We start from the raw sequence: 57,104 nt of genomic DNA on the forward strand, positions 1-57,104 counted from the left end.
CGGCAGGCCGACGATCACGCCGATCCCGGCCGCCAGCAACCCGCCCGCCAACAGGTTGAGCAAGAGCGGCGTGCCGATGTCGCGTTCGAGCCAGGCCACCGTATAGGCGCCGATCGCCATGAAGGCCGCATGCCCCAGGCTGACAAGCCCGGTGAAGCCGGTCAGAACGTTCAGCCCGGTCGCCGCGATTACATTTATCAGCACCAGACAGGCCAGATAGGTCCAGTAGGCGTTGAAGGTGAAGGGCAGCACCGCCAGCCCGGCCAGCAAGACTGCCATCCACACCTGTTGCGGGCGCGTCGTCAGCAGGGCCTCATCGGCGCGATAGGTTTCTTTCGCAGTTCCAATGATCATTACAGTCGCTCGATCTCATGGGTTCCGAACAGGCCGTAGGGCCGGATGACAAGGGTCACGATCAGCAGGCCGAAGGTGACGACGGACTGGTATTCCCCGCCCAGGTAAGACCCGGTCCAGGCCTGGATCAGCCCCAGCCCGAGCCCGCCGATCAGCGCGCCGAGGATCGAGTCGAGCCCGCCCACGATCACCACCACCAGTGCCGACAGGCCGAAGATCCCCATCGAGGGCGAAATCCCTCCGATCGCGCCCAGCAGAACGCCGGTTCCCGCCGCGGTGGCGCAGCCGATGATCCAGGCGATGGAGAACACGCCGGGCACGTTGATACCGCAGGAATAGGCCGCAGCCTGATCCGAGGCGGTGGCCCGCAGCGCAACGCCCCCGCGCCAGAACCGGAACAGTGCCAGAAACACGCCGATCACCAGCGCCGCCGCGATGAACGCGACCACGATCTTGCGCGAGACATAGGCCTCGCCGATGAACACCGGGGTATTGGCGATGAAGCCGGGCAGGGTGCGCGGATCGGTGCCCCACAGCATCTCGACCAGGCCGACAAGGACCGAGCCGAGCCCGACCGTGACCATGAAGACCGAAATCGGGCTTTTGCCCAGCATCGGCCGGATCAGCCCGCGTTCGACGATGGCGCCCAGAACGCCGCCGCCCGCGATGGCCAGCGGCAGCGCAGCCCAGACCGGCAGGCCCATTCCGGCCGCGAAAGCCAGGAACAGATAGCCGCCCAGCATCAGCGTTTCGCCCACGGCCAAGTTGATGACCCGCGTCGCCTTGTAGATCAGCACGAAGGACAATGCGGTCAGCGCCAGCAACGCGCCAGAGCCCAGGCCCGCCAGCGTGACCTCGGTAAAGAACAGCAGATCGTCGCTCATGCGGCACTCTCCTCGGCGTGCAGGCGGCGCATCAGCGCGGCCGGATCGCCGCTGCCCAGGTAGGCTTCGGCGACATGGGGGTCGTTTTGCACCTCTTCGGGGCGGCCCTCGGCGATCTTGGCGCCGAAATTCAGCACCGCGACATGATCGGAAATATCCATCACCAGCCCCATGTCGTGTTCGACCATCAGGATGGTGACGCCCCATTCGTCCTTCACGTCCAGAATGAAACGGGCCATGTCTTCGGTCTCTTCGCGGTTCATCCCGGCCACCGGCTCGTCCAGGAGCAGGATGCGCGGCTGCATCGCCAGCGCGCGGGCCAGTTCGACGCGTTTTTGCAACCCGTAGGACAGCATCGCGACCGGCTTGTTGCGGATGTGGTCGATTTCCAGGAAGTCGATGATCTTGCGCTCGATCTCGGCGCGCAGCGCCTCTTCTTCACGCGCGGCCGGGCCCAGATGCAGCAGCCCCTGCAACAGGTTGGTGCGCAGATGCGCATGCCGCCCGAGCTTGATATTGTCGAGCACGGTCATGCCCCGGAACAGGGCGATGTTCTGAAAGCTGCGCGCCATGCCAAGTGCGGCCCTCGACGAGGCCTTGACGCGGCTGATATCCTGCCCGTCCAGACGCACGGTGCCCGCAGAGGGGCGGTAAAACCCGGAGATGCAGTTGAACATGGATGTCTTGCCCGCACCGTTCGGTCCGATCAGTGCGGTGACCGACCCGGCCTGTGCCGCAAAGGACACGCCGCGCAGCACTTTCAGCCCGCCGAAGGCCAGCGTGACATTGTCGACTTCCAGGGTGGCGCCCCTTGCCTCAGGCATGATTGAACCCACCCCCCATTTCGCATTTCTGCGCCATGACGGCCTTCCTCCCTTGTTGGGTCTTCCAGGTTCAACCGAACCGATTCGTGGTTGGCGTTAAATCAGCAACCACATGATATAAAATGGAAAACCCTGCTCCCTTATGCACAGACCCGCGGCGCCATTCGTTTCCTCCCCCTGGCGGTCTCGGGTTTCTGTTGCTCTAAACTTACTCACGAGTATAGAAACGTTTCAACAGAAATTTTTGCGAAATGAAGGCGCACACGGAAAATGGCAAAGACACCGATCAAGGCCGTGCGCCCCGACCAGGCAGAGCCTGTTCCGGGGGATCGCCGGCGCAACCGCGAGGTCAAGCGCGAGGCCGTTCTGGCGGCGGCGGTGAGCGCCTTCAACGAGAAGGGCTTTCGTGCGGCCTCGCTGGACGATGTGGCCGCCCGGCTGGGGGTGACCAAGCCCACGATCTATCATTACGCCCGGAACAAGGACGAGATCCTGTTCGATTGCGTCAAACGGGGGCTGGAGATCATTCTGGAAGCGATCGCGGCCCTGCCGCAGGACAAGCGCTTGGGGCGGGATCGGCTGGAGGCGGCGATGACCGGCTATGCCTTTGCGATGACGCAGGATTTCTGCCGATGCGTGACGCGCACCGCCGATACCGATTTGGCCGAACCGAGCCGCAAGGAGTTCCGCAAGCTCAAGCGCCATATCGACGATGTGATGCGCGGGCTGGTGCAGGCGGGCATGGATGACGGGTCATTGCGCGCGGGCGACGCGCGGATCGTCACCTTCACCCTGACCGGCGCGCTGAACTGGATCGGGCGCTGGTACGAGCCTACGGGCCAATTGAGCCGCGACGCCGTCACCTCGGGGGTGGTGGCAACCTTGATGGCGGGGCTGTCGAGCGGCGTGTGACCCGCACCCTGACGGCCCACGCCACGCAGCCCTGCAGTGTTCGCAGGGCGGTGACAGCCGCTGCCTGCGGCGATGCCCGCCGCTTGTTTGCCGAATGCGCCAACCAGATGTTGACAAGGCGGCACATTCGCCTGCTATATCGTGTTGTCTTGGTGCCCGCGACTCGTCGTGGGTGAAAAGGGAAGCCGGTGCGATACCGGAGCTGCCCCCGCAACTGTGAGCGGTGAGCTGAGGCCCGTTATCCACTGGCGCGTCAGCGTCGGGAAGGGGGGCCGGAGCGTTCGAACCGCGAGCCAGGAGACCTGCCAGGACATGAGAAACGAAACCGGACGGAGGGTCCGGGGATGTCGTATCTGCCGTGGCCCGTCGTGCCGCGGCGTGCCTCGTCTCCGATCCTTTCGCCCATGAGCACAGGTCAGGAGACCCCGGATGAGCATTACCGTCTATTCCAAACCCGCTTGCGTGCAATGCACGGCCACCACCCGCGCGCTGGCCGCCCGTGGGCTTGCCTTCGATCTGATCGACCTGACCGAGGATGCCGCGGCGCTGGCGCGGGTGACCGAACTGGGTTACCGGCAGGTTCCGGTGGTGATGGCGGGTGACGACCACTGGGCCGGGTTCCGCCCGGACAAGATCAGCGCGCTGAGCTGAGGCCGCTATGGGCGGGCTGGTCTATTTCTCGTCGCGTTCGGGCAACACCGAGCGCTTCGTGCGCACGCTGGGGCTGACGGCCGATCGTATTCCGATCGCGCCCACAGCGCCGATGCCCGCCCCCCGCGCGCCCTTCGTTCTGATCACGCCGACCTATGCCGACGGGCAGGGGCGCGGCGCGGTCCACCCCCAGGTGATCCGGTTCCTGAACGACCCGGACACACGCGCCCATCTGCGCGGCGTCATCGCCTCGGGCAATCGCAATTTCGGGGCGCTTTTCGCGCTCGCCGGGGATGTCATCGCGCGCAAATGCGCGGTGCCGGTGTTCTACCGCTTCGAGCTGGCCGGAACACCCACCGACATCGCCCGGGTCACAGAAGGACTGGACAGGTTTTGGAAGACGCAATTCTCGACCGCGATCTGAGCGATGCCGCCCCGGCGACGGCGGTGCCCGCCGAATGGCAGGGGCTGGATTACCACGCGCTGAACGCGATGCTGAACCTTTACGACGATCAGGGGCATATCCGCTTCGAGGCCGACCGCATGGCCGCGCGGCAGTATTTCCTGAGCCATGTGAACCAGAACACCGTGTTCTTCCATTCGCTGGAGGAAAAGCTGCGTTATCTGGTCGAGGAAGGCTATTACGAAGCGCAGGTTCTGTCCCAATACAGCCCGGCATTCCTTGCCCGGATCTGGGATGCGGCGTTCGGGGCGAAATTCCGCTTTCCGACCTTCCTAGGGGCCTTCAAGTATTACACCAGCTACACGCTGAAGACGCGCGACGGGAAGCGCTATCTCGAACGGTTCGAGGATCGGGTGGTGATGGTCGCGCTGACGCTGGCGCGGGGCGACGAGGCGCAGGCGCTGGCATTGATGGCCGAGATCATCGCCGGGCGGTTCCAGCCGGCGACGCCGACCTTCCTGAACGCGGGCAAGGCACAGCGCGGCGAGTTGATTTCATGTTTCCTGCTGCGGCTGGAAGACAACATGGAATCGATCGGGCGGGGCATCAATTCGGCGCTGCAACTGTCCAAGCGCGGCGGTGGTGTCGCGCTGATGCTGACTAACATTCGCGAACATGGCGCGGCGATCAAGGGGATCGAGAACCAGTCCTCGGGCGTGATCCCGGTGATGAAACTGCTGGAAGACAGCTTTTCCTACGCCAACCAGCTGGGCGCGCGGCAAGGCGCAGGGGCGGTCTATCTGAATGCGCACCATCCCGACATCCTGCGCTTTCTGGATACCAAACGCGAAAACGCCGATGAAAAGATCCGCATCAAGACGCTGAGCCTGGGCGTGGTGATCCCGGATATCACCTTCGAACTGGCCCGCAAAAACGATGACATGTATCTGTTCTCGCCCCATGATATCGCCCGGGTCTATGGCAAGCCGTTTTCGGAAATCTCGATCTCCGAGCGCTATCACGAGATGGTCGACAACCCCAAGATCCGCAAGAAGAAGATCAACGCGCGCGGGTTCTTCCAGACGCTGGCCGAGATCCAGTTCGAAAGCGGTTATCCCTATATCATGTTCGAGGATACGGTGAACCGTGCCAACCCGGTGGCAGGACGGATCACCATGTCGAATCTGTGTTCGGAAATCCTGCAGGTCAACGAGGCGTCCGAATTCAACGATGACCTGAGCTATCGCCATCTGGGAACGGATATTTCGTGCAACCTCGGTTCGCTCAACATCGCCAGGGCGATGGATGGCGGCGATCTGGGCGCGACGGTCGAGACCGCGATCCGCGCGCTCAATGCGGTTTCCGAGATGTCGGCGATCGATTCCGTGCCGTCGATCCGGCGGGGAAATGACGAAAGCCATGCGATCGGGCTGGGGCAGATGAACCTGCACGGGTTTCTGGCGCGCGAGCGTATCCATTACGGTTCGGCCGAGGGCATCGACTTCACCAATATCTATTTCGCCACCGTGCTTTACCACTGCCTGCGCGCCTCGAATGCGCTGGCGCGCGAGCGGGGGCGCAGCTTCGTGGGGTTCGAGGCCTCGAAATACGCCGACGGCAGTTTTTTCGAGACATACACCACCCGCGACTGGTTGCCGGAAACCGAGACCGTGCGCGCGCTGTTCGCGCGCTTCGGCATCACCGTGCCCACGCGCGCCGATTGGGCAGCGTTGCGCGAGGCGGTGATGACGGGCGGGCTTTACAATCGCAACCTGCAGGCGGTGCCGCCCACCGGCTCGATCAGCTATATCAACAATGCCACCTCGTCGATCCATCCGATCACCGCGAAGATCGAGATCAGGAAAGAGGGCAAGATCGGCCGCGTCTATTACCCGGCCCCCTATATGAGCAACGACAATCTGGAATTCTACCGCGATGCCTATGAGATCGGGCCAGAGGCGATCATCGACACCTATGCCGCGGCCACGCAGCATGTCGACCAGGGCCTGTCGCTGACGCTGTTCTTCAAGGACACGGCCAGCACGCGCGACATCAATCGCGCCCAGATCTACGCCTGGAAGAAGGGCATCAAGACGATCTACTACATTCGCCTGCGCCAGATGGCCCTTGAGGGGACCGAGGTGCAGGGCTGCGTTTCCTGTTCGCTGTGAGGCCCGCCATGAAAGACCTGACCCATCCCCGCGCCGTGCCGCGCGCTGTCAACTGGAACCGGATGCAGGACGACAAGGACCTGGAAATCTGGAACCGCCTGACCTCGAATTTCTGGCTGCCCGAGAAGGTGCCGCTGTCAAACGACATCCAAAGCTGGTCGCATCTGACCGAGGATGAACAGCGCCTGACGATCCGGGTTTTCACCGGGCTGACACTTCTGGACACGATCCAGAACACGGTCGGCGCGCCCGCGCTGATGGCCGATGCGATCACGCCGCATGAGGAGGCGGTGTTGACCAACATCGCCTTCATGGAGGCGGTGCATGCGCGCAGCTATTCCTCGATCTTCTCGACGCTGTGTTCCACGGCGGAGGTCGATGAGGCCTTCCGCTGGTCCGAGGAAAACGCCCAGCTGCAACAGAAGTCGCGGCTGATTCTCGACGAATACGATGCGATGGCCAATCCGCTGCGCAAGAAAGTGGCGAGCGTCTTCCTCGAGAGCTTTCTGTTCTACTCGGGCTTCTACCTGCCGATGCACTGGTCGAGCCGCGCACGGTTGACCAACACCGCCGACCTGATCCGGCTTATCATCCGTGACGAGGCGGTGCATGGCTATTACATCGGCTACAAGTTCCAGCGCGGGATGGAACGGCTGACCGGGGCCGAACGGCAGCAGATCAAGGATTTCGCCTTCGCGCTGATCTTCGATCTTTACGAGATCGAAAGCCGCTATGCCGAAAGCCTGTATGACTGTGTCGGGCTGACCGAGGATGTGAAGCAGTTCCTGCATTACAATGCCAACAAGGCGCTGCAGAATCTGGGTTTCGAAAGCCTGTTCCCGGACGATCTTTGCCGGGTGAACCCTGCGATCATGGCCGCGCTCAGCCCCAATGCCGACGAGAACCACGATTTCTTTTCGGGCTCGGGCTCGTCCTATGTCATTGGCAAGGCAGTCGCTACCGAGGACGAAGACTGGGATTTCTGAGCCACGGACTGAAAGGACCCGGGGTCTTCACAGCAGCGGGCGCTGTTGGGGGCGTTCCGGGTCGATCATCGCCAGATCGGCCAATGCGGCGATGTCGCGCAGTTCCAGCGTGCCGTCGCTCCACTGTGCCAGGCCCTTGGACCGCAGGGTTTTCAGCGTCTTGTTGGTATGCACCAGCGACAGCCCCAGTGCGTCGGCCAGATCCTGCTGGCGAAACGGCAGCGGCACCCGGTTTGCCTTTTGCAGACCGGCGGCTTTCAGCCGTTCGTGGATTCGGACCAGCGCCCAGGCGATGCGCTGGATCGCGTCGCGCTGGCCCAGGGATGCGATGGTTTCACCCAGGAAATGTTCTTCGACCGCCGCGATCCAGGTCAGGTCATAGGCTCGCGCCGGATGCTGGCGAAACAGCGTCCAGAGATCGTCGCGCCGAAACGCGCAAAGCGTCATCGGCGTGCTGGCCTCGACCGAGTGCTTCATCTCGCCCATGATGCCCGCCTGCAAGCCGACGAAGTCGCCCGGAAACAGGAAGTTGATCACCTGGCGGCGGCCGTTCTCCAGCGTCTTGTAACGCGTGCCCATGCCCGACAGCACGGTGTAGAGCTGAGGACTGTTGGAACCTTCCAGCAGGATCGTGGTGCCCGGGTCGACCTTCAGCTCGCCGGTCTTGAACGACTGCATGAAGCTCAGCTCATCCTGGGTGAAGGGCGTGAACATGGATTTCTGGCGCAGCGGGCAGTTTTTGCAGGCCGTCATCGTCATGGCGAAAATCCTTTCGGCGTATGTCACAGTTTAATGCGCGATGCGCGGTTTGGTTCCATGTTCCCTCTTTTCAATGGGATGAACGGGCAGATGAAAGCATCGACAGGGACCGGCGGTATCTATCTGATCGCGGTTGAAGATTTCGTCGTGGCGCAGGATCTGAGCGATACCGTGCGCGAGGCCGTGCCTGCCGCCGTGATCGTGACCGCGCCCGACTGCGCTGCGGCATTGGCTGCGGTGGCGGATCAGCCGCACCTGGCGCTGGCCTTTGTGGAGGCGGGGCCCGACCGGGTCGCGAAACTGCGGCTGGACGAGGCGATCCGGGCGCGTGGCGGGCGGTTGGTCCTGCTGGGCGGCGAGGCCGAGGACGCCTGGGACAGCGGGGCGGCGACGGGGCGTCTGTGGCCGGTGCTGATCCGGCCATTTTCCAGTCAGGCGGTGCGCAGTCTGCTGCGGGCGGTGCCGCAGGGGTAGGGAACCGGGCAGGCGGGGGCCGCGTTGATTTTGCAGACGGCGGGCGGTGCAACTGCCGCCGCCGCCCAAGGCTTCACCGCGCCCGAACCGGCGCCCAAAAGGAGGACAGACCATGAAAGATGCGATGAAAATCGTTCCCGCTTCGGAAACCGTGGATACCGGGGTCGAGGATGTGAAACCGGTCGCGCAAGGCCTTTCCGAAGCGCTGGCCGATACCTACCGGCTGGTGTTCAAGACCCATGCCTACCACTGGAATGTGGAGGGCGCGCTGTTTCATCCGATCCATAAGCTGACCGAAGCGCAATACACCGAGATGTTCGCCGCTGCCGACGAGATTGCGGAACGTATTCGTGCTCTGGGACAGCTGGCGCCCGCGCGGCTGAGCGAGGTGATCGACGCCTCGGTGGTCGAAGATGCCAAGAAATTGCCTTCGGCGCAGGCGATGGTCGAGGATCTGGCGACCGATCATGCCGCCGTGGCAAAGCGCATGCATGCGCTGATCTCTCTGGCGGAAGAGCATGACGACCCGGTCACGGCCGATCTGATCACCGCGCGCTCGGCCTTCCACGAGAAAGCCGCTTGGATGCTGCGGGCAACCGCGAAGTGACGCGGACCGCACCAATACGAAGGCCGGGCAGTGATCTGCCCGGCCTTTGTCATCTTGGGTGCTGTGCCCGCGCCTCAGGCGGCGAGGGTCTCGGTCGAGGCAAAGAACATCGCCTGGCTGACGGCCGAGCGCACCTGATCTTCCGAGAACGGCTTGGTGATCAGGAAGGCCGGTTCCGGGCGGGCGCCGGTCAGCAGACGTTCGGGGAAGGCGGTGATGAAAATGACCGGGATGTCGTCAAACTGGGCCAGGATGTCATTGACCGCGTCGATGCCCGACGAATTGTCGGCCAGCTGGATATCGGCGAGGATCAGGTCGGGCCGGTTCGAGGCGGCCAGCGCCACGGCCTCGGTGCGGGTGCGTGCAACGCCCGTCACGCCATGGCCCAGATCTTCGACGATCGAGACGATATCCATCGCGATGATCGCCTCGTCCTCGATGACCATGACGCGCCCGGCCACAGAGGTTTCCATCTCGCGGCGGGCGATTTCGATGAATTCGATCGCTTCATCCGTCGATACGCCCATGATCGCGGCGACATCGGCGGGCGGGAAGCCCTCGATCACATGCAAAAGCAGTGCTTCGCGGGTGTTGGGGGTAAGGTCTGCCATATGGCTTTGGGCGCGGGCCGAAAGCCTGGTGTCGGCTTCGCCTACCGGGGCGCCTGCACTCGACCAGACCAGATGGAAGGCGCGGAACAGGCCAAGTTTGGCGTCCGGGGTCGATTTGGCCGCGGTGTCGTCCAGCAAGACCGCCTCCAGGGTCGCGGCCGCATAGCGGTCGCCGCTGTCCTGACTGCCGGTCAGCGCGCGCGCATAGCGGCGCAGGAACGGAACATTCGCCGCGACCGAGGTGGCGAAGTCTCGAGGCTCCGTCGACGTCATTTTTTTGTCTCCCATCGTAATTTTCTTTGGAACCAACTCCGCGGCCCTGCGTTAGGTTCCAGACGATCGTAAAAAAAATGGGCCCGGCAGATGCGTGCAAAGAAACAGACCAAGGAAACCGAAATGCTGCAAGCGCAGATCGATGCAAACCTGAAAAAGGTCTATCAGGACGCGCTCCAGGAACAGGTCCCCGACAGGTTTCTGGAGCTTCTGGAACAGCTGCGTCAGAAGGAAGCCAAAGTATGAGTTCGAGTGCCGATCCGCGTGATGCGTTGCCCGAGCATCTGCCGTCGCTGAGGGCCTTTGCGATCAGCCTGTGCGGCAATGCCGCGATGGCCGACGACCTTGTTCAGGATACGATCGTGAAGGCCTGGACCAATATCGACAAGTTTCAGGCCGGCACCAATATGCGGGCATGGCTGTTCACGATCCTGCGCAACACGTTTTTCTCGGTCAAACGCAAGCGCAAGCGCGAGGTCTCGGACAGCGAGGGTATCCATGCCGGAACGCTTTATGAAAAACCCGCGCATGACGGCCGTCTTGCGATGAACGATTTTCGCAAGGCGTTCGACCAACTGTCGCCCGAGCATCGCGAGGTTCTGATTCTGGCCGGGGCCTCGGGGTTTTCTTACGAAGAGGTGGCCGAGATGACCGGGGTTGCGGTGGGCACGGTGAAAAGCCGTGTGAACCGGGCGCGGGCGCGGTTGTGCGAACTGCTGGGGCTGCGTGCGGGTGAAGACCCGATTTCGGGCGCCGATGGGGACACGCTGGCGGTCATGGGCACGTCCGGGGTGCAGGCAGCATGACGCCCGCGCCGGGACGGCGCCGATTTCAGGACCGGCTGGGCTATCGTGTGGCCTTTCTGCTGGCGGTGGTCCTGTTGCCGCTGACACTGATCTCGATGTTCAAATCCGTCGCGGTGATCGACGAATCCCGGGCCCGCTCGGAGGCGGCGCTGATGGGCGAGACGATGCGCGCGGCCAGCGGCGAATTGCGCCTGATCCAGCGCGCGCAGGGGGCGGCCACGGTACTGTCGAATGCGATCGTGCCACTGGTGCCGGACAATGACGCCTGTTCGGCGTTGCTGCACCGTCTGCTGGAGGAAGAACGCCAGTATTCGCTGATCGCCTATGTTCCCCAGTCCGGTATCAGCACCTGCAATTCCGAGGGCAAGACCTTCGATTTTGTCGATGACCCGCTGTTTCAGAAATCCTCGCGCAGTTTGCGTACCTCTTTCGCGGTCAAGCCGGTCGGGCTGGTGTCGGGCGCTTCGGTGCTGATCATCACCCATCCGGTGTTTGACGACGCGGGAAATTACCTAGGGCTGGTCAGCCTGTCGCTGCCGCATTCCGGGTTGCGCGTGGCCGAGGACAGCGGCACCGACGATCACCAGCCGCTGACGATGATCACCTATGATTCCGCCGGCACCGTGCTGACCGCCACGCGCCAGATGGACGATATCGGCGTGGCGATTCCCAAGCACCGGGCGCTGGCGGCGCTGGTGGGCGACAAGGCGCTGTCCTTCTCGGCCCGGGCGATGACCGGCGATCCGCGGGTGTTTTCGGTGGTGCCGCTGGTCCCGGACGAACTTTATGCGCTGGGGTCCTGGCCGCCGCTCACGACGGGCGCGACCGACGGCTTGCTCGGCTCGGTGCCGATCCTGTTTCCGGCGCTGATGTGGATCGCCAGCCTCGTGGTGGCCTGGCTGGCGGTGGAACAGCTGGTGATCCGCCATATCCGCAAGCTGCGCCGTTCGCTGCGGTCGTTCGCGGGGGGCAACCGGCTGGTCGGCGATATCGACGTGCGTAACGCGCCGCTGGAAATCCGCGATATGGCCGAGGCCTATGTGCAGATGACCGACACGATCCTGCATGACGAAGCCGAGCTGGAGGATATGGTCCACCAGAAAGAGGTGCTGCTGCGCGAGGTGCATCACCGGGTCAAGAACAACCTGCAACTGATTGCCTCGATCATGAACATGCAGATGCGGCGCACCCATTCCGCCGAGGCACGCAGCATCATGCGCGGGCTGCAGGACCGGGTGATGAGCCTTGCGACGATCCACCGCGAACTTTATCAGACCGCGGGCCTGTCCGACATCCATTCCGACGAATTGCTGACCACGATCGTGCGGCAGATCACCAACATGGCCGAGCGGCCCGATCGCCGCTTTGCGGTCCGCACCGAGTTTGCCGATATCCGCATGACCCCGGATCAGGCGGTTCCGCTGGCCCTGCTGGTGTCCGAGGCGGTGACCAATGCGCTGAAATATGCCCATGGGTTGGGAAATGCCCAGGCGCAGCTGTGGGTGCTGTTCCAGCGGGTCGGTGAAACGCGCGCCGAAATCACCATCGGCAACAGTGTCGACGCCGCGGCGCCTGCTTCGTCCATCCCCCCGACCGAGGCCGCGACGATGGCCGCGCAGGGCACGGGCCTGGGCACGCAGCTGATTTCGGCTTTCGCGATGCAACTGGGCGGCTCGGTCGAGCGTGCGGATACCGAGGACAGCTATGAGCTGCGCGTGGAATTCGAGTTGCGCCCGCTGAGCAGTGCCGAAGAACGCAATACGGAACCAGATCCCGAAACGGACGCAGATTAGCGGGAACCCGCGTCCGTTTCGGGCGTTAAGCTGTCATGCTGAAGCCTTTCGCCTATAAAGCCGCCCCCCAGTCCACGTTCCGGCCTTTGCTGACCGCAGCGCAGGCCTATCCCGTGCTGGAACGGGAATTCCTGCGTGCTCAGACCGAGATCTGGGCCAGTTTCCGGATCTTCGATGTGACGACCCGGTTGCGTTCGCGCGCGGCACGGGCGGTGGGCGAGACCTGGTTCGACCTGATCGTGCACACGCTGGCGCGTGGCGTCGCGGTGAATATCGCGATCACGGATTTCGACCCGGTGGCACGCCCGTCGCTACATCGCGCAACCTGGGCGTCGGTGCGCCGGCTGATCGCGGCAGCAGAGCTGGTCGGCCCGCAGGCGCGGCTTCGGGTGGTTCCCGCGATGCATCCGGCGCGCACCGGGTTGTTGCCGCGGCTGGCGGTCTGGCCGATGATCGTGGCCCGGCAGACCCGCGCGGCGCGGTGGCTCAACCGGCGGCCTGCTGCTGAACGCGCCACCGCCCTGCGCGAGATGCCGGGGCTGAGGGAATTTCTGGTGACCGGCCGTGACGGGCGCTGCCGCCCGCGGCTGTGGCCGCTGCCCTGCCTGTGCCCGGCGACCCATCATCAGAAGCTGGCCGTGTTCGACCGCCAGCGGCTTTATATCGGGGGGCTCGATCTGGACGAGCGCCGCTATGATACCCCCGCGCACCGGCAGGAAGCCGAACAGACCTGGCATGATGTGCAGTTGCTGGTCGACGGGCCTGCGGCGGCCGAGGCGCAGGCGCATCTGGAAAGCTTTCTGGCGGTGACGGCCGGGCAGCAAGCGGCACCGCCACGCCAGCGTTTTCTGTTGCGCACGCTGTCGCAGCGGCGGGCATGGAATGCGGTCCATTTCGGACCCGCGCCCGCCGTTCAGGAAATCGCCACTGCCCATGAGCATTACGCCCGCCGGACCCGGCGGCTGATTTATGTCGAGACACAGTATTTCCGCGACCTGCATCTGGCGCGCTATCTGGCCGATCTGGCGCGTGACAACCCAGGGCTGGGGATGATCCTGATTCTGCCGGGCGCCCCCGAAGAGGTCGCCTTCCGCCGCAAGGCCAGTCTCGACAGTCGGTTTGGCGAATTCATGCAGGCGCGGGCGCTCAGGATCCTGACCCGTGCCTTCGGTGCGCGCCTGTTCGTCGGGGGCGCCGCGCAGCCGCGCCCGGCCGAAGAGGGCGGCGCGCGGCACGATCACGGGCGCGACCGGCTGAACGGTGCGCCGCTGGTGTATATCCACGCCAAGGTGTCGATCTTCGACGATACCGCGGCCATCGTGTCTTCGGCCAATCTGAACGGGCGCAGCCTGCGTTGGGATACCGAGGCCGGGCTGTTGGTTACCCATCGTCGCGATGTTCAGACATTGCGCAATCAGGTGATGGCGCATTGGCTGCCGGCGGGCGCGGGCGAGGGGTTCTTCGATACTACGCGGGCGGTTTCGGAATGGCGCCGCCTGGCGCAAGAAAATGCCCGCGCCGCGCCGCAGGACCGCGCCGGATTCATCCTGCCCTATGACATGGTCGCGGCGGCGGCACATGCGACAGAGGTGCCGCTGGTCCCCGGCGAGATGGTCTGACGATGGCCTGGCGCGGTGACGGGACCCTCTGTCACCGGCTCTCGGCGGCGGGGGGTGCGGCACCCTGATTGCCGGGCGCCCGGATCGCATCGTTCAGCACCAGCACCCACAGCAGCAGCGGGATCGCCACGATCCCTCCGATCGGCCCCCACAGCCACAAGCCGAAGATCAGCGCAAGGAATACCAGCAGCGGGTTGATGGCCATATGCCGCCCCACCAGCGCAGGCGTAACGAACTGCCCTTCGAGCGTGTTGAGCATCAGGAACGCGGCCGCCGGCGCCAGTGCCACCAGACCGTCGAATTCGGCCACGCCCACGAACAGCAGCACTGTCATCAGCACGGCGGGGCCCAGATAGACCACGAAATTCACCATGAACACGACCACGCCCCAGATCATCGCATTGGGCAGGCCCAGCAGTTGCAGCACCGTCGCGGTGATCGCGCCAAGGCCCGCGTTGATCAGCGTGATCGTCAGGAAGTAGCGCGAGACATGGCGTTCGGCGCGGCGCAGCCGCTGTGCCATCTCGACCCGGCCGCAGGCGCTTGACAGGTGCCGTGCCACCCAGCCGTAGATCTCGCTGCGGGTCAGCAGGAAAAAGAACAGCGACCCGGCAAAGATCAGGATCTGTGACAGGATCGCGGGGGCGGCCATCAGCGCATCCGCGACCGAGGGCATCGTGACGCTTTCCTCGGCGGTGGCGGTGGCGGCATGTGCTTCGGGGGTGATCGCGTCGGCGACGCCTTCGCTGACGGCGGACAAGCCGCGCATCAGGCCGCGCAGGCTGTGGACGACCTCTTGCATGTCCGACCAGACTTTGGGCGCCTGCACCACCAGTCGCGCCACCACCGGCTGGAAGGTCAGCACCAGCGTGCCGGCAACCAGAAGCGTCGCGGCCAATCCCAGCAGCGCGCCCCAGACCGGCGAATAGCCGCGGTTTTCCCAGAAATCCGACAGCGGCGAAAGGACCACCCCGGCCACCAGCGCCAGCGTCAGGGGCGCCAGGATCGCTTCGCCAAGGCTCATCGCTGCGACAAGTGCGATCACGGCAATCGCGATCACCGCGTAATGCGCCAGGCGTTCTGTCTTGTCCAAGATGCGGTCCTCCGTGGTTCAGGGGGCAACGTCCGGCGGCAGGTTTTGTTCCCTGTGGGATCGGCGCCTGCGCGCGCCCGTTCCCCGTGTGTGAACGCGCTGGCGATGGGGGCGGTTTCCTGCGGCGCGCGAAATATTGTGGGGAACAGGGCCGCGATCGGAACGTTGTTTCTGCACTACTCCCGTGAACCAAACTCTAGGAGGACAACATGAACTGGGATCAGATCGCCGGCAACTGGAAACAGCTGAAGGGCAAGGCGCAGGCCAAATGGGGTGATATCACCGACGACGAATGGCACAGCGTCGAAGGCCGCCGCGAGCAGCTTGTCGGGCTTGTGCAAGAGAAATACGGCCACGCCAAAGAGGCGGCCGAGCGCGAAGTCGACGACTGGGTCGGGCGCCTCTGATCGCCGCCGGACCGTCGGGCGAAAGCCTGTGAAACGCGCCCCTTCGGGGGCGCGTTTTGCGTTGTGCGTTTGCGGCGGAGGGACGGCGCAGGGCCGTTTGGAAACCGGAACCGCAGCGATCCAGCGGGCGACGCCCCATGACACCCCATTGCGAAACCGGCCGCCGCGCAGATGCGCGACGGCCGGCTACGGCTGGGTCAGGGGGGCGGGCTGCGCGAGGGAAAGGCGCGTTTGCCCTGGGGACGACCGGACGCCGTATCGCGGGTTACGCGCTATGCGCCCGGGCCTTGCGCAGCAGCTCTGCCGCCGCTGCCATCAATTCCGCGCTGTCTTCCCCGGCGCGGCTCTTGTCCTTCGGCTCGGCGTGCGCGCGCCGGGGCAGGGCGGCGCCCAGGGCCGCCCCGAGCGCCAGCGTCAGAACCGCCGCGACCATCGGGTGTTCGCGCACCAGCCGCTCCGCTTCGCGGGTGCCGCTGCGTGCCGAGGCCTCGATGCGCAGCCGTGCGGCATAGGCCGCCTCGCGGGCCGCCACGATACGGTCGCGGGCGCTGTCCTCAAGCCCGTCAAGCCCATCCAGCAGACTGGCCTGCATGTCCTCGGCAAAGCGGGCCAGAACCTTCGCGCGCTCTGCCGCGACATCGCGCAGATCGCCCGACCGGTCACGCGCCGTCTGTTCCAGCTTGCGCAGCGCCTCGGACGACGCCTCGCGCAACTGATCGAGGCGTTCGGACCAGCGTTCCAGATCGGTCAGTTCGGCGGCGCTCAGATCGGCCACATCCTGCGCCTTCGCGGCCATGCGCGCGGCCGGGGCCTCGTCCGGTTCGGCCGAGGATTTACCCTTGGCCCCCAGAAGCAACCAGGCAATCCCCGCGCCGGTCAGCGCCACGGCCAGCGGGTTGTCGCGCACGGCGCGCCCGATCACGCGGCTGTAGTCGGCCGCGTTGTGGCGCAGCAGTCCAAGGGCCTCTTGCGCAAGAAAGTCGATGCCCACACGGTCCTGCAGCGCGTCAAGAGTGGCGCGCAGCCGGGCGCGGCTGCGATCGAGATCGTCTTCAAAAGGATCGGTGTTGATGTGACGGGTCATGGTTCGGGTCTCCTTCCATGTCGGAATTTCCAGTGTCAGGATGGTCGCGACCGGCTGTCAGGGGGTGTCCGGCGGTAGGGCACAAGCTTGGCCGGGCGAAGCACACGCAGGCCGACAAGGGCTGCGACGGCGGCGCTCAACCCCATCATCGCCGCGACAACCAGCGCCGCCCAGCCGGGTTCCAACCCCTGCGCGATCAGAAGCGACACAGCCGCCCCCGCCAACAGGTTGAGCGCAGCCAGCGCCAGCGCCACGGCAAGGGCGAACAACACCAGCCCCGCGCCGATCCTGCGCAACACGCGCGCCAGTTCGGCACGCGCCAGTGCGACATGCGCCTGGGCCATCTCGACCAACACGTCGATCAATGTGGCCAGCAGGCCGTGCGGCGGCTGGGTATGCGGATCGTCGCTCATCGCTGCCTCCCGCGCTGATCTGTGCCGCGAGATGCGGGGGCGAGGGGGGAAATCATTGGATTGGCGATGCGTGAAGTCACCGGAACCTCCGTTGGTGGATGATGCACGCCGGGTCGCATCCTGTGCGCCGTGACGCGTCATGCCGGGAGTAAACGACGTGTCTTGCCCGGAGTAAACGCGCCATCGGCATTTTTGTTCCAGGCGTTCAACCGCGGGCGCGCGGGCCTGCCACCAGCCAGATCAGGAAGCCCAGCAACGGCAGCACGATCACCAGCAATGCCCAGAGAACCTTGCGCCCGGTGCTTTCGTTCGAGCCGACGATCGAGACCAGCGCCCAGATGTCGAGTGCCAGAAGCACCAGCCCGCCAAGTCCCGAAATGCCACCAAACATGTTCATTTCCATGATGTCCTCCGTTGCGTGGGTTTCAAAGGCAACGCCTGCGCGGGACCATGGGTTCCCTGTGCCGCCGCTGCGGGGCGATCGGGCCGTGTCGGAACGGTTCCTTGCTCGGTTCGGGAACCGTTTGCCGCTTGGGGCGTTGGTCTTGCATCTGCATTCACGACCACATGCAACAGCAACAGGAGCAATACTATGTTGGGTTGGGCCCTTACGTTTCTTGTCATCGCGCTGATCGCCGCGGCTCTGGGTTTCGGCGGGATCGCCGGCACCTCTGCCGGGATCGCGCAGATCCTCTTCGTGATCTTCCTGATCCTTTTCGTCGTCGCGATGCTGGCGCGCGCGCTGCGCGGCAAACCGCCGCTCTGATCGACACCAGATTGATACGACGCGGCCAAAACGGGCCGGTGAGTAATTCTCACCGGCCCGTTTTCTTATGCCGTGTGCATGCCGGGGCAGTGCAGATGAGTGGGACAGGGCGCGGGCGGGTCAGGCCATGACCTGCACGATACGGGGGGCAAAGCCGCGCGACAATGACGGGAAAGTCAAAGGCCAGCACAGGGGAGGTGGGCTGGGGAAAGATCGTGCACCCGGAGGGCGGGCAAAGGAAGGCGCCGATGCAGCAAGGGGGACGCAAGGCAGGGCCGGGCCTGAGGGGAGGGAGATATCCGCGGCATCCGCTTCTTCCAAGGGAGCCGCCGCAGGCCATGGGCTTTGGCCGCCGTGTCGCGACGTCGGATTGCCGCAGACATGAAACCGCGGCCTGTCTAGATCTGGACAGGCCGCGGCGGGGATTGCAGCGTCAGGCGACGCGGCGGGTCTTATTTCTTGTAGGTCGGCATCTCTTCCAGCTCGGCGCGGGTCTTGCCGATATAGACGCGCAGGTCATCGCCGTTGGTTTCCTTCAGGATGTCGATGTCGCCAAGCGCCAGTTCGACCGGCTTTTCGCCCAGCCCCAGGAAGCCGCCGACATCGACGATCATATGGGTCACGGCCCCGTCATCGCTGAGGATCAGTTCCGAAACCTCCCCGACATGCGCGTCGTTCGCGTCATAGGCCGAGGTGCCCACCAGCATGTCGGCGGTCAGTTCGGTCGGACCCACGGCCTGATAGCCTTCGACCAGCATCGGCTGACGCGTCACCGAGTCTTTGGTGTCGTTCAGCGCGGTGCTGACGGCGTTCGCGGTATCCGTCGCGGCATCGCTCACCGCGGTTCCGACCTCTTGCATCTTTTGCTGGGCCGCTTCACCCCAGCTATAGGCCGGCGCCTCTTCAAGGTTGGTGCGCGCCGCGTTCATCACCAGGAAATAGTCGGTCTCGTCATCGGCGGTGGCGCTGTCGGAAACGAAGCGCAGGGCGTTCATGTCGACGGCAACCTGACGCTCGCCGATGCCAAGAAAACCGCCGATGTCGACCAGCACCGCAGCAACGGTGCCGTCGCGCGACACGATCACGTCGTTGATCTCGCCGATGTCTTCCCAACCGTCCTGAATACCGTTGGCCTCGGTGCCCTCGATCGCCGCTTCCGAGCTGTAGACGCGCTGGCCGATGAACTCGGACATCTGCACATCCATCGGGTTCGCCTCGGCGCGGAACATGGCATCCTCGGCAAAGGAAGCAGTCGCGGTGATGGCCACCAGAGCGCTGGAAATCATGAGGTTTTTCATAGGGGTATCCTCCGTTTGTCGGTCCTGTGAAAGCGCCGTTGCGCTTGCATCACCAACGTGCCGGGCGCTGAAGGGTTCCCGGAATTTTTTAGCAGCCGTGATCGGGCGACACCGGACCCGGCATCAAATCGCGCACCGCCGCGATGTCGAGATCGTCATGGCCGTGCCGGATCAGCCCGTCCAGCAGCGCCGCCGCATGGGCCCGCACCGCGGCCCGGGTTTCGGCATGTCCGGCGGCGAACAGGCGCTGATAGGCACGGGCGATCCCCTGTGCCATCAGGATGTTGCCTGCGGCGGCACGGCGCAGCGGATTATAGGCTTCATCAAGAAGCGCGCGGATCGCAGCGCCGGGCAGGATCAGTCGCGCGGCCCCATCGGCGCCACGCAGCACTTCGGGACGGGGGCGGGCGCGGGCGACCTCGGATAACGCACCTGACAGCATGTCGCTGACGGCCAGCGCGGTGAAGGTGTCATTGACCCCGGGCGAAAGCGCGCGCAACGCGATCTCTACCAGCAGATTGAGCGAGAAATACACCGTCCCCGCGTCTGACCGCGCAGGCTCTTGCCGCACGAAGCCCTGCAACTCTGCCATGACGTCGGGCGAGGCCGTGCCGCTGAGCGAAAGCACCTGCGTGCCGGGAAACAGGTAGGCGCCCGCGGCATGTTCGACCCGCAGCACGATCCCAGCCTTTTCGGCCAATGCGACCAGCCCGGCGCGGTCCAGCCGGGCCAGATACCCCGGTTCGGCCACCGCCGCGCAGGGGGTGAAGGTCGCGGCCTCCGGCAGGGCGATGTCTTCGGCGCTGTTGTCACGCAGCCGCGCCAGATCGACGCGCAGCCGTGCGGCGATCTTGGCAAGTTCGTCATCGACAGAAACCGACTGCGCGACCATCCGCACGAACCAGATCAGCTGCACCACCGAGGCGACCGCCAGCCCGCCCGCGCATACCGTTGCGATCCGCGCAGGCTGTGCGCCCGAAAAGCCAAGTGCCACCAGCGCAAAAAGGAAGGTGCCGCCCAGCAATCCGGCCGTGATCTGATTGGCGCGTTCGGTGGTGAAGCGTTTGAGCAGCCGCGGCCCGATGCTCGACGCGGCAAGGGTGAAGACCACCAGCGTCAGCGAATAGGTCAGGGAAAGCGCGGTCATCGTGCTGGTTGCGATGACCGACAGGATCGTGCGCGCGGCCTCGGCGTCAAGGGGCATCAGCCAGGCGGGCGTGCCATAAAGGCGTTCGGCCATGACCAGAACCCAGCCCGCCGCCGCGATCAGCAGCGCGATCGAGGCGGGAACGGTCAGAAGCGCGGTGAACGGGGTGCGCCATGTCATCGTCCGAAGCTGCCTTTCCCGGGACCTGCACCCGCCTTCGGGTCCGGTCTCTGCCCCGATTTCTGCGTTGTAAACGCAGGGCTTGTGCTTTCGGTTCCCGAAAAAAAATCGCCCCGCCGGTCGGCAGGCGTCGGCGTGAAAGGTGGGAACCGGCAGGCGGGCGGGCGGGTTGTTGTGGCAGACGGCCCTTGTCTGGCCGCGATCAACGATTGAGGAGTGAGATCATGTTCACCACCACCGCACGCAGCCTGCTGACGGGTCTTGTCATCGCCACCGCGACGGCCGCCCCGACCCTGGCCGAAGTCATGGTGCGCGATGTCGAGGTCACCACCGATCTGGAGGCGCTGCAAAATCCGGCCGCCGCCAAGCATTACGCGCATCTGTCGGACGATCTGGAGCATGCCATCATCGCCGCTCTGGATGGCAAGATGGGCGAAACCGGCAGCAAGATCACCATCGACATCAACGAGGTCGAACTGGCCAACAGCTTCCAGTCCGAACTGGGCGTGGCGGATTCGCACATGGATGGCGATGTCGGCGTGACCCATGACAGCGACCACAGCAAGTTCGATGCCTACACCCTGAGCGTGAGCTTCGCGGATGCCGGCCCGTTCTTTGCCCCGGGCACCGATCTGTCGACGATCATGAGCGACAGCCAGGAATATTACGACGCGATGATCGCGGCCTTTGCCGATCACGTCGTGCAGAAGCTGAAGTAAGCGGTTCCTGCCGATTTCGCAGCCGTAACCCCGAACGCCCCGGCCCGATGGTCCGGGGCGTTTTTTGTTATGCACCTGCCAGCCCGGACCCGGGGAAACCCTGATCGCGGGCGGGATAGTCCCGAATTGTCCCGGGCCGCGCAGGTTTCTAGCCTTGGTCCATCGCAATCATGGGGATGCAGGTCATGGCCGGGGACAAAAGCCGTCGCACAAGAACAATCGCAATCGCACTGGGCGGGATGGCCGTGATCCTGGGCGGGGCCGCGCTGTGGCTGGCGCTGCCGCCGAAAGTGGCCGATCTGTCGCCGGGCTTCACCGGCACCGCCAGCCCCGATCTGATCGCGCGCGGGCGCTATATCGCGGAGCTGGGCGATTGCGTGGCCTGCCACACGGCCAAAGACGGGGTCGAGATGGCAGGCGGGTTGGCGCTGGAAAGCCCGATGGGCACGATCTGGTCGACCAATATCACCCCCGATCCTGAAACCGGTATCGGCGGCTGGAGCTTTGGCGAGTTCGATCGGGCGATGCGCAAGGGGGTGGCGGCGGATGGCCACCATCTTTACCCGGCAATGCCTTACCCGTCCTATGCGCGGATGTCGGACGAAGACATGGGCGCGCTTTGGGCCTATCTGAGCCAGGGTCTGGCGCCGGTCGCGCAGGAAAATCAGCGCACCGATCTGGGCTTTCCGTTCAACCAGCGCTGGGGTCTGGCCTATTGGAACCTGGCTTTCCTGAAACAGGTGCCCTTCACCCCGGACCCGGAACAGGACGCCCAATGGAACCGCGGCGCCTATCTGGTGCAAAGCCTCGGTCATTGCGGTGCCTGCCATACGCCGCGCGGCGTGGGTTTTCAGGAAGTCACGATGGACGAGACCGGCGCGAAGGGCGATAAATTCCTGGCCGGTGCGCAGGTCGAGAACTGGAACGCGGTCAATCTGCGCAACCTGTGGACCGTGCCCGACATGGTGCAGCTGCTGAAAACCGGGCAGAACCGGTTCGCCACGGTCTCGGGCAGCATGGTCGATGTGATTTCCCATTCCACCCAGCATTTCAGCGACGAAGACCTGACCGCGATGGCGGTCTACATGAAATCGCTGCCTGCCGAGCGTCCGGCCCCGGTCGAGCCCCCCGCACAGGTGGTGGCGGCCGCGGTGCCCGAAGATACCTATCGCACGCCGGGCGGGCTGGGCTACATGCAGTTCTGTTCGGATTGCCACCGCCCGAATGGCGAAGGCGTGCCGGGCGTGTTTCCGCCCTTCGGCGGCAACCATACGATCGCGGCCGACGATCCCGCCACGCTCATTCACATCACCCTGACCGGCGGGCAGACGGCGGTGACCGAGGCGCACCCGCGGGCCTTCCACATGCCGGGCTTTGCCAAGCTGGCCGATGCCGAGATCGCGCAGATCCTGAGCTTCGTGCGCGGCAACTGGGGCGCGGGCGCGGCGCCGATCAGCGCCGAACAGGTGGCGCAGGCGCGTGCCACGCTCGACCCCGCGATCGACGACGCGACCTTTGAAACCCCGCGCCTGGCCGATATGCTGGCCGCGCCGAATGCCGAACAACTGGTCCGGGGCATGCGCCTGAACGCCGAGACCCGCGATCTGCTGCCCGACAACGTGGGCGACGATCTGAACTGCACCTCGTGCCACCTGAACGCGGGCACGGTGGCCGATGGCTCGCCCTATGTGGGCATCACCGCCTTCTTCCCGTCCTATCAATTGCGGGCGGGCAAGGTGATTACCATGGAAGACCGGATCAACGGCTGTTTCCGCCGCTCGATGAACGGCAAGCCGCTGGCGAAGGAAGGCGACGACATGAAGGCGATGATCGCCTATTTCGACTGGATGAAGGGCGAAACCAAACCCGAGGACAAGGTGCCCGGCCGCGGCATCGGCAAGGTCGACACCTCGCTGACCCCGGACCCGGTGCGCGGCAAGGACATCTACGCCGCGCAATGCGCCGCCTGCCATGGCGAGAATGGCGAGGGCCTGAACGATGCGGCCGGGCGCGTGGTCTATCCGCCGCTTTGGGGGGATCGGTCCTATAACATCGGCGCGGGCATGGCGCGGACCTTCAAGGCGGCGGCCTTCGTCAAGCAGAACATGCCGATTGCCGCGCATGGCAAGTTCCCGCTGGGGCAGGGTGGCCTGAGCGATCAGGACGCGGTGGATGTGGCCGAGTATTTCAGCCACATGCCGCGCCCCGACTTCCCCGACAAGGTGAAGGACTGGCCCAACGATCCGAAACCGAAAGATGCGCGCTACTGATCGCGCGCGCCTCGTGAAAGGCCGGCCCCGCGTCCCTGGGCCGGTCTTTCCATTGCCACCCGCCTGCGCCATTGTGACCGGCATGATCCTGTTTGCCTCTCGTCTGATGATCGCCTGCGCGTTGGTGCTGGGGCTGTGCGCCCCCGCACTGGCGCGCGATCTGCGTATCGGCGTTCTGGCGTTTCAAGGCTCGGAACGCGCGGCGCAGGATTTCGCGCCCACGGTGGACCATCTGAACCGCCGGCTTGGCGGCGCGGACCGGTTCGTGATGGTGCCGCTTGATCTGGCGGGCATCACCGAGGCGGTGCGCACGGGCGATCTGGATTTCGTCATCACCAACCCCGGCGATTACATCGCGCTTGAGGCGCGTTTCGGCGTGACCCGGCTGGCGACGCTGGAAAGCCGCGATCACGCGGTGCCGACCGATACGGTGGGATCGACGGTGATCGTGCCGAACCGCGCGGATCGTCCGCAGGTGCTGCGCGATCTGGCGGGGCAGCGGGTGGCGGTGGTGTCGCAGGGCGCGTTTGGCGGCTGGCTGGTGATCCGGCGCGAACTGGCCGCGGCGGGGGTGGCGCAGGCCCGTCTGGGCGCGCTCGTCGAAACCGGCTTCCCGATGGAGGGCGTGATCGCCGCGCTGCGCGAAGGCCGCGCCGAGGCCGGGGTGCTGCGCGCCTGCCTGCTGGAAGAACAGATCGCCGCGGGTCAGGTCGGACCCGACGAATTCGCCGTGCTGGGGCGCCGCGATACGCCGCAGTTTCCCTGCGCCGTGTCGTCGCAACTCTATCCCGACTGGCCCTTTGCGCGCCTGTCGGCCACGCCGCCCGATCTGGCCAAGGCGGTCACGGCGGCGCTTCTGGGCATGGCGCCGGTCGATGGCCGCGCCTGGACCGCCCCGCAGGATTACACCGCCGTTCACACGCTCTATCGCGATCTGAAGATCGGGCCCTATGCCTATCTCGCGCATCCCTCGCTGGGCGATTACATCCGCGATCACTGGCATTGGTTCGCGCTGGCGGCGCTGGCGCTGGCCTGGTGGGTGGTGCATGTCGCCCGGATCGAGACGCTGGTGCGCCGCCGCACCGCCGAGCTGACGCGCGAAATCGCCGAACGCGAGAAAGCCGAACGTGCCGCCCGCCTGCACCGCGAGGAACGCGATCAGTTCTCGCGGTTGGGGATTCTGGGCGAGATGGCCTCGGGAATCGCGCATGAGCTGAACCAGCCGCTGGCCGCCATCGCCAATTATGCCGAGGGCATGACCCGCGCGATCGACCGGGGCGCGCCCGACCTGACGTTTCTGCGCGACGGGGCGCGCGGTGTCGCGGGGCAGGCGGAACGCGCGGGTGCGATCATCCGCCGGATCCGCACCTTCATGCACCGCCGCGAGGCGCAGCGCGGCCTCTTGGACATGAACGAGGTGCTGCGCGCGGCTTTGGGGTTTTTCGAGGCGACGGCGGCGCGGCGCGGGATTCCCGTTGCACTGGACCTGACGCCCGATCTGCCGCCGGTCTGTGCCGACCGCAACGAGGTCGAACAGGTCTTGCTGAACCTGCTGCAAAACGCCGTCGACGCGATGGCCGAGGACGGCGCCGCGCGCGCACATGGCATCGTGCTGAGCACCCGCAATGATGGCGCGCGCGTCACCGTCGCGGTGCGCGATCACGGCTGCGGGCTCAGCCCCGAGGCCGAGGCGCATCTGTTCGACGCCTTCTATACCACCAAGCCGCGCGGGCTGGGCCTGGGGCTGTCGATCTGCCGCACGATTGCGGAAAACCACGGCGGGCGGCTTTGGGCCGAGGCCGAACCTGACGGCGGGCTGACGATGCGCTTCGCGCTGCCCGTGGCAAGACCGGAGGACTGCCGATGAGCCCGACCGATGACGCGCTGATCCTGATCGTCGACGATGACGAGGCGATGCGCAATTCGATGTGTTTCCTGTTCGCCTCGGTCGGGCTGCAGGCGCGGGCCTGGGATGCGGCGGATGCCTTTCTGGCCGATCTGCCCGCGCCCGGCACGATGCGCCCCGGCGCGCTGGTGCTGGATGTGCGGATGCCGGGGATGAGCGGGCTGGAACTGCAATGCCTGCTGGCGGCGCGCGATTTTCCCTTGCCCATCGTCATCGTCACCGGCCATGGCGACGTGCAGATGGCGGTCGAGGCGCTGAAGGCCGGGGCCTTCGACTTCATCGAAAAACCCTTCAAGGAACAACACTTGCTGGATCTGGTCGAGGCAGCGCTGCGGGTGTCGCGGGCCCGGCTGACGCAGGATGCGCAGCGCCGCGAGATCGCGGCGCGGCTGGAGCGGCTGGCCCGGCGCGAACGTGAGGTGCTGGAGGGTATCCTTGCGGGCAAGGCCAACAAGGTGATGGCGCAGGATCTGGACCTGTCGATCAAGACGATCGAGGGATACCGGGCCGCGGTGATGGCCAAGATGCAGGCCGGATCTGTGGCTGAACTGGTGCGGCTGATCGCAACCCTGGATTGAATATGCGCCCGCTTGCTGCGCAAGGGGCGGTGCGAGACGGCTTATCCGGGCGGGCAGGGTGCTTTCGCCTTGACACTATTTTTGACCAAGCGATTAATCGTCACATTCCGTCGACCCGGAACACCGGGCGGCAGCTGCACTGAAAAACCAACAGAGAGGGAATTCCATGATTCACCGCCGAACATTGCTGACGGCCACGGTCTCGGCGTTGATGCTGAGCGCCGCGCCGGTCACCCTTTGGGCCGAAACGCCTGCGGATACGCTGATTCAGGCCTGGACGATCGACGATATCATCTCGCTCGATCCGGCCGAGATTTTCGAATTCACCGCCTCTGAAATCGCTGGCAACACCTATGAAACGCTGATCGGTTACGACCCGAAGAACGTCGCCGACATCTTCGGCAAGGTCGCCGAAAGCTGGGAGATTTCGGAAGACGGCAAGACGATCTCGTTCAAGGTCAAGGAAGGCCGCAGCTTCGCCTCGGGCAACCCGATCACCGCCGAAGACGTGGTGTTCTCGCTGACCCGCGCGGTCAAGCTGGACAAATCGCCCGCCTTCATCCTGACGCAGTTCGGCTTCACCCCCGAAACGGTCGATGATCTGATCGTGCAGACCGGCGATTACAGCTTCGATTTCAAGATGGACAAGCCCTACGCGCCGACGCTGGTGCTGTATTGCCTGACCGCGACCGTCGCGATGGTGGTCGACAAGAAGCTGGTCATGGAACACGAGGTCGACGGCGATTTCGGCTATGAATGGCTGAAGGTGAACTACGCCGGCTCGGGCCCGTTCACGATTCGCGAATGGCGCGCCAATGAAGTCGTGGTGCTGGAGCGTAACGAGAATTACGCAGGCGACAAACCGGCGATGGCGCGGGCGATCTATCGCCACATCCCGGAAACCGCGACCCAGCGTCTGCTGCTGCAGCAAGGCGATATCGACATCGCGCGCAACCTGGCGGCCGAAGACATCGCGGCGCTGAAACAGGACCCGAACGTGACGCTGGAAGCCGGCGTGAAGGGGTCGATCTACTACATGGGTCTGAACCAGAAGAACGAATTCCTGAGCAAGCCGCAAGTGCGTCAGGCGATGAAATATCTGGTCGATTACCAGACCATCGCCGACACCATCATGGCCGGCAAGGTCGAGGTTCACCAGGCCTTCCTGCCCAAGGGCTTCCTGGGTGCGGTCAATGACACGCCCTTCAGCCTGAATGTCGAAAAGGCCAAGGAACTGCTGGCCGAGGCCGGTGTGCCCGAGGGCTTCACCGTGACCATGGATACCCGCAACACGCCCGAAATCACCGCGATGGGGCAGGCGATCCAGCAGACGATGGCGATGGCGGGGATCAAGCTGGAACTGATCCCGGGCGATGGCGGCCAGACGCTGACCAAATATCGCGCGCGCAACCACGACATCTATATCGGCCGCTGGGGGCCGGACTATCAGGACCCCCACACCAACGCCGATACCTTCGCGCGCAACCCCGACAACAGCGACGATGCGGCCTCGAAACCGCTGGCCTGGCGCAACGCCTGGGACATCCCGGAAATGACCGCCAAGGCCGATGCCGCCGTGCTGGAAGCCGACGCCGACAAGCGCGCGCAGATGTATGTCGAGCTGCAGAAGGAGAGCATGGAAACGTCGCCCTTCGTCATCATGTTCCAGGAAATCGAGGTTCTGGGCGAGCGTAACAACGTGAAGGGCTTCGTGATGGGGCCGTCGTTCAACGACAACTCCTTTGCCAAGGTCACGAAATAAACATGACCGGGACAACACATCTCAGAGGGCGCCGCGGCGCCCTCTGGCTTGGGAAATTCGCGCGGCTGGTCCTGACGGTGGCCGTAACCTTCTTCGGGCTCTTGCTCGTGACCTTTCTGATCGGGCGGATCGTCCCGGTCGATCCGGTGCTGGCGGTCGTGGGCGACCGCGCGCCCAAATCGGTCTATGACCGGGTCTATATCGAGCTGGGCCTCGACAAACCGCTGTGGGAACAGTTCTGGATGTATCTTCAGAAAGTGTTCACCGGCGATTTCGGGATCTCGTTCCTGTCGAAACGTCCGATTGTCGACGACATCGCGCGGGTCTTTCCCGCGACGCTGGAACTGGCGACGGTGGGCATCATCATCGGCACGGTCGTGGGCGTGCCCGCGGGGATTTGGGCCGCGGTGCGGCAGGGCAAATGGCCCGACCAGCTGGTGCGGGTGCTGGGGCTTGTGGGCTATTCGGCGCCGATCTTCTGGCTTGGTCTGCTGGGCCTGCTGGTGTTCTATGCCAAGCTGCACTGGGTCGCCGGTCCGGGGCGGATCGACATTGCCTATGAATATGCCTTCACGCCGAAAACCGGGCTGATCCTGTGGGATACGGCGATGCAGGGGCAATGGGGCGCCTTTGCCAATGCGTTTTCGCATATCATCCTGCCCGCCTCGCTGCTGGGCTATTTCTCGATGGCCTATATCAGCCGGATGACGCGCAGCTTCATGCTGGCCGAACTGGCGCAGGAATATGTGACCACCGCGCGCGTCAAGGGCGTGCCGGAATGGCGCATCGTCTGGGTGCATGCGCTGCGCAATGCCGCGGTGCCGCTGGTGACCGTGATCGCGCTGTCCTATGCCGGGCTTCTGGAAGGCTCGGTCCTGACCGAGACCGTCTTTGCCTGGCCGGGTCTGGGCCAGTATCTGACCAATTCACTGCAAAACGCCGACATGAATGCCGTGCTGGGGGGCACGCTGGTGATCGGCGCAATCTTCGTGGGGCTGAACCTCTTGTCCGACCTGTTGTATAACGTGCTCGATCCGCGCGTGCGGAGGCGCGCATGAGCACGCGTGCATGGCTTTTGTCCGATCACCCCACCTCGCGCCGTCAGGCCCGGCTGGGGCAGAGTTACCGCACCTGGCTGGCGTTGCGTGGCAACTGGCTGGCGATGGTGGGGCTGGCGATCGTGCTGGCGCTGGTGCTGGTGGCGGTCTTCGCGCCCTGGCTGGCGCCCTATGACCCGGTTGTGGGGAAGGATCTGAACACTTCGCGGCTGTTGCCGCCCCTGTCGCCGGGGCACCTGCTGGGCACCGACGATCTGGCGCGCGATATCCTGTCGCGGCTGATCTATGGCACCCGGCTGACGCTGATGGTGGTGGCGCTGGTGGCGGTGATCGCCACGCCGATCGGGTTGCTGGTGGGGACCACCGCGGGCTATTTCGGCGGCTGGGTCGATACCGTGCTGATGCGCTTCACCGATGTCGTGCTGGCCTTCCCGCGGCTGATCCTGGCGCTGGCTTTCGTCGCCGCATTGGGCCCGGGGATCGAAAACGCGATCATCGCGATCGCGATCACCTCGTGGCCGCCCTATGCCCGTCTGGCCCGGGCCGAGACCCTGACCATCCGCGACAGCGATTTCATCGCCGCCACGCGGCTGCAAGGCGCCTCCTCGACCCGGATCATCTGGAAACATGTCGTGCCGCTGTGCATGTCCTCGGTCATCGTGCGGGTCACGCTCGACATGGCGGGGATCATCCTGACGGCGGCTGGCCTGGGGTTCCTGGGCCTTGGCGCGCAGCCGCCGCAACCCGAATGGGGCGCGATGATCGCCGGGGGCCGCCGCTTCCTGATCGACCAGTGGTGGGTCGCCACGATGCCCGGCATCGCGATTTTCATCGTCTCGCTGGGGTTCAACCTGCTGGGCGACGGCCTGCGCGACGTGCTTGATCCGAAGGGGCGCAAATGAGCTTGCTATCCGTAGAAAACCTGCGCGTGACCTATCCCACGCGTCAGGGTCCGGCCGAGGTCGTGCGCGGCGTCAGCTTTAACCTTGGCCGTGAACGCCTTGGAATCGTTGGAGAAAGCGGGTCCGGCAAATCGCAGACCGGGCGCGCCATTCTGGGGCTGACGCCGAAACCGGGCGTGGCCACCGCCGACCGGCTGGAGTTTGACGGCATCGACCTGCGCCAGGCTGATGCGCGGCAATGGCGGTCGCTGCGCGGGCGGCGCATGTCGATGGTGATGCAGGACCCGAAATTCTCGCTCAACCCGGTGATGCCGGTGGGCAAGCAATTGATGGAGACCCTGCGCACCCACGGCACACCGCGATCCGAGGCGAAAAAACGCGCCCTTGAAATGCTGGAGGCGGTGCAGATCCGCGACCCGGAACGGGTGTTCCGCGCCTATCCGCACGAGCTTTCGGGCGGCATGGGCCAGCGCGCGATGATCGCGATGATGCTGGTCTCGGCGCCCGATCTGCTGATCGCGGACGAGCCGACCTCGGCGCTGGATGTGACGATCCAGATCGAGGTGCTGCGCATCCTCGACAAGCTGGTGGCCGAACGCGGCATGGGGCTGATCTTCATCAGCCACGACCTGCGGCTGGTGTCGAGCTTCTGCGACCGGGTGCTGGTGATGTATGCAGGCCAGGTGGTCGAGGAACTGCGCGCCGCCGATCTGCACAACGCCCGCCACCCCTATACGCAGGGTCTGCTGAACTGCCTGCCCAAGATCGACGGCGATCAGCGCCCGCTGCCGACGCTGAACCGGGACGAGGCCTGGACGAAATGACAGGTGCCGAAATGAGCGACAAGACCATGACCGACACCGTGCTGAGCGTCGAAAACCTTGAAGTCACCTTCCGCGCCGGTCTGGAAGATGTACGCGCCGTGCGCGGCGTGTCCTTCACCGTGGGGCGGGGCCAAAGCTATGGCATCGTCGGCGAAAGCGGGTCGGGCAAATCCACCGTGCTGCGCGCGATCTGCGGGCTGGCGCCGACCTCGGGCGGGCGCATCGTGCTGGACGGGGCGCCGATCCGCACCCCGCGCGATGCCGCGTTCTACCGCCGGGTGCAGATGGTGTTTCAGGACCCTTACGCCTCGCTGCACCCGCGCCACACGATCGACTCGGTGCTGTCCGAACCACTGGCGATTCAGGGCTTCGACCGGCGCGAGGAACGGATCGAGCAGGCGCTCGAAGATGTGGGTCTGGGCAAGGGCTTTCGCTTCCGTTACCCGCACCAGCTGTCCGGCGGGCAGCGCCAGCGTGTCGCCGTCGCCCGCGCGCTGATCCTGGAGCCAGAGATCATCTTGCTGGACGAACCGACATCGGCGCTCGATGCCTCGATCCAGGCCGAGGTGCTGAACCTGCTGGACCGGCTGCGGGCCGAACGCGGGCTGACCTATATCCTTGTCTCGCACGATCTGGCGGTGGTGTCGCATATGTGCGAGCGGCTGCTGGTGATGCAGCACGGGCAGGCCGTCGAGGAACTGACCCGCGAGGCGCTGCGCGCCCGTCAGGCGCAAACCGATTACACCAAGACATTGTTGAAGGCCTCGGAAGGCTATAGCGCAGAGGTGACCGCATGATCCCCGTTTTTGATGGCCATAACGATTTTCTGCTGCGCCTGTTGCGCGATCCCGCACGGCGCGAGGAAATCTGGCTGACCGGCGAGGGCGAAGGCCACCTCGACCTGCCGCGGATGAAGGCGGGCGGGTTCGTGGGCGGGTTCTTCGCGATCTATATTCCCTCGCCGATGCCGCATGACGCGCCTGATTTCGAAGAGATGATGAACCATCCGCCCTATCACCTGCCGCTGCCCGATCCGGTGCCGCTGGAAGATGCGGTGCCCGTCGCGCTGGCGATGGCGGGGCATCTGATGTGGATGGAGCGGACCGGAACGCTGCAAATTTGCCGCTCGGTCGCGGATATTCGCGCGGCGATGGCGGCGGGCAAGATCGCCGCCGTGATGCATATGGAGGGCGCCGAGGCGATCGGCCCGGATCTGGACGCGCTGCATGTCTGGCACGCGGCCGGGCTGCGCAGCCTGGGCCCGGTCTGGTCGCGCCCGACGGCGTTTGGCCATGGCGTGCCCTTCGCCTTTCCCTCGGGGCCCGATACGGGTGACGGGCTGACCGCGGCGGGCAAGGATCTGGTGCGCGAATGTAACGCCTTGAAAATCATGCTGGATCTGAGCCATCTGAACGAGGCGGGCTTCAACGATGTGGCTGCGCTGTCCGACGCGCCGCTGGTCGCCACCCATTCCAACGCGCATGCCATCACCCCCTCGGCGCGCAACCTGACCGACCGGCAGCTGGGCGTCATCCGCGACAGCGGGGGTATGGTCGGGCTGAACTATGCCACGGTGTTTCTGGCCGAAACCGGCAAGAAAGAGGCCTTCAGCGGCTGGGACCCGGTGCTGCGCCATCTGGACCATCTGATCGGCCAGCTGGGCGAGGATCACGTCGGTCTGGGCTCGGATTTCGACGGGGCGACGGTGCCTGCGGATCTGGGCGATGTGGCGGGTCTGCCGCGGATGCTCGATGCACTGGCCGCGCATGGCTATGGCGCCGAGCTGATCGAGAAACTGGCCCATCGCAACTGGCTGGCCGTGCTGGAGCGGACCTGGGGGCACTGATCCCCCGCACCCCGAAACAGGGCAGGGGCCGCGCCCCTGCCGATCACCCGGCCCGCATCCGCGCGCCGGGTCGTGCCTGTCAGATCGCCATGTCGTCCGGCGATTTCCCGGCTTCGAGTGCCGCCACGAACCACAGCGGCTTGCGTCCGCGCCCGCTCCAGGTTTGTTCGGGGTTTTCCGGGTTGCGGTATTTCGGCGCGATAGCGGCGCGTTTCTTGCCGCCATCGGTGGCGGCCAGATCGGAAATGCTGAAGCCAAGCTTGCGGGCGAATTCCTCGACCTCGGCACGGGCTTCGACCCGGCGGCGGCTTTCATAGCTTGCAATCGCCCGGGCGACTTCTTTTTCCAGCTGCTTCAATTCCGAAATGGTCAGGCTGTTCAGGTCAGAATAAGTCATAATCATCCTGTGGTTTGGCCGATTGACGCGGCGCATCAGGGGATTGACCGGCGATTGCGTTATAAAACAACCGCCCGCCGATCCGCCGCTTTTGCCACAGGGCCGATAAGGCGTCAATCTTTCGGCCAGGACGGCATTATGCAAGGCACGACTGCGATCCCTTTTGATCGCCGTGATTTCAGGGGGCCGATTTGGCCTGCCGTGCTTTTACCGCGGCTGTAATTGCGCCGGTAATATCCTCGCCGGTGCTGGCTGCACAGCTGTCCCAGATCCTTTTATCCGAGGGCAGCGGATGCCGGGTGCAGCCATAGCCCGAGACAATGCACGGATCGCCCGGATGCTGGCAGGAATAGCGTTTGTCATAGGTGCCCAGCGTATCGGGGTGATACATCTGCGCGGTGCCGGGGCTGCCATATCCGGCGGCCCGGCAAACGCAATTCAGCATCGCCTCGGACGGTTTGCTGCCAATCTTTTCCAGAAAGATCATAAGCTTGTCATGCGGCAGTTTCAAAACCTCGCTCACCGTGTCGGGCTTTTTGACGGGTTTGGCAATGGGGCCGTCGCGGCGGATATCGGCACAATCACCGCGTGCCAAGGGGGCGGAATAGCGGGCCAGCGCATCGACCTGCGCCAGCGCCCGTTCTGTGGCGAATTGGGTTTTATGCATCAGTGCATAGGACCGCTCGACCACGCTTTCGTGATCTTTCGCGCGTTCATTTCCGGCCGCAAGGATCTTGTCGTCATAAGACATCTTCAGATTTGGAAACTTTCCGTTTGCCATCAGCATGTCCAGATCGCGATCGGAAATCGTGCCGTACACTTTTCCGATATCGCGCTTCAATTCGTAATAGGCGATCTGCACCTTTTCATCATAGCGCTTGTCGACGGCCTCCAGGCCCTCCTTGATCTTTTCCTGTGCGCGCAACATCTCTTCGGCGCCGCTTTGGGCCTCCTTCATCAGGGCGGCGCGTTTTTGCTGAATTTCGGCTTCGGTCCAATTCCCGCGCGCGGCCTCTTGCACGATATCATTGGCGGCGATGCCATCGCGCACCAGTTGGGTCTGGGCATAATGCTGCTTGGCTTTCTGATAGGCGCCATAAGCGTCAAGCGCCTTGTCGATCACGTTCAGTTTCGAAAACAGATCGGTCAGCACATCGTTCATGTCCGGGATCAACTGATCGAGGGCGATCTCGCCTGCCAGTTCCCAGGGCCGCTCGATCCCGCGGGCGACCTCGGTCCAGTCGGCCTCTTCGATATGGCCGTCCAGATAGACCGCGGCGCGCACCGCCTGAGTGCAGGGATCACTGTCTTCTTCCAGAATCTTGCCCAGACCGGCCACGGTTTCATCGGAATAGGCCGACAGATCGTTGATCCGTGCCGTCATCAGCCCGCTTTCGGTCAGCGATTTCAGTTTTGCATCGGCCAGCGCGCGGGTTTTGTCGATGGCGCGCATATCCAGCGCAGAGGTGTCGCTCTGCACGCCCTGCGTGGGCGCACTGTCGGGGATAGACCACAGATCGGGGCCAGTCTGCGCCAGCGCGGCCGGAGCGAGCGCGAATGCGGCGCCGAGCACCAAGGCATGCCGTGCGAAATGCCGCGGGAAACAGCGGGTCATGGGGCAGCTCCTTCGGTTTCGGTTGCAAGAAATTCCAAAAACAGATCCGGGTCGAATTCGGCGGTATCGCTCAGCCGCAGCCGTTCGGTGCCGGTCATGCCGTCGGGGGTAACCCAGCCGCCGGTGATCCGGCGCAGCGTGACGCTGCCGCCGTCGGTTTTGCCCAGGCCCCCCGGGGTGATCGCCAGCATGAATTCGCGGCTGTTACGCAGCCCGCGCATCAGCCAGTCGCGCCCCAAGGCCAGCGCCACCCAGTCGGGCCCAAGGCGCAGGCGCAGGCTGCCGTCCCAGCCGCTGCGCCACTGTTCGGGGGGCAAGACCCGGCGCCAGTGCTGATAGCTGAAATGCGCAGAATGCAGTTGCACCTCTAGCCCACCGGCTTCGGGGCCTTCGGTCAGCTCGCGCAGGGTCACGGCAACCTTGGCGGCATCTTCGAACCGTGCCGGATCGGTGTGCAGGAAAATCCGCGCACCGATCCCGGGCGCCGGGTCCAGGTTGAAGTTCAGCTCATAAGGCGTTGTATCGACGCGGTAATCTAGGCTAACAACCGGTTCTGTTCCGATCAGTGCAATGCGGTTCCAGTCGGGAACCGGGACACGTCGGGCCAGGCTGAGCCCTTCGGGGCCTTGCCGCGCAAGCGTGGCAAAATCGGCCTTGCCCTCGCTGTGCGGCTCCCACCCGGACCCGGGGCGGGTGTCGAAAACCACGCTTTGCGGCAGCGCGACCTGACCCGCAACAGGCGCGGGGGCGGGGGGGTAATCGCCCGGCCGATAGGTCACCCGCACTCCGCGCAGCACCAGCGCACCGCTTTTATCCTGCGCAGCACGGGCGTGGATGGCCAGCCGCAGGCCGGTGCCGTCCTGCAACTCGGCGAAGGGCAGCACACCCTCCGGCAGGCCCGGGCCCTCGACCCGCACCCCGTCGGGGCGCAGCACCAGCGTCACGCGGTCGGGGATCGCCGTCAGGCCCGTGGCCTCCAGCCCGTCCTTTTCGCGCGACCGCAAGGCGCTGAGCGCGCTGAACGTGCCATCGGGCGCCTGGGTGAAACGCAGCACATAAGACCCGTTGCCGCTCAGGTTGCCGGGCAGGGCATAGCTGCTTTGCAGGGCGATTTCGAAATCGGTGGTCTCGGCCCCGGCCAGCGCCAGCTCGATCCGCGCCTCGGCCGCGCCGGTGAAACGATCAAGCCACAGCACCGCCTCAGGCGTGGCAATGCCGGTCCAGCTGCCGCCATCCTCGGGCGTCCAGTGCACGCGCAACGCGCCATCGCGCAAGGCGATGAAGCGCGCCAACTGACCTTCGCGGCGCGACACCCGGGTCCAGATCCGGCCCAGTGCGTAGCCGTCAAACAGCACCGCCTGCCGCGGGCCTTCGGCGATACTGTCGAGCCGGGGGGCGGGTTCGAAGGGGATCGTGTCGACCGAAAGCCGTTTCAGCACCAGCCCCGCGGCACTGTTCTTGGCGTTCACCTGCAGATAGCTTTGCAACGCCCAAGCCCGCCCGGCAAAGGCGCCGCTCAGCGGCTGCTCCGCGATCTGGCTGCCATCCCCGGCGCGCAATTCGATCACCTGATCGGGCCGCAGCAGCAGATGCAGCGGGCTATCCCCCTTCGGCCAGGGGAAAGCGGCGGTCTGCACCAGACGCGGCGTGCGTTGGGTCAGTTCCAGCGTGCCCTGACCCTCGCCCGTCGCTCGCAGTTGCAACCGCAGATCGGCCGCCTCGTAGGGGTCCTTGTCGGCGGCCTCGGGCGGGGTCAGGGCAAAGGAAATCCCGGTGCTCCGGTCGGCGTCAATCACGGCGGTGATCCGCTGTGCGGTTTCGGCCCCGGGCTGCGGCATCACCAGGGCGGCGCCGGGCGTGGCAAACCCAAGGTTCGCCCACTTCTTGCCCTGCGCGATGGTGTAGGTGATGGCGTCATTGCCCAATGCGGCATCGGTATCGAAGCTGGCCGCGTCGAAGGCAAAGGGCACGAGCCCGGCCAAGGAGTGCCCGTCAAAGATCAGCGCGGCCTGACCCGGCACGACCGCGTGCGCGGTCGTTTGCAACGCGGCATCGGCGGGCAGGACCGTCTGTGTCCCGGTCTGGGCCATCTGCTGCACCGGCGCCGTTCCTGCGTCAAAGGTGAAGCCCATCGCGATGGCCTGCAATGTGTCGCTCAGCGCCTGAGGCGCCTTTTCCGGGCGGATCGAGACAATCAGGAACGGCCTGCGCCCGGCATCCTCTTCCGGCGCGCGATAGATCCAGACCCGGCCACGGGTGTAGGGCATTGCCACCCCATTGATGGCATAAACCTTTGCGACGGTTTCCACCGCATGAATGCTGGTTCCGGCGATATCGGGATAGGCCTCGTCCTCGATCGACTTGACCACCAGTGAATCGCGATAAAGCACCCCCAGATGTTCATCGAGCACCTGCGCCGCGCTCATCCCGCGGGCCGGAAAGGCCGTGCTGGCCAGCAGCATCGCATCGCGACCGGGCGACACGAGCACCGCCTGACGCAGGCCCTCGGCAGCGGTGGTCTGCACGCTCCAGCCCGCAGGCAGGGGCAGGGCGAAGGCGCCGTCCGGGTCGCGATACATCGCGCCTTGCGGGGCGGTCGGTGCCGGTGTCGCCGTGGGGGTCTGCACGGGGGCGAGTTGTGCCGCAACCACGGGCTGCCCGTTCAGCGACAGCTTGGCCAGCAGCGCGGCGAACATCGCTTCGTGCTCGGCCAGCGGGACATTCGTCCCGGTCAGTTGCCACAGGAAGATCTCGCCCTCGGCATCCTTTTGCGTGAAGGCCAGTTCCAGGGTCCGCTCGGCCCCGTTTTCCAGATGGATGAACAGCGCCTCTTGCCCGGCCAGCTGGCGCTTTTCATGGCGCACGATATCGGAGAAGCCCAGCAGCGGCTCGTCCGGGAACCACCAGCGCGCCCAAAGCTGATATTTTCCGTCGGGACTGGCGAAATCATATTCCTGATCGCGGCTGGAATAGGTCAGTGTCCAGCCTGCCGGCACGCTGAACTCGGCGCTGCGCAGATCATAGGCACTGTCTTGCGCATAGGCTGCGGACAGCAAAATCCCCCCTGCCAGCACCGCCCCGAACACCATGGTCATCAGACGTTTCATCATGGCTCCTCCGTCCCGGTCCCCGGTCAGGCCCGGCCTTCAGCGCCGGGCACGACACGGGCACCCTATCGCCAAACCGTGCCTGCCGCGTTGATTCAGGTCACAGCAGCGTCCCGCCGGAGGTGTAAACTCGCACAGGGAAGGAGGCGTGATGCGCAAGGAGGCCCATCTTGTCGCCCTGTGGGGGCTGGTGCTGCGGGCGGTGGTTCTGGCACTGGTGCTGGCCGCGCTGATCGCCGGTCCGCGGGCAGGATGGGGCTGGGCAGCCGGGCTGATCGGGGCGGGGCTGGTGGTTTATGCGGTCGCACGGCGCCCGGGCCGGGGTGATTTCACCTATGCGGCAGCTTCGGCCATCGTCATCCCGGATCTTCTGGGGTTTGCGCTGGCGGGGCTGTTTGCGGCCTTTCCTGTCTGGGCGACGCCCGACTTGGGGTCGGGTGCGCTGCATCCTTCGGCTTGGCTGATGTGGCCGATGGCCCTGCTGAGCACCAGCCTTCTGTTCATCGCCTGGCGGTCAGAGAGTTTCGCGTTGCGCCTGACGCCCGAGGCGCTGGAGATGACCCGGGGCGTCGCGTGCTGGCATGTGCCCTATGCCGAGATCAGCGAAGTGGGGCCATGGCGGCGTGATCTGCCGCGCTGGATGCGTGCCGTGGTGCCGTTTCTACTGGCCTCCGGCCGTTATGGCCCGGCAGGGGCGGTGATGCTGGCGCGCGAACGGCGTGGCATCGCGCTGCGGGTTCGGGGGCATCCCGATCTGATCATCGAAACCGACAGCCTGCATCCCGCAGGCAGCAAATTGCTCAAGGCCCTGTCGCAGCGCGGCATTCCCGGCCTGCCGCTCAGCCCCGCCCGCAGTGGGGCGCGCGCTCCTGCATCGTGAGGACATGTCATGATTCCGTTTTCCACCCCCTATCGTCATGCACTGCTGGCCGCCCTGCTGGCCTGTTCCGCCTTGGTGGCGCCCGCTGCCGCGCAAACCGCGGGCACCTCTGCGCCCGAGGTTTTCGTTGCGCCGCAGGTGCCCGCAGACTGGCAGGCAGCGCGGGTCAACGGCATTGATCTGCGGCTGCCGCCGGGGCTGATGGTGCTGCGCGACGGGCGGGACGAGCATGTCTGGGGCGAGGGCGATGAAAAGACCCGCGAAGGCTTTGGTCTGGGCATCGCCTTTTCCGATGCGCCAGAGCGCGACATGAAACGCGAAGATGCCACATTCGACGGGGCCGCGCTTGTGCTGCCCAGCGGTCAGGTCTTTCGCCGCTATACCGCCGAGGCCCCGCCCGAGGCGGGTGTGAAAGGCCGGATGGAGGCGCTGGTGTCGGATCTGCCGATGCAGGGCGAGGACCGGCTGATCGTCTCGGTCATGGCGATGGGCCGCGATCTGGACGACTACCAAACGATGTTCGCGCAGTTTCTGGGCGGTCTGGTCCTGCCGCCCCCGGGCGAGCAGGTGCAGCGCGATTTTCTGGGGGGCGTGGTGCGGATGCCGGTCGGGCCGGGCTGGTCTGGCGCGCGCGATACGGATGCCGAGGACGTTCGCCTGCATACCGATGCACTCGACGGGCGCATTCAGCTGAGCCGCGGGGCGGTCAATACCGGCCCGATGCGGATCGGCACGCCCGGCAAGGCGGTGCTGTTCATGGGGCAAAAGGCGCAGGTCTTCGCACATGAAGACGGCTCCGAAACCGAAGACGACGGCACGGGCGACATCGGTCAGGCGCGTGTGATTGTGCTGGAAACGTGTCTGCCCGACGGTGCGGCGATTTCGTTGCGTTTTGCGGGCATGCCGGGGCTGTTTCATGCGCCCGATGTCGCGGAGATGGTGGCCAAGGGGGCCATCGTTCTGCCCGAAGGCTCTGCCCCCTGTGCCCCGGGCGTTCTGCCCGAAGGGTCCGATCTTGCTGCGCAAGGCGTGCGCCCGGACATCGCGCCGCCCTTCGGGGTGGCGCCGCCCGGACCGGTGCAGCCGCGGGCCAGCGGTCAGGCCTTGGGCGGGCTGTTCAGTTACCGTCTGCCGATCGGCTGGACCGCCACATCCGAGGCGGGCGATGCGCGCATCCGTTTCGTCAATGCCGATGGCAGCGTCACGATCACCCTGGCGCGCGGCGCGGCGCTGACAGGGCCGGATGGGCCCGGCGCTCTGGTGCCCGAGGGCACCTTCCACCGCGGTGCCATCTCTTTCGGGTGGCCGGTGACGAAATACGACTGGCCGGTTGCCGGGGACAGTGCCGGTCTGAACCGTTTGCTGATCCACGATCATTGCCTGCCCGGAGATGAGCGCATGGGCATGCTGGTCACGGCGCCCAAGGCCTTTCTGGACGAGGGGGCGCTGTCCGAGGTGCTGCGCGAGGTGAAGATGCACATGCCCGATGACATCAAGGCCTGTCCCGACCCGGGCGCAGGTATCGGCAAGACCCCCGCGCAAAAGGCCGTGCCGCAGCCGGACAGCGGTGCGGCAGGCAGCGTCCCGGCCGAGACGGTGACCGCGCGCGCGGTCATGCCAACCGGATCAGGGGCGCCAGAGACGGCGTCCGCGCCGCAAACGGATGAAGACTGGTTCGGGCAGCCGCCCACGGCCACGCGGCCCTCGCCTGCGACCGAGTCTCTGGCCGGGCGCTGGCAGGGGGGAACGGCCTTTGCTCAGACAGGGGGGGCTGGCGGGGCGGCCTCGCAGGCCGCGCCTGAACCGGTGCAGCAGGGGAAGGCGATGCAGGGCGCCACGGGGCAGGGCGCGCAAGCCCCTGTGCCCGTGCCGATGCCGCCGGTCACCCCCGCGCCCGCCGCCGATCCCGACACGTTCACCCCGATGGAGGGCGGCTATGCGCTGTATCGCAATCAGCGCTACGGCACCACGATCCTGTTCCCGGCAAGCTATTTCCGTCCCACGCCCGCGCCCGACAGTGGCGACGGGCGGCTGTTCCAGTCGGTCGACGGCACGGCGGTCTTCTACGTCTTCGCGCAATACAATGCCGAGGGACTGAGCCAGCGCCAACAGATCGCCCGCGAAAAATCCGATCCGGCGCAGCGTCGCGTCACCTATGAACGTGCGGGTCCGGGCTGGTATGTGGTGTCGGGATTTAGTGGAACGAACATCTTCTACCGCCGGGTTCTGGAAGATCGCGACGGGTTGCTTCGGGTGTTCGAAATCACCTATCCGCAGGCACGCAAGGCCGAATTCGATGCGGTGGTGACCTATATGGCGCAAAGCTTCGGGCCGATGTGAGGGGGCAAGGTGCCGGGGGAGCGCGGCGCGCTGACCTCGCGAAATGGCGAAGAACGGCTTTCATGGCCCCGCGCATCTGGTGTAAAGGCCGGGCGTGAGAGCGCGCAGATCGCAGCCACGGGCCCGGCCCGCGAGACGCCGCACCGGGCCAGAGGCATGTCGTCAGTATGAAGCAAACACCACAACTCATTTCGGCTGCGCGCCTCTCGGTCGCGCCCATGATGGACTGGACGGGCTGAACAAAATTATTGTCATTTGTCCGTGCTTTACGCAATTTTGGAAAGGCTGAGTTGTAAACTCGAATCCGCCACCGGCTATTCCCAGCGGCTTTTGCATGGCGAGGGCGTGGCGATCGGCTGCGCGCTGGCCTTTGAGCTCAGCCAGCGGCTGGGCCTGTGCGCACAAGAGGCACCAAGCCGCGTGCGCGCCCATCTGCGCGACATGAAGATGAAGGTGGATCTGTCTGATATTCCCGGGGACTTGCCGGATGCCGACGCGCTGATCGAGCTGATGGGCCAAGACAAGAAAGTGCTCGATGGCAAGCTGCGCTTCATCCTCGCGCGCGGGATCGGCGAGGCTTTTGTGACCTCGGACGTGCCGCGTGACGTGCTGAAAACGGTGCTGGTCGAGGCGCTGGCCACGCGCGGCTAAATCGCGGCGGAAACGGTCGGTAAAACCGGGCCAAGCAATAGAAAAGGGCGTCGGCCAAGGACTGGCCGACGCCCGGTTTCATCAGGATAGGCCGATCAGAAAGCGGCCAGAACCGTTTGCGACACGGCGCTGTGGGCCGGGTTCATGATCGCGTCGGCAACGCTGTTCATCGGAACCTTGGTGCCCATGCCGCCGATCGGGAAGGTCAGGCCGATGCGCACGGTATCCATGTCGCCATCGCCCATGCCGTCCACCGACAGGTCGGTGCGCGCCAGTTCGAGCGAGGCGAACGAGTTCACCTTGATCAGCGCCGAGGTGTCATAGCTGACGCCGATGCCGTAGCTGTCGAGATCCGCATCGAGCCCGCCGAAGTCGATCGAGCTGTTGGCATAGCCCGCGAAGACCGTCCAGTTCGGGGTCATGTCATAGGCCGCCGCGACGCCGAGGAAGTCGAGGTCCATATCGTCGCCCGGGATGCTGACCGTGGTGCGGGTGAAGGCACCGGCCAGAACCAGGTTCTCCATCGGGGCGTATTTGCCCGCGATCCCGAAGTCGTGGATGTCAACGTTGCCCGGCAGGTCGGGGCTGGTGTCGGAGACGCCGACGAAGGCGCTGACATCGCCCTTGGCAAAGGCATAGCCGCCGCTCACGCCGTAAGAGGTCAGCGTGATGTCGAGGGGCAGCATGTCGGTCGTGATCTTGCCTTGCTCGGCATAGACGCCGAACGAGAAGCCGTTGCCGAAGGCATAGGCCACATCGGCACCGATGACCGAGGCGCCGATCGTGTCGGGGGCGCCGTCGATATCGACGCGGGCGGCGTCAAGACGCGCGCCGAAGCTGATACCATTGCCGACATCAACCTTGATGCGACCGTCGAAGGTCAGGCTGTCGACATCAAGATTCATATCGGAGATGTCCGAAAAGCCGTAGCCGAGGGTCGCGCCGCCGGTGATGTCCTGCGCATAGGCTGCCGCAAAGGGGGCCGCCGTGAGCGACAGGGCCGCGAGCAGAGTGAGGGAACGTTTCATGGGATCCTCCAGAAAATGCATTAAGTTCTTATTAAGAATAGTTAACGCAGGGGCGCTGAGTCTGCAATTTGGAGCCAGCGAACTCTCTGAAATCGAAAATATATGTTGCCGCGAGGCTACATGTGACATTTGTACTCAGCACGGTTTTGGTCCTTTTGTCTTGATCCGACATTCCCCAAGTGGCCTGCCGCTTGACTTCAAGATCGCCTGATTTTGCTCGCTGGGCAAGCGTTTTTCGCCCCGAGCGGTGTCTGTCGTCGCGCAAACGGCCGAAGTCGGGTGGATCAAGCCTCGAACCCGCAGCATTCTGGCCCGGCAGAGCCGCTTTTCCGCGCGGCAGACGGACCTGTCCTGCCGCTTTCGTTCAGCTTGGGCATGGATCGTGGTCATGCGCATGACGGAGGCGTTCGAAGACGGCGGATGGCGGCAAGGACGGCCCGCACCATCGGGCCGGTGACGGCGACCTCGGCCAACTGGAAGGTAATGGCGCGGGCGTGGCGGACGACGCGGGCGCCGATCTTGATCAGCTTGAGTTGCAGGCTGGTCAACGACCAGTCCGCCATGGCCTCGGGCAGTTCGATGCAGCGCAGGAAGGTTGCCAGGTTGTAGGCCAGCGCGTGCAGTTGCAGCCGCACCTCGTTGTGCCGGAACTTCCGGCATGACAGCCGCGTCCAGCGAAAGGCATATTTGCCTTCCTTGATGTGCTGCTCTGCGGTGCCGCGCTGGTTGTAGAACCTCACCACCCAGTCTGGCTCCATCGGCAGGTTGGTGACGATGAAGCCGACTTTGGGGAACAGCTCGCCCGGATGCCATTCGATCTTGGCGATGACGCGGCGCGGCTTGTCCCAGGACGCCGCCTGATACTCGAAGTCCTCGAAGAACCGTTTGACCTTGGTCAGCGAAGGCCGTCCCACGGGCCGTGTCAGCCGATGCGCGATCTTCTCGCGCAAGACGGCGTTGGCGGGCAGACGGATGGCGTAGAAGAACCTGGCTTCTTCCAGCCGCATATAGATCGCGGGGATCGCGTAGGCAGCGTCGGCCCGGAAGAAGCGTCCACCAAGGTCGCGGCCAGCATATCGGGCAATGACGGGATCAAGGACATCCCGCCAGCCATCGGCGCTGTGGACATTGCCGTTACGCAGGGCGCAGCGCTCCAGCATGCCAAACTGGTTGAACAAGAAGATGGGGTGATAGCAGGTGCAGTCGAAATGCCCGTTCCAGGCAGCACCTTCCTGATCGCCGTGGGTGGGGCTGACCGAGCTGTCCATGTCCAGCACGATGTATTTCAACCCGTTGCGGTCATGAAACCGGTCGATCCATTGGCCGTTCAGATCGGCCAGCGCCGCCCGGTTCGCGGCCAGAGCCAGCGTCTCGGTCTCGAACCGTCCCATCTGCGATGCCGAAGCAGCTTGCGCCTCGACGGCCCTGCCGCCAACGACCTGACGCATCACGGGATCGAGGGCCAAGCGGTCGGCATCGTTCACATCCTCGTATCCGGCCAGTCGTCCGAACACCGATTGCCGGAACAATCCGTCAAGCCGATGGAGCGTGTTCTTCCCGGTGCGGCTGTCTCGCAGCGCCTCCGACGCCAGATTGGACAGGCCGAGCACGTCATCAAGCTCGCGCATCACCAGCAGGCCACCGTCTGAACTGATCTGCGCACCACGGAACTCCAGACGCACACGGCGGTCGAAATCAACCCGATCTCCCCGCGCCAAGCCCGCACCCTCCAGGTGATCCATGAAACGCGCCCCTCGCAGCCGTCAACGCCATGATTTATATGCGAAATATCACGATTACGACAGCGAAATCAGCGACTTACTTGGAGAATGTGGGGTAAATCCTGTTGGCTGCCCAAAGTGGCGCGGCCAGTGCCGGTTCACTGGAACACGTTCAGGATGCCGCCGACCATGAAGGCGATCACGATGAAGGCCGCCAGCCGCTGCAGGTAGAGCAGAGCGATCAAACCGCGCGCGACACGGGTCGACGATTGCTCGAACCAGTTTTCACTCCCGGGCTGAGCGAATTTGTTGTCGAGTTGCAGCGTCGGAATGGTCCGGTCGATGCTGAAAAACAGCCCCGTTACCCGCGGCCGCGGGCAAGACGCGGGTATTGCAATCCTGTCGGCGCGCGGGCTGTGGAGCAACCGCAGTCCCCAGACCGCCAATTTGGCCACCAGCCACCAGATCACATCGGCATGCAGCACCAACGCGCCGAGCAGCCAGATCACCAGCAAGATCACCACCGCCTGCGCGTTGTCGTAGCCATATTGGTTGATGTGATAGCCGAGCCAGTAAAACACTTTCCGGACCGGGTTCTGGCTGGCGATGGCAGCGGCGTAATGGTCATTTTGTAGAATGGCGATCTTGCGTTCGAGCTCAGGGTAGCCCTCGGCCAGCGCGGCATGTCGCAGCGTGCCGTAAGTGGTGCCGGAATAATTGCTGGGCTGCGCGCGGTCATAGCGCCCGTCCTTCAGCGCAACCCCGAGCGAGGGCAGCAACTCGTCGAAATAGAGCGCGGTCACATCCTGCTCCCCATTGGGGCTGGCCGTCGGAGGCGCTTCTTCATCTTTCGCCTCCTTGTCGTCGGGGTCGGGCAGATCCATCGCGCCATCGTCCTTGGCCGGATCGAACAGCGTGATGCGGCCCAGTTCCGCGCCGTCGATCGAAAGACTGCGCGGGCCATCCGCCGGGCTCAGGCCCTTGCGGGTGAGAACGAGGCTGCCGATCTTCGAATGGCGAAGGTTGAGATCGGCCCCGGGGGCAAAGGCGGCACGGTTGCCGGGCACGATGAGCGAGCCGATGGTTGCGCCATTGGCGTAGAGTTGTTTCTCGATCGGCAGGCCGATCCGGGCGGTGTCGAAATGCGCGTCCGTTAGGGTAAGAACCTTGATACGGTTCGTCAGAAGACACTCGCCTTTCGCGTCGGTGAGCGCGTTCGCTGCGGTCTCCACGGGCGCTGGCTTGGTGCTATCGCCCTCGGGTTCGCTACTTGTCTGGGGTATTTTCGTGCCTTGGAAGAGCAGGGCATTTCCGCGCACCCTATTCAGGTTCAGACGGCCAATATCGTTTTCCCAAGCCAAGACCGAGCCGATGCTGGAATCTTCGAAGCTGATTGTCTTGGCGATCTTGAGGCACGACAGTTCCACGTCGTTTGCGGACAAACTCCAGATGATGGCTTCATCGATTGTCGATCTTCCAAAATACACATGACCGTCGACCGTCACGAATTTTAGCTCCAGATCGGAAATTTCACTGGGGTGACGCGTGTCGGTGTTATCATCGTCAGACACCTGAATCTGATGCCACTTTGAATACCAAGCCGTCAACTTTTTGGCCTTCGAGCCCGACCAGAACATTGTATCGGCATTCACACCCCAGAAGTTTGCTTCGTTTGCAAACGTCGAGCGCGTGATCCGAAAGACTTTTGCTTCCGATTTGCCCGCCCACAGTTCATTTGCAGAAACGTCTCGCACCACGAACTCGTCGGCAATCCTCGCGGAACCGGCATAAATCCCCACCTTTTCATCTTGCACACCGGCCTTTTCGTTGCGCTCGATGCGCAACGGGCGCAGATCGGCAAGCGTGACCTTGCGCGCAACGAGGTAGTTCAGATTGATCTCGCCAGACATCACGGAGTTGGTGATGGTGACATCCTTGTCGACGGTCGCGCCGGAGAGGTCGAGTGAAATGTCGCTGTCACGAATTTCGAGCGAGCGTAGATGGCAATTCGGAAGACGAATAATTAAACCGATGCCTGATTCATGTGCATTGATGAGGTAGACGTCGGTGTTTTCGAGGAGGCTACATATACGGTCCTTTCCGGACGTCGGGCCGTAATCGTATGTCAGATAAGGTGCCAACCCGAGCGTTCCGTCTACACGGATTCTCTTTGGCTGTTTGTCTTGGATAATCGGCGCAATATCTGGCAACTCTATGTGATCGACCGTTCGGTTGTATAATTCTGCCGCACGTTCAGGCGTGTGCTCATGTTTCCACTCTTGATCGAAAGGAAAGAACCTCTTTGCCTTCATATTTTTAAGCGATTCTGGAAATTTAGGAGTAGTCGTTATTGTGACGTTCGTGTATTCTTCTTCGACGGCCCATAGTCGATCCATATCCGCAGGCCAGGCGGCGAGCAGAGGATTCTTGTCGATATCCGCGAGACGCTTGCCAAGGTCCTGTAACATCCGCGCCTTGAAGACCTGCTCGACATAATCCGCCCCACCGATACGCAGTTCGAATTCAGTCGCCTCGCACGGTTCGCGCTCGATTGCGAAAATCAGCGTTTGGAAATAGTAACTCCCGATCGCCGAATATAAATTGTGATCGCCGCTTTTCAGAGAGTGCGAGTCCTCCATCGCGCGCCAGAGCAGGAAGACGTCCGGGCCGTGAACGTAGGCTGCGCCAAAATCATACCCGGTCTCCGGAGCCGTTTGCCCATCCTGTGCCGCGCGCTCGGCCAGAGCGTCGATGATCACCGCCCAATCGCGCGCGAGTTTTTGCAAGATGAGGTCCTGGCGGGCGCATTGATTGCGCCAGCCCTTGCCGCTCCATGTCGGTTGTGCGGCGAGAAACAGACCATCCCCCATTGCGGAGAATTCGTAACTCGGATCTGCGATATACTTTGCCCAACCGACGAAGTCGTTGGCCCAGCCGCCCTTGGCGAGCGAGGCTTCGATTGCCTTTCTCTCGGCATCGCTGAGCGCTTCAATGAATGCGGAATCGGGGGTGCTGACCCACGTGCCTTCGGGCGTTTGGGCCGCGGCGGGAAAATACGCTTGAACCACGAACACCAGCACAAAGATCAGGCGAACCAATAGCTTCATCATAAGGCCTCCGAGGAGCATAAATGCCGGGATAGCGTGCTTAACTATCCGTGATCCCACAAGAGGCCACTGCCCCAGAGCGGGAATTGCCGCGCCACGAAGCCTATCGCGCCCGCGGCCCGGATCGGTTGCTCCTTGAGCGCGAGCGCGAAGCCGCCGATCAGGCGCACCAGCGTCCAGACCACGGCGAAGATGGCGCAGCACCCCGCAAGTGACACGGGGAACAGAAGACTTAGACCCGGTAGGGCATAGATGATCTCGGCCGGCATTAGTCTGGCGGATGTTACGGCCGTGTTGGCCATGTTTATTCCTGCATCGTCAACGGATATTCGGGGTTTGACCGGGCCAGGCCTGCATCAAATTCTCCAGCGCGATTTCGCGCGCGGAGCCCGTGAGTGAGAGGGCGTAGCGCGCGGCGAGAGCCGGCTGGCCTGTGCTCATCCGGTCGATCTTGGCCAGCATCTCGGCCGCGCGCCCGTTGGTGCGTTGATCCAGCGCCGCCAGAAAGCGCATCAGTGCGGCCTGATCCCCCGGGGCCGCGTGCGCCAGGCGCAGGCGCAGCGCCTGTTCTGGGCTGGCAAAGGCATTGTCCAGCACGGTCATCGCCTGCGTAGCAAATTCGAACTGCCCCGCCAGCAGGGCGGCATCCAGCAGACGGCCATCGGGGTCTGCCTGATCGCCCGTCACATCGACATCCAGCAGCTGCGCGAACAGCGCCTCGGCGGCGGCGGGCTGATCGGCGGCGACCAGATGCCACATCGTCTGCACCAGCCGCCGCATTCCCATCTCGGGCGGCAGCTGGCGGATCGCCTGCGGCAGGCTTTCCACCTCGCCCGCGATTGCGCGCTCGATCATCCAGCCGTCTTGCAGCGCAAGCTGCGCCTGCTCCGGAAACTGCGCATCCGGCAGGCCCAGCACGCTATCCAGCCACGCCTGATCGTTAGCCTGCCCAATCGCGCGCCCGGCGTTAAAGGCGAAGCGGGCCGCATGTTCGGCCATCGTGGGATCTTGGGCAAAGGTCTGCAGCGCGTCCTTGTCCCCCAGACCGATCAGCGCGACCAGAATGCGCGCAAGGTCGCGTCCGGCGACGGGCGTTTGCTGCGCGCTGCGCAGCAGATCGGCCTGCGCCTCGGGGGGCAGCCAGTCGGGCAGGCTGTCGATGGCGAAATCGTTCTCGGCCATCGCGCGGGTGCCAAACAGGGCGCGCGCGGCATCGGTCTGGCCCGCACGCCACAACACCACTGCCGCAATCGCCGCCGCGTCCGAACCATCCTTGATCCAGCCCTTGCCCTGCCATTCGGCCAGCTTGGCCGCGGGCCGATCGCCCAACGCCACGGTGAAGGCCTCGATCCCGCCCAGCTGCGTCACCAGATGATCGGCGGCGGCGCCCTGCGACCGGGCCAGCCGCGCGGCCATCGCCATCGTCACCGGGGTCTGCACCAGATTGCGCCCCGAACGATATTCCGCGACCAGTTCCATGAACGCCGGCCAGTCGCTGATGCGCGATCCGGGCGCGGGATCGATCTGCTCCAGCCAGGCCTGCACGGCGTCCTCGTGCCCCGCGGTCAGCAGGCGATACATCAGATCAAAGATATCGCGGTCGGGCAGCGACCGGGTCTGCCCGGCAAAGGCCTTGGCGCCCGCCGCCCCCTGATCCAGCAGCGCCAGATAAGTGCGATAATCCTGCGGCAGCTCCTCCAGCGTCTGCTGCACGCTTTCACCGCGCCGCGCGGCGGTCGCTTCGGCCAGCGCCGCCATCAGACCGCGCGCGGTGGGCCCGATCGCGCAGTGGTCCACCGCCGCGGCCAGTTCGGCCCGCGCGATCAACTGATTCAGCTGTGCCAGATCGACCGCGCCGATCTGCGCCCCCGAGGCGATCTGCCGCGCGGCCTCGGTGCCGGGCAGATCGGCCCGGATCGCGGCAATCGCGTCGCGCGCGGCGATCAGGTCTTCGCAGGCGGCCGCCTGGCTGTCGGAGCGCGCCGCTGCCGTGATCCGCGTCAGCGCCTCGCTGAGCAGTTCATTGGTAACCGCGTCGTCATCCTTGCAGGCGCTCAGCAGCGCCAGACCGTCAAGCGAGATCATCATCTTGTGTTTCATTCATAGCCCCCGATTGTTATGCGCCCACCAGACCACGCGGTGCAGAGGCGTGGATCGCGCGGGCTTGCTGTGGCTTGCGCGGGACGTGGGCCGCAGGGCAGGGGGGCGCACCCCGGCACACCGGGTGATACGTGTCGCATTCCGCCCAAACGTTTCGACTGTGCGAATCACCGTCATCGCCCCGACCCCAAGATTACCCCTGACCCAAAAGGGTTAGCGGGCGTTCACGCCGCTGTGACCGGACCAGAGTCCGGCAAAATTCCCACAGCGTGCGAAAGCAGGGGGCGGAACTGCGGTGTTTGCTTGAGCGGATCGCAATATCTGCATTTACTGTCCCCCGTCCGGGGCGATGCGACTGACGGGCGGAGATGTCACGCAGGTATCGCTCGCGACAATCGACATTGCGGAAGTGCGGGAATTGCGTCGTGAACAAAGAGAATGCCACTTTTTGGGACAAGCTGCTGCCGATCACGCTGATGGAGGCCGCCCGCGATCCGCTGAAATGGGGCGATGCGCTGGAGCTGATCATGCGGATGAGTGGCGCCAAGGCCGCCATGATCACCCTGCGCGACCGCTCCAGCTGTCAGATCGTGAACGATGTCGAGCTGGAGCGGAAATACCATTCGCCGCTGATCCGCGGTTTCTCGACCGAGGCGATCGTCTATTATCTGACCGAGCTGCGCACCATCGACCCCTGGGCCGAGTTTCAGAAAACCTGTCACCCGCACCATCCGACCCAGATGTCCAAGGTCTGCCCGCAGGATCGGATCGCCGACCGTCGCTTCCTCGACTGGCTGCGCACGGTCGGGTTTCAGGACTCGGTCGTCTTCGAGCTGGACCGGGTGGCGGGCTATTGGACGGCGCTGAACCTGTTCGTCGAGCGCCCCGACACGCCCGAGGCGCACCGGGTGCTGGATTTCGCGCATGAGAATTTCGACCTGATCCGCAGTGCCTGGGTCACCTCGCAGACGCTTTCGCGCAGCCGCCAGTCCAATGCCGGGTTGCTGGACCGGGCGGCGGGGATGGGGGCGCCGATCTGCATCGTCGGCGCCAATGGCGAATTGCTGGAAAACAACGCACTTTTCGGCGAGGTTCTGGCAAGCGGCATCATCCGGCTGTCGGGACGCGATCGGCGGCTTAGCTTTTCACGCACGGTTCGGGTCAGCGGGCTGATCCGCTGGGATCAGAGCGCCTTTCTGCGCCATGAGGGCGACGAGGACGAGATGGTCGTGCTGGCCAGTCGCCTAGACCCCGATCCGATCTTTGCGGGCAAACGCGAAAGCCACTGGATTCTGACCTGCGGGGCCAAGGGCGGTGCTTCGGCGGCTACGGGGTCGCATCTGGACGTGCTGACCCGGCAAGAGCGCGATCTTTACCTTGGCATCACCCAAGGCAAGTCCGTCGCGCAGGCTGGCGAGGCGATCGGGCTGAAACGCTCGCGCAGCTTCGACGTCTGGGGCGCGGTCAAGGACAAGCTGGGCCTGAAAAGCGCCCATCAGCTGCGCTAGGCCGCCGCTGCAAAAGCTCTGTCGCCCGCCGATTTCGGCGCGGGCAAAAGCCACCGCAAGGCCGCGCAAGGCCTGCGGCGCGGCCCCTTGTCATGTTTCCCCTGTCGGCAGCCCAGAAGGACGCCGGCGTCGATCGGCAAAAGGGGTAAGACAATGCGACACTTTCCGGCCAAGTTCTTCAAAGGCGCTCAGGGGGCCCTGCGCCCCTTCGAGGCGATCATCAACGGCTTTGCCAGCAAGGCCGAGCCGCGCATCACGGCCCCGCCCGGGGCGATCTGCTATTCGCTCAAGCCCGGCTTCATCCGGACCTTTGCGACCTCTGGCTATCCGTTCATGACCTATTACGAGTTCAACGATCTGGCGGGCTGGTGCCGCGATACCTATTTCGCCCCCGATCACGTCGCGGGCTATGCCGAGGAGATCGGCAAGGCCTATACGGTCTGGACCCATGAAGAGCTCAGCGCCTATCGGCGGCACGTCATTCTTGGGGATCTGCGGGGGAACCTGACGATTGCCTTCGAGGTGCCCTTCCTGACCGCGGCCGCGTGGTTCCCGCTGCGGATCACCCTGTTCGACGTCAAGGGCGTCTATTTTCAGACCGATCAGAAACTGGTGGTGGAGCGGATCGACGCGCAGGGGGCGGTGCTGAGCTCGTGGAAGAAGATCCCGGCCCTGCGCGACAGCCTGCCGCGTCTGCGCGACCGCACGGCGCGCTGAGCGGGGCGGTGAGACGGGGCGATAAGACCGACGCGCGCCGGGGCTCTGGCGCGCGTCGGTTTTCGGCCGGTGCGGCCCCGGGCTATCTCAGAAGATATTCGAGCTGCGCGACGCGCAGCGGCGCGTCGGGATGGGCGTCGAGCCAGGCCAGGATGGTGCCGGCATCGACCTCGGTCATCCGGGGCGGGGCTTCGCCCAAGGCCGTATCCTCTTCCTCGGCACCGGCAAAGCCCTGCTTCGCGGCCCGCGCCAGCTCACCGCAGGAAAACAGCGCGATCAGCTCGGCATCCCCCTCGACCGCCAGCAGGCGGTAGAAATCGCTCGGCGGACGAAACTCGATCGCGTCCTGACCATAGCCCGGCACGATCAGCTCGGACGTGCCCGCGCGCGTCTGGGTCAGTTCGGTATCGGGATGCGCCGCGCTGGGCCACAGCGTATCGATCGGCCCGCGTGTGCCCTGCGGCACCTGAATCAGCGCCACATGCGCCCCCTTGCGCCCCGTTACGCGCAGCCGAACCCGCTCGCTCACATGGTAGATGTCATAGGGGCTGCGGCGGTCGGTGACATAGCTCAGCCCGCGGTCGCGGCGGTCGCGCAGGATTTCGATGCTCAGCCCCTGCGACGCCAGCGCACCATAAAGCCGCTGCAACAGACGGATGCGCCGCGAGGAATCGTAAACCCCGATGCCATGGGCGCGCAATTCGGCCTCGAAGGCCTGCGGATCGCGCAGATCGAACAGCGACCCGTCCAGCCCGAAGTGATTGAGCTGATAGCCCTTGATGATCGCCGTGGCCTCAAGCGGGCTGAGCGGCACGGTGCCACTGCGCCGATTGGTGATGCCTGCTTGCGAGCTCAGCTCCAGCAGCGTGGCAAGGTGCAGGTTGCACAGAAATTTTTTTTCGATTGATCCGCCCAGCGCCGTCCACAGCATCGCGATCTGCCAGTCGAAATCGGCCATCGGGCGCGCAGGTTCGGCGGTGGGTTCGGTCAGTGGCAATGGCGTAGGTGCGGCGGTGGTGCGGATGTTGCTCATCAAAGCCTCCTTGACGTGGTTTCGCGCAGTGTCGCCGCGCGGCCGATCTTTGCGGTTGCGCGGGCTTGCGCGCCCTTGCGCGGGGGGCAGGGCGATCACCCGCAATAGCATTGAAACGCCGCCCAGTGCCGAGGCGCGGCAAAGCGCGGATCGGCGCGCAATTCGTCTTGCGCCGCGGACAGCGCCTGTGCGGGGGCCGCCCCCGCGGCCAGATGGCGATGCGTGGCCACCGCCAACGCCTGAGTTGCCGCATCGTCGACGGGCCAGAGCGCCGCGATCACATGGCGCGCCCCCAGCGCCACGAGCTGCGCGGCGAAACTGTCCTGCCCCTGGGCGCCTGCGCTGTCGCATCCGGCCAGAAACACCAGATCGGTCCCGCGCAGATCAACCGAGCGGTTGAACAGCTGGCTCAGCGCGACCGCCTCGCCATCCGCGCCGATCAACGCCGAGCGCGCGGGATCGTGCTCATCCATCCGGAAATGCGCACTGATATGCAGAATCCGCGGCGGACGGATCAGCACCGCGGCCAGGCTGGGGCGGTTGAATTCGGTCAGGGCGGTGCCGGTCTGGCCATGCAGCGCCAAAATCGCCTGCGCCTCGGCCTGCGGCGCGCTCAGCGCGTCATGGCCTGTGCCCAGCGCAAAGGCCACATGCAGTGGCGGCCCCGGGCGGACCGGATCGCTCAGGCGCGGGGCGCGGCCGGTGCGGATGGTCAGCCGATGCGTTTCCCCCAGCGGCGCCGCGCGATGCAGCAGCGCCGCGAAGGGCAGGGCGGCAACCGCGCCATGGGCTGCGATCTCCAGCGCTGACACCCCCGCCAGCAGATCCGCGATCGGATCAAGCAATGCCTGACCCAGCGCGGCGCGGTCCTCGGTCGCAGCGGCACCACGCCGCAAGTCGCCTTGCAGTGCTTGCACCCGGGCGGCGATCTCCGGCAACGACATCTGGACCGGCGCCACCCGCTCGCCCCATGGCCCCTGCGCAAGGCAGATCAGCGCGCCATCGCGCACAAGATAGGCAAGGCGCAGCGCATCGGGCGGTATCGCGGCAGGCGCCTCGGGCTCGGAGGGCGCCAGGGTCTGGGCGCGCAGGAAATCGGCAAGGGCCGTCTGTGGCAGGCGCCCTGCGCGCGCCTCGGACTGAACCTCGCGGGCCCGATCGACGATCTCTCCCAGCGCCTTGCTGGGCGCCCAATCGGCATAGGCGCCGCGCGGCACCGGGGCCCCGCACAGCAATGCGTGATGCAGCGATGCGATGTCGTTTGCCGCCTGCAGATAGCCCGCGCTGGTCAGCACGCCCGCAAGGGTCTCAAGGATCGTCAGGTTCTGCGCGCGCCGGGCCATCCCGAGGCCATCGGCGCGGGGCAGGGTCTCGATGGCGCTGTCAAGGTCGCGCAGGAAGACCGTGGCAAGGACCGTCGCGGCACCGATTTCGCCTTGCACGAAGAGTGCTGCGCTCAGCGTAGCCGAAAGCGCCCAATCCTCGGTCACGCTTTCGGGGCAGCCCATAAGCCACAACCCTCGCGCGACCAGCGCGGGATCGGGCCGCGTGGACCCGGGCGCGCCTTGCGCCATGTGCACCTGCAGCCGCACCATCGTATCGCTCGACAGCACGCCGCGCGGGGCGTCATCGGGCGGCAGCGGCGGCAGCATTGCGCGGGCACGCTCGGGCGCGCCCATCTGCAGATAGGCAAGCGCCGCAAACCGCACCAGGACTGGCAAACCCTCGGGCTGGACCGAGGCCATGATCTGCGTGGCCTCTGCCAGACGGACGGCAAAGCCGTCGATGTCCGAGGCATAGGCGGGAGGAAACATCCGCGCCAGCGCCAGATTGAACATCACCCCGGGCTGGTCAGTGTTTGCCTGTGCCAGCGTCTCGGCCTGCTCAAGAAGCCGCGCCCCCCGACGCGGCTCGCCCAGCTCATAGGCTGCCTGCACGGCATTGGTCAAAGCGGGAAAGCGGCCTGCTTGACGCACCTCTTGGCGCAAGTAGTCCTCGCCCGCGGCGGTATAGAGCTCCAGCGCGGCCTGCCGCGCACCCGTGCCCTCGAATATCATCGCTTGCAAGGTCAGCCAGCGCACCCGCTCGTCCGGGGTGGTGGCGGCCAGCTCGACGGGGGTTGGATCTGCGGGGGCCAAATCGGCGGGGGGGAGCGCGTCGGTGGGCGGGGGGACGGGCTCGGGCGGGCGGGCGTTTTCCAGCAGTTCTCGTGCCAGTCCAAACATCCGTGCGTTGACCGCCAGAGAACACAGATACCGGCGCAACTCGCGCAGGGGCGCGCCGATCTGCGCCGGATCGTCGATCGCGCCCCGCGTGCAGTCGCGCAGTCGCGCATGCCACGCGTGCACGTCCACCTCGGTCACGGCGGTATCGCGCCGGTCGGCCATCTCTTGGCGCAGACGGATGAACAGCTCCGGGTCACTTAGGCAATCGTCAAGGGGCATCGTCAGAAAGGCTCCGCAAGGCCGCACAAATTTGGGGGGCCGCCACTCGGTAAATTTGGGCGAAAGGAGAGTGAAATGACCCAATCGCCGTGGATTCGTCCCCCGATCATGCCCGAGCGCTGCCGTGAAATCAAAAGCACTGATGCCTTCGCCCCCTTGGCCGACCAGATCAGTGACCTGACCCGCTATGTCGCGCATCGTGTGCAGCGGTTGCGCGCGACACCCCTGCCGATGCCGCCCGGCCAGACCCTGATCGAGGCCCAGATCGACACGCCTCAGGGGCTGGGGCTGGCCAGCTTTCTGTGGAATGGTGCGGTGCTGGATCATCTGGATCGCCGGATCGAGGTGCTCAGCGCGCCGATGGGGCTGTTTCTCGAGGATGGCGGCCTGGTCGCTGCAGCCCATTGGCTGGACTATGCGCGCCTCTTTTGCGCTGCGCTGCGGGCCGAGCAGGGCGGCTTTCTGCTGTGCCGCAGTGCCGCGGATCTGGCCTTCGGCTATGCGCTGGATGATCTGGCACCCGAGGTGCAGGCCCTGATCGCGGCACAGGACTACGGCTTCGACGATCCGGCGGCGCCGATGGCGCGCCACCACAGTGCGGTGATGGCCTATGACACCGGCCTCTTTCGCGTGACACTGGCGCTGCATGATGATGGCAAGTTGCAGATGCTCGACGACGCGCTGATCTGCGATCTGCCGCAGCCCCTCCATGTGAAGGGCGCGCTGGGCCTCTTGTATCGGCGCACGGGGTTCGCCGATGTCTAGGGCGCGCAAAGACCCGGACCCCGCCGTCCCCGTGCCGCAGGGGCTGGATCTGGGCCGCGCGCTGCCGCTTGATGACGCGCTGCCAATCGGCTTTGGCGCGGATCAGGGGCAGGGCCCCGCGCGCCCGGTCCTGCTGGGCCCCGAGGATCACGCGCTGATCATTGCCCCCACGGGCGCGGGGAAGGGAACCAGCGCGATAATGCCCTTGCTGTTGGAGCACACCGGCCCGGCGTTGGTTTTCGACCCCAAGGGCGAGGCCGCGCATGTCACCGCCGACTGGCGGCGCAAGCAGGGGCAAAAGGTGTTCGTGATCGACCCGATGGCGGTCACGGGCCTGCCGCGCGCGCGGCTCAACCCGCTCGATCTGGTCGATCTGCGGCGCGCCGACGCCTATGACGAGGCCCGCGCGCTGGCCGATTGCCTGCTTCTGGAGCGCGGCGATCCGCGCAATGCCTTCTGGATCAATCAGGCGCGGCAGGTTCTGACCGCGGCGATCTTGCAGACTGTGGCCGACGCGTCTGGCCCGGGGCGGGCGCGCATCGGCGATCTGGTCGATCTGTGCAGCCGCTTGCGTCCGGGGGCGGCGGTCTGGCTGTCGCGCTCGCGTGTGCCCGAGGTGGTGCAGCTGGCCTCGCTTCTCGATCTCGGCGCGCCCGAGACGATCGGCGGGGTGCTGCATTACGTCGAAGAGGCGATGGAACTGCTGCGCAGCGCCCCGGTGCAGGACTGTCTGGGCGCCTCGAGCGTGCCGCTGTCGCATCTGATCGAAGGGCGCCCGGTCACGATCTATTTCGTGCTGCCGCCCCACATGCTGCGCAGCCATGCACGGCTGGTGCGGCTGTGGTTTGGCGCGATCATTCAGGCGCTGGCGCGGCGCGCGCGGGCGCCCGCGCGACCCACGTTGGTCCTGATCGACGAGGCGGCGCAGTTGGGGCCACTGGAGCCTTTCGTGACGCTGATGACCCTGATGCGCGGCTATGGCGTGCAATGCGTCAGTTGCTGGCAAGACCCCGCGCAGCTGATCGCGACCTATCCGGGCCTGTGGCCCAGCCTGCGCAACAACGCCCGGCTGATCACCGCCTTCGGCCAGACAGGGCCGGCGGCGCTGCGCGATCTGGAGCAGTTCTTTGGTCTGCCCGAGGGGGCGCTGGCGCGCCTTCAGGGGCAGCGGCTGTGTCAGGTCGCGGGCCATCTGATGCGCGCCGAGACGCCCGACTATCGCTTCGATCCGGTGCTGAGCGCCCGCGCGCGCCCGAACCCGTTCTACCTGCCCGCCAAGGGCCGGATCGAGCGCGCGGCGGCAAAACGCAC

Annotated in this window: 50 protein-coding genes, 1 pseudogene and 1 riboswitch (2 of these 52 running past the window's edge); of the genes and pseudogenes, 30 read left to right on the top strand and 21 right to left on the bottom strand. The window is 65.0% G+C overall.

What is annotated here, in order from left to right; all coding sequences use genetic code 11:
* The 3 genes in view from P2G62_RS15265 to P2G62_RS15275 are tightly spaced (each overlapping or abutting the next) and all read right to left on the bottom strand, a layout consistent with a single transcriptional unit that may run on beyond the window.
* Positions 1-354 carry the beginning of a branched-chain amino acid ABC transporter permease gene (locus P2G62_RS15265; RefSeq protein WP_275735782.1) on the bottom strand. Its footprint begins 690 nt before the window's first position, so the window shows 354 of its 1,044 coding nt (coding positions 1-354); its start codon is at positions 352-354; its stop codon lies beyond the left edge, outside the window.
* Positions 354-1,238: a branched-chain amino acid ABC transporter permease gene (locus P2G62_RS15270; RefSeq protein ID WP_275735783.1), complete on the bottom strand. Its 885-nt coding sequence runs from the start codon at positions 1,236-1,238 to the stop codon at positions 354-356. The genes P2G62_RS15265 and P2G62_RS15270 overlap by 1 nt, the downstream gene beginning before the upstream one ends.
* Entirely contained in the window at positions 1,235-2,062 is an 828-nt protein-coding gene (locus P2G62_RS15275) for an ABC transporter ATP-binding protein (RefSeq protein ID WP_275735784.1), read from the bottom strand. Before P2G62_RS15275 ends, P2G62_RS15270 begins: the two co-directional genes overlap by 4 nt.
* 270 nt (positions 2,063-2,332) lie before the next feature.
* Here P2G62_RS15275 and P2G62_RS15280 point away from each other — a divergent pair, with 270 nt between their 5' ends.
* The 5 genes from P2G62_RS15280 (at position 2,333) to nrdF (ending at position 7,185) form a co-directional block, all read left to right on the top strand.
* Complete coding sequence (locus P2G62_RS15280; protein ID WP_275735785.1) at positions 2,333-2,974, top strand: TetR/AcrR family transcriptional regulator; 642 nt, start codon at positions 2,333-2,335, stop codon at positions 2,972-2,974.
* Between the two features lie 133 nt (positions 2,975-3,107).
* A riboswitch (cobalamin riboswitch) is annotated at positions 3,108-3,299 on the top strand.
* A gap of 104 nt (positions 3,300-3,403) precedes the next feature.
* On the top strand, positions 3,404-3,625 hold the full coding sequence (gene nrdH, locus P2G62_RS15285) for a glutaredoxin-like protein NrdH (RefSeq protein ID WP_275735786.1): 222 nt from the start codon (positions 3,404-3,406) through the stop codon (positions 3,623-3,625).
* 7 nt (positions 3,626-3,632) lie between these two features.
* Positions 3,633-4,049, top strand: coding sequence for a class Ib ribonucleoside-diphosphate reductase assembly flavoprotein NrdI (gene nrdI, locus P2G62_RS15290; protein WP_275735787.1), 417 nt, complete (start codon positions 3,633-3,635; stop codon positions 4,047-4,049).
* A complete protein-coding gene (nrdE, locus tag P2G62_RS15295; protein ID WP_345799277.1) occupies positions 4,046-6,199 on the top strand; it encodes a class 1b ribonucleoside-diphosphate reductase subunit alpha in 2,154 nt (717 codons plus the stop codon). The genes nrdI and nrdE overlap by 4 nt, the downstream gene beginning before the upstream one ends.
* An 8-nt stretch (positions 6,200-6,207) precedes the next feature.
* A complete protein-coding gene (gene nrdF / locus P2G62_RS15300) occupies positions 6,208-7,185 on the top strand; it encodes a class 1b ribonucleoside-diphosphate reductase subunit beta (protein ID WP_275735788.1) in 978 nt (325 codons plus the stop codon).
* A gap of 27 nt (positions 7,186-7,212) precedes the next feature.
* On the opposite strand, the gene P2G62_RS15305 is transcribed toward nrdF, so the two are convergent.
* Positions 7,213-7,944: a Crp/Fnr family transcriptional regulator gene (locus tag P2G62_RS15305; RefSeq protein ID WP_275735789.1), complete on the bottom strand. Its 732-nt coding sequence runs from the start codon at positions 7,942-7,944 to the stop codon at positions 7,213-7,215.
* Between the two features lie 90 nt (positions 7,945-8,034).
* Between P2G62_RS15305 and P2G62_RS15310 the strand changes: the two genes are divergently transcribed.
* Positions 8,035-8,418, top strand: coding sequence for a hypothetical protein (locus P2G62_RS15310; RefSeq protein ID WP_275735790.1), 384 nt, complete (start codon positions 8,035-8,037; stop codon positions 8,416-8,418).
* A 112-nt stretch (positions 8,419-8,530) separates the two neighbouring features.
* The gene (locus P2G62_RS15315; RefSeq protein ID WP_275735791.1) at positions 8,531-9,025 is read left to right on the top strand and encodes a DNA starvation/stationary phase protection protein; all 495 of its coding nucleotides are present in this window, start codon (positions 8,531-8,533) and stop codon (positions 9,023-9,025) included.
* A gap of 74 nt (positions 9,026-9,099) precedes the next feature.
* Here P2G62_RS15315 and P2G62_RS15320 read toward each other — a convergent pair whose 3' ends face one another.
* Entirely contained in the window at positions 9,100-9,909 is an 810-nt protein-coding gene (locus P2G62_RS15320; protein WP_275735792.1) for a response regulator, read from the bottom strand.
* A gap of 90 nt (positions 9,910-9,999) precedes the next feature.
* Here P2G62_RS15320 and P2G62_RS15325 point away from each other — a divergent pair, with 90 nt between their 5' ends.
* Genes P2G62_RS15325 through P2G62_RS15340 form a run of 4 tightly spaced genes read left to right on the top strand, consistent with a single transcriptional unit; the run spans position 10,000 to position 14,127 of the window.
* Entirely contained in the window at positions 10,000-10,155 is a 156-nt protein-coding gene (locus tag P2G62_RS15325) for a NepR family anti-sigma factor (RefSeq protein ID WP_275735793.1), read from the top strand.
* The gene (locus P2G62_RS15330; protein WP_275735794.1) at positions 10,152-10,715 is read left to right on the top strand and encodes an RNA polymerase sigma factor; all 564 of its coding nucleotides are present in this window, start codon (positions 10,152-10,154) and stop codon (positions 10,713-10,715) included. The genes P2G62_RS15325 and P2G62_RS15330 overlap by 4 nt, the downstream gene beginning before the upstream one ends.
* Entirely contained in the window at positions 10,712-12,508 is a 1,797-nt protein-coding gene (locus tag P2G62_RS15335) for a sensor histidine kinase (RefSeq protein ID WP_275735795.1), read from the top strand. The genes P2G62_RS15330 and P2G62_RS15335 overlap by 4 nt, the downstream gene beginning before the upstream one ends.
* Before the next feature lie 35 nt (positions 12,509-12,543).
* Positions 12,544-14,127 carry a phospholipase D-like domain-containing protein gene (locus P2G62_RS15340; RefSeq protein ID WP_275735796.1) on the top strand — a complete coding sequence of 528 codons (1,584 nt, stop codon included), beginning with the start codon at positions 12,544-12,546 and terminating at the stop codon, positions 14,125-14,127.
* Between the two features lie 31 nt (positions 14,128-14,158).
* Here the strand turns inward: P2G62_RS15340 and P2G62_RS15345 are convergent, their stop codons facing one another.
* Complete coding sequence (locus tag P2G62_RS15345; RefSeq protein WP_275735797.1) at positions 14,159-15,220, bottom strand: AI-2E family transporter; 1,062 nt, start codon at positions 15,218-15,220, stop codon at positions 14,159-14,161.
* Between the two features lie 209 nt (positions 15,221-15,429).
* Between P2G62_RS15345 and P2G62_RS15350 the strand changes: the two genes are divergently transcribed.
* Complete coding sequence (locus P2G62_RS15350) at positions 15,430-15,627, top strand: CsbD family protein (RefSeq protein ID WP_275735798.1); 198 nt, start codon at positions 15,430-15,432, stop codon at positions 15,625-15,627.
* Positions 15,628-15,892: 265 nt separating this feature from the next.
* Here P2G62_RS15350 and P2G62_RS15355 read toward each other — a convergent pair whose 3' ends face one another.
* From P2G62_RS15355 to P2G62_RS15365, 3 genes are all read right to left on the bottom strand, one after another.
* The gene (locus P2G62_RS15355) at positions 15,893-16,711 is read right to left on the bottom strand and encodes a hypothetical protein (protein WP_275735799.1); all 819 of its coding nucleotides are present in this window, start codon (positions 16,709-16,711) and stop codon (positions 15,893-15,895) included.
* Between the two features lie 35 nt (positions 16,712-16,746).
* Complete coding sequence (locus P2G62_RS15360; protein ID WP_275735800.1) at positions 16,747-17,124, bottom strand: phage holin family protein; 378 nt, start codon at positions 17,122-17,124, stop codon at positions 16,747-16,749.
* A 205-nt stretch (positions 17,125-17,329) separates the two neighbouring features.
* On the bottom strand, positions 17,330-17,527 hold the full coding sequence (locus tag P2G62_RS15365; protein ID WP_275735801.1) for a PLD nuclease N-terminal domain-containing protein: 198 nt from the start codon (positions 17,525-17,527) through the stop codon (positions 17,330-17,332).
* A gap of 189 nt (positions 17,528-17,716) precedes the next feature.
* Between P2G62_RS15365 and P2G62_RS15370 the strand changes: the two genes are divergently transcribed.
* Positions 17,717-17,890, top strand: a complete 174-nt coding sequence (locus tag P2G62_RS15370) for a DUF1328 domain-containing protein (protein ID WP_275735802.1) — start codon at positions 17,717-17,719, stop codon at positions 17,888-17,890.
* A 452-nt stretch (positions 17,891-18,342) separates the two neighbouring features.
* Here the strand turns inward: P2G62_RS15370 and P2G62_RS15375 are convergent, their stop codons facing one another.
* Together P2G62_RS15375 and P2G62_RS15380 are read right to left on the bottom strand one after the other, a co-directional pair.
* Positions 18,343-19,188: a PRC-barrel domain-containing protein gene (locus P2G62_RS15375; protein WP_275735803.1), complete on the bottom strand. Its 846-nt coding sequence runs from the start codon at positions 19,186-19,188 to the stop codon at positions 18,343-18,345.
* 88 nt (positions 19,189-19,276) lie between these two features.
* A complete protein-coding gene (locus P2G62_RS15380) occupies positions 19,277-20,515 on the bottom strand; it encodes a DUF2254 family protein (RefSeq protein ID WP_275735804.1) in 1,239 nt (412 codons plus the stop codon).
* 224 nt (positions 20,516-20,739) lie between these two features.
* Between P2G62_RS15380 and P2G62_RS15385 the strand changes: the two genes are divergently transcribed.
* The 10 genes from P2G62_RS15385 to P2G62_RS15430 all read left to right on the top strand — a co-directional run bounded on the left by P2G62_RS15385 (position 20,740) and on the right by P2G62_RS15430 (position 32,380).
* On the top strand, positions 20,740-21,234 hold the full coding sequence (locus P2G62_RS15385; RefSeq protein ID WP_275735805.1) for a hypothetical protein: 495 nt from the start codon (positions 20,740-20,742) through the stop codon (positions 21,232-21,234).
* Positions 21,235-21,419: 185 nt separating this feature from the next.
* Positions 21,420-23,504, top strand: coding sequence for a c-type cytochrome (locus P2G62_RS15390; RefSeq protein ID WP_275735806.1), 2,085 nt, complete (start codon positions 21,420-21,422; stop codon positions 23,502-23,504).
* An 82-nt stretch (positions 23,505-23,586) separates the two neighbouring features.
* Positions 23,587-25,371, top strand: a complete 1,785-nt coding sequence (locus P2G62_RS15395) for a PhnD/SsuA/transferrin family substrate-binding protein (RefSeq protein WP_275735807.1) — start codon at positions 23,587-23,589, stop codon at positions 25,369-25,371.
* Positions 25,368-25,988, top strand: coding sequence for a response regulator (locus tag P2G62_RS15400; protein WP_275735808.1), 621 nt, complete (start codon positions 25,368-25,370; stop codon positions 25,986-25,988). Before P2G62_RS15395 ends, P2G62_RS15400 begins: the two co-directional genes overlap by 4 nt.
* A 166-nt stretch (positions 25,989-26,154) precedes the next feature.
* Positions 26,155-27,750 carry an ABC transporter substrate-binding protein gene (locus tag P2G62_RS15405; RefSeq protein ID WP_275735809.1) on the top strand — a complete coding sequence of 532 codons (1,596 nt, stop codon included), beginning with the start codon at positions 26,155-26,157 and terminating at the stop codon, positions 27,748-27,750.
* 2 nt (positions 27,751-27,752) lie between these two features.
* Positions 27,753-28,808: an ABC transporter permease gene (locus P2G62_RS15410; protein ID WP_275735810.1), complete on the top strand. Its 1,056-nt coding sequence runs from the start codon at positions 27,753-27,755 to the stop codon at positions 28,806-28,808.
* Positions 28,805-29,710, top strand: coding sequence for an ABC transporter permease (locus tag P2G62_RS15415; protein WP_275735811.1), 906 nt, complete (start codon positions 28,805-28,807; stop codon positions 29,708-29,710). The genes P2G62_RS15410 and P2G62_RS15415 overlap by 4 nt, the downstream gene beginning before the upstream one ends.
* Positions 29,707-30,534, top strand: a complete 828-nt coding sequence (locus tag P2G62_RS15420; protein ID WP_275735812.1) for an ABC transporter ATP-binding protein — start codon at positions 29,707-29,709, stop codon at positions 30,532-30,534. Before P2G62_RS15415 ends, P2G62_RS15420 begins: the two co-directional genes overlap by 4 nt.
* A gap of 26 nt (positions 30,535-30,560) precedes the next feature.
* Positions 30,561-31,331 carry an ABC transporter ATP-binding protein gene (locus P2G62_RS15425; protein WP_275735850.1) on the top strand — a complete coding sequence of 257 codons (771 nt, stop codon included), beginning with the start codon at positions 30,561-30,563 and terminating at the stop codon, positions 31,329-31,331.
* Entirely contained in the window at positions 31,328-32,380 is a 1,053-nt protein-coding gene (locus tag P2G62_RS15430) for a dipeptidase (RefSeq protein WP_275735813.1), read from the top strand. The genes P2G62_RS15425 and P2G62_RS15430 overlap by 4 nt, the downstream gene beginning before the upstream one ends.
* Before the next feature lie 79 nt (positions 32,381-32,459).
* Here P2G62_RS15430 and P2G62_RS15435 read toward each other — a convergent pair whose 3' ends face one another.
* The 3 genes from P2G62_RS15435 to P2G62_RS15445 form a co-directional block, all read right to left on the bottom strand.
* The gene (locus tag P2G62_RS15435; protein WP_275735814.1) at positions 32,460-32,777 is read right to left on the bottom strand and encodes an H-NS histone family protein; all 318 of its coding nucleotides are present in this window, start codon (positions 32,775-32,777) and stop codon (positions 32,460-32,462) included.
* A gap of 178 nt (positions 32,778-32,955) precedes the next feature.
* Positions 32,956-34,392, bottom strand: coding sequence for a hypothetical protein (locus P2G62_RS15440; protein ID WP_275735815.1), 1,437 nt, complete (start codon positions 34,390-34,392; stop codon positions 32,956-32,958).
* A complete protein-coding gene (locus tag P2G62_RS15445) occupies positions 34,389-37,499 on the bottom strand; it encodes a hypothetical protein (RefSeq protein ID WP_275735816.1) in 3,111 nt (1,036 codons plus the stop codon). Before P2G62_RS15445 ends, P2G62_RS15440 begins: the two co-directional genes overlap by 4 nt.
* 151 nt (positions 37,500-37,650) lie before the next feature.
* On the opposite strand from P2G62_RS15445, the gene P2G62_RS15450 reads away from it, so the two are divergent.
* The 3 genes and pseudogenes from P2G62_RS15450 to P2G62_RS15460 all read left to right on the top strand — a co-directional run.
* A complete protein-coding gene (locus P2G62_RS15450; protein ID WP_275735817.1) occupies positions 37,651-38,379 on the top strand; it encodes a hypothetical protein in 729 nt (242 codons plus the stop codon).
* A 9-nt stretch (positions 38,380-38,388) separates the two neighbouring features.
* Entirely contained in the window at positions 38,389-40,719 is a 2,331-nt protein-coding gene (locus P2G62_RS15455) for a hypothetical protein (protein ID WP_275735818.1), read from the top strand.
* Between the two features lie 297 nt (positions 40,720-41,016).
* Positions 41,017-41,370: pseudogene (locus tag P2G62_RS15460) on the top strand (3-dehydroquinate synthase); the annotation flags it as partial.
* A 95-nt stretch (positions 41,371-41,465) separates the two neighbouring features.
* On the opposite strand, the gene P2G62_RS15465 reads toward P2G62_RS15460, so the two are convergent.
* The 5 genes from P2G62_RS15465 to P2G62_RS15485 all read right to left on the bottom strand — a co-directional run bounded on the left by P2G62_RS15465 (position 41,466) and on the right by P2G62_RS15485 (position 49,326).
* A complete protein-coding gene (locus P2G62_RS15465) occupies positions 41,466-42,398 on the bottom strand; it encodes a porin (RefSeq protein WP_275735819.1) in 933 nt (310 codons plus the stop codon).
* A gap of 386 nt (positions 42,399-42,784) precedes the next feature.
* Positions 42,785-44,140 carry an IS1380-like element ISPme1 family transposase gene (locus P2G62_RS15470; RefSeq protein ID WP_012112698.1) on the bottom strand — a complete coding sequence of 452 codons (1,356 nt, stop codon included), beginning with the start codon at positions 44,138-44,140 and terminating at the stop codon, positions 42,785-42,787.
* A 137-nt stretch (positions 44,141-44,277) separates the two neighbouring features.
* Positions 44,278-47,229: a hypothetical protein gene (locus P2G62_RS15475; protein ID WP_275735821.1), complete on the bottom strand. Its 2,952-nt coding sequence runs from the start codon at positions 47,227-47,229 to the stop codon at positions 44,278-44,280.
* 41 nt (positions 47,230-47,270) lie between these two features.
* Positions 47,271-47,528 carry a hypothetical protein gene (locus P2G62_RS15480; protein WP_275735822.1) on the bottom strand — a complete coding sequence of 86 codons (258 nt, stop codon included), beginning with the start codon at positions 47,526-47,528 and terminating at the stop codon, positions 47,271-47,273.
* Between the two features lie 16 nt (positions 47,529-47,544).
* Positions 47,545-49,326: a hypothetical protein gene (locus tag P2G62_RS15485; RefSeq protein WP_275735823.1), complete on the bottom strand. Its 1,782-nt coding sequence runs from the start codon at positions 49,324-49,326 to the stop codon at positions 47,545-47,547.
* A gap of 425 nt (positions 49,327-49,751) precedes the next feature.
* Here P2G62_RS15485 and P2G62_RS15490 point away from each other — a divergent pair, with 425 nt between their 5' ends.
* Together P2G62_RS15490 and P2G62_RS15495 are read left to right on the top strand one after the other, a co-directional pair.
* Positions 49,752-50,834 (top strand): hypothetical protein, encoded by a 1,083-nt coding sequence (locus P2G62_RS15490; RefSeq protein WP_275735824.1) that lies wholly within the window; start codon positions 49,752-49,754, stop codon positions 50,832-50,834.
* 153 nt (positions 50,835-50,987) lie between these two features.
* Complete coding sequence (locus tag P2G62_RS15495) at positions 50,988-51,551, top strand: hypothetical protein (protein WP_275735825.1); 564 nt, start codon at positions 50,988-50,990, stop codon at positions 51,549-51,551.
* An 82-nt stretch (positions 51,552-51,633) separates the two neighbouring features.
* On the opposite strand, the gene P2G62_RS15500 is transcribed toward P2G62_RS15495, so the two are convergent.
* Both P2G62_RS15500 and P2G62_RS15505 read right to left on the bottom strand, forming a co-directional pair.
* Entirely contained in the window at positions 51,634-52,584 is a 951-nt protein-coding gene (locus P2G62_RS15500) for a hypothetical protein (protein WP_275735826.1), read from the bottom strand.
* 95 nt (positions 52,585-52,679) lie between these two features.
* Positions 52,680-55,028: a CHAT domain-containing protein gene (locus P2G62_RS15505; protein WP_275735827.1), complete on the bottom strand. Its 2,349-nt coding sequence runs from the start codon at positions 55,026-55,028 to the stop codon at positions 52,680-52,682.
* Between the two features lie 75 nt (positions 55,029-55,103).
* Between P2G62_RS15505 and P2G62_RS15510 the strand changes: the two genes are divergently transcribed.
* A complete protein-coding gene (locus P2G62_RS15510; protein ID WP_275735828.1) occupies positions 55,104-55,793 on the top strand; it encodes a hypothetical protein in 690 nt (229 codons plus the stop codon).
* Positions 55,786-57,104, top strand: partial view of a type IV secretory system conjugative DNA transfer family protein gene (locus tag P2G62_RS15515; RefSeq protein WP_275735829.1) — the 5' portion only. 202 nt of this gene lie beyond the right edge of the window; 1,319 of the gene's 1,521 nt are visible here — the first part of the coding sequence; it begins with the start codon at positions 55,786-55,788; its stop codon lies beyond the right edge, outside the window. Before P2G62_RS15510 ends, P2G62_RS15515 begins: the two co-directional genes overlap by 8 nt.

Source organism: Paenirhodobacter sp. CAU 1674 (assembly GCF_029222945.1).
In the GTDB taxonomy this organism is placed as follows: domain Bacteria; phylum Pseudomonadota; class Alphaproteobacteria; order Rhodobacterales; family Rhodobacteraceae; genus Rhodobacter.

Coding starts and splice junctions, on each gene's coding strand:
- nrdI (WP_275735787.1), top strand. CDS start 3,633: ATGGGCGGGCTGGTCTATTTCTCGTCGCGTTCGGGCAACACCGAGCGC.
- P2G62_RS15335 (WP_275735795.1), top strand. CDS start 10,712: ATGACGCCCGCGCCGGGACGGCGCCGATTTCAGGACCGGCTGGGCTAT.
- P2G62_RS15315 (WP_275735791.1), top strand. CDS start 8,531: ATGAAAGATGCGATGAAAATCGTTCCCGCTTCGGAAACCGTGGATACC.
- P2G62_RS15450 (WP_275735817.1), top strand. CDS start 37,651: ATGCGCAAGGAGGCCCATCTTGTCGCCCTGTGGGGGCTGGTGCTGCGG.
- P2G62_RS15505 (WP_275735827.1), bottom strand. CDS start 55,028: ATGCCCCTTGACGATTGCCTAAGTGACCCGGAGCTGTTCATCCGTCTG.
- P2G62_RS15385 (WP_275735805.1), top strand. CDS start 20,740: ATGTTCACCACCACCGCACGCAGCCTGCTGACGGGTCTTGTCATCGCC.
- P2G62_RS15445 (WP_275735816.1), bottom strand. CDS start 37,499: ATGAAACGTCTGATGACCATGGTGTTCGGGGCGGTGCTGGCAGGGGGG.
- P2G62_RS15330 (WP_275735794.1), top strand. CDS start 10,152: ATGAGTTCGAGTGCCGATCCGCGTGATGCGTTGCCCGAGCATCTGCCG.
- P2G62_RS15360 (WP_275735800.1), bottom strand. CDS start 17,124: ATGAGCGACGATCCGCATACCCAGCCGCCGCACGGCCTGCTGGCCACA.
- P2G62_RS15465 (WP_275735819.1), bottom strand. CDS start 42,398: ATGAAACGTTCCCTCACTCTGCTCGCGGCCCTGTCGCTCACGGCGGCC.
- P2G62_RS15485 (WP_275735823.1), bottom strand. CDS start 49,326: ATGAAACACAAGATGATGATCTCGCTTGACGGTCTGGCGCTGCTGAGC.
- P2G62_RS15275 (WP_275735784.1), bottom strand. CDS start 2,062: ATGCCTGAGGCAAGGGGCGCCACCCTGGAAGTCGACAATGTCACGCTG.
- P2G62_RS15270 (WP_275735783.1), bottom strand. CDS start 1,238: ATGAGCGACGATCTGCTGTTCTTTACCGAGGTCACGCTGGCGGGCCTG.
- P2G62_RS15325 (WP_275735793.1), top strand. CDS start 10,000: ATGCGTGCAAAGAAACAGACCAAGGAAACCGAAATGCTGCAAGCGCAG.
- P2G62_RS15355 (WP_275735799.1), bottom strand. CDS start 16,711: ATGACCCGTCACATCAACACCGATCCTTTTGAAGACGATCTCGATCGC.
- P2G62_RS15455 (WP_275735818.1), top strand. CDS start 38,389: ATGATTCCGTTTTCCACCCCCTATCGTCATGCACTGCTGGCCGCCCTG.
- P2G62_RS15320 (WP_275735792.1), bottom strand. CDS start 9,909: ATGACGTCGACGGAGCCTCGAGACTTCGCCACCTCGGTCGCGGCGAAT.
- P2G62_RS15475 (WP_275735821.1), bottom strand. CDS start 47,229: ATGATGAAGCTATTGGTTCGCCTGATCTTTGTGCTGGTGTTCGTGGTT.
- P2G62_RS15470 (WP_012112698.1), bottom strand. CDS start 44,140: ATGGATCACCTGGAGGGTGCGGGCTTGGCGCGGGGAGATCGGGTTGAT.
- P2G62_RS15480 (WP_275735822.1), bottom strand. CDS start 47,528: ATGGCCAACACGGCCGTAACATCCGCCAGACTAATGCCGGCCGAGATC.
- P2G62_RS15375 (WP_275735803.1), bottom strand. CDS start 19,188: ATGAAAAACCTCATGATTTCCAGCGCTCTGGTGGCCATCACCGCGACT.
- P2G62_RS15425 (WP_275735850.1), top strand. CDS start 30,561: ATGACCGACACCGTGCTGAGCGTCGAAAACCTTGAAGTCACCTTCCGC.
- P2G62_RS15415 (WP_275735811.1), top strand. CDS start 28,805: ATGAGCACGCGTGCATGGCTTTTGTCCGATCACCCCACCTCGCGCCGT.
- P2G62_RS15410 (WP_275735810.1), top strand. CDS start 27,753: ATGACCGGGACAACACATCTCAGAGGGCGCCGCGGCGCCCTCTGGCTT.
- P2G62_RS15395 (WP_275735807.1), top strand. CDS start 23,587: ATGATCCTGTTTGCCTCTCGTCTGATGATCGCCTGCGCGTTGGTGCTG.
- P2G62_RS15370 (WP_275735802.1), top strand. CDS start 17,717: ATGTTGGGTTGGGCCCTTACGTTTCTTGTCATCGCGCTGATCGCCGCG.
- P2G62_RS15310 (WP_275735790.1), top strand. CDS start 8,035: ATGAAAGCATCGACAGGGACCGGCGGTATCTATCTGATCGCGGTTGAA.
- P2G62_RS15420 (WP_275735812.1), top strand. CDS start 29,707: ATGAGCTTGCTATCCGTAGAAAACCTGCGCGTGACCTATCCCACGCGT.
- P2G62_RS15350 (WP_275735798.1), top strand. CDS start 15,430: ATGAACTGGGATCAGATCGCCGGCAACTGGAAACAGCTGAAGGGCAAG.
- P2G62_RS15280 (WP_275735785.1), top strand. CDS start 2,333: ATGGCAAAGACACCGATCAAGGCCGTGCGCCCCGACCAGGCAGAGCCT.
- nrdH (WP_275735786.1), top strand. CDS start 3,404: ATGAGCATTACCGTCTATTCCAAACCCGCTTGCGTGCAATGCACGGCC.
- P2G62_RS15510 (WP_275735828.1), top strand. CDS start 55,104: ATGACCCAATCGCCGTGGATTCGTCCCCCGATCATGCCCGAGCGCTGC.
- P2G62_RS15380 (WP_275735804.1), bottom strand. CDS start 20,515: ATGACATGGCGCACCCCGTTCACCGCGCTTCTGACCGTTCCCGCCTCG.
- P2G62_RS15340 (WP_275735796.1), top strand. CDS start 12,544: ATGCTGAAGCCTTTCGCCTATAAAGCCGCCCCCCAGTCCACGTTCCGG.
- P2G62_RS15495 (WP_275735825.1), top strand. CDS start 50,988: ATGCGACACTTTCCGGCCAAGTTCTTCAAAGGCGCTCAGGGGGCCCTG.
- P2G62_RS15305 (WP_275735789.1), bottom strand. CDS start 7,944: ATGACGATGACGGCCTGCAAAAACTGCCCGCTGCGCCAGAAATCCATG.
- P2G62_RS15430 (WP_275735813.1), top strand. CDS start 31,328: ATGATCCCCGTTTTTGATGGCCATAACGATTTTCTGCTGCGCCTGTTG.
- P2G62_RS15390 (WP_275735806.1), top strand. CDS start 21,420: ATGGCCGGGGACAAAAGCCGTCGCACAAGAACAATCGCAATCGCACTG.
- P2G62_RS15440 (WP_275735815.1), bottom strand. CDS start 34,392: ATGACCCGCTGTTTCCCGCGGCATTTCGCACGGCATGCCTTGGTGCTC.
- P2G62_RS15500 (WP_275735826.1), bottom strand. CDS start 52,584: ATGAGCAACATCCGCACCACCGCCGCACCTACGCCATTGCCACTGACC.
- P2G62_RS15435 (WP_275735814.1), bottom strand. CDS start 32,777: ATGACTTATTCTGACCTGAACAGCCTGACCATTTCGGAATTGAAGCAG.
- P2G62_RS15400 (WP_275735808.1), top strand. CDS start 25,368: ATGAGCCCGACCGATGACGCGCTGATCCTGATCGTCGACGATGACGAG.
- nrdF (WP_275735788.1), top strand. CDS start 6,208: ATGAAAGACCTGACCCATCCCCGCGCCGTGCCGCGCGCTGTCAACTGG.
- P2G62_RS15405 (WP_275735809.1), top strand. CDS start 26,155: ATGATTCACCGCCGAACATTGCTGACGGCCACGGTCTCGGCGTTGATG.
- P2G62_RS15365 (WP_275735801.1), bottom strand. CDS start 17,527: ATGGAAATGAACATGTTTGGTGGCATTTCGGGACTTGGCGGGCTGGTG.